The organism is Legionella maceachernii, from assembly GCF_900167045.1.
Classification (GTDB): domain Bacteria; phylum Pseudomonadota; class Gammaproteobacteria; order Legionellales; family Legionellaceae; genus Tatlockia; species Tatlockia maceachernii.
This window is the reverse complement of record NZ_FUXJ01000002.1, coordinates 133,569-191,239: the sequence shown is the minus strand read 5'-3', so window position 1 is coordinate 191,239 and position 57,671 is coordinate 133,569. Positions and strand designations below refer to the sequence as shown.

Here is a 57,671-nt window from a genome sequence, read left to right as displayed (position 1 = left end):
TTTTCAGTCCCGCACCGACAAGGGATAGTTTTGCCAAACCATTTGCTCCAATCACTGCATTAGCCCCTAAATCCTTAACAAGTTGATTTAATTTTTCCATGGTAAGCTGATATTCATCGCGGTGAACAGTGAATGTAAAATCTGTCTTGTCATTCGCAGATAAGTGCTGAACAATCATATCGATGTTCACCCCTATTTCACTGATCTCAGTTAAAATACCCGAAGCAAGCCCTGGCTTATCAGGGACACCCGTCAAAGTAATTTTTGCTTCATTGCGGCTAAAGGCAATGCCAGTGACCATGGGTGCTTCCATACTGTTTTTTTGCTGATAAGTAATTAAAGTGCCTGGGCCCTCTTGTGCGGAGGAAAGAACGCGTAATGGAATATTATACTTGCCGGCAAATTCAACGGCACGAATTTGCAGTACCTTTGCCCCTAAACTCGATAACTCTAACATTTCTTCAAAGGTAATCTGCTCTAATCGTTTTGCGTCAGGAACAATTCGCGGATCCGTCGTATAAACACCATCCACATCGGTATAAATTTGACATTCGTCAGCGTTTAAAGCTGCCGCAATAGCAACAGCGGTTGTGTCTGAGCCGCCTCGTCCAAGCGTGGTAATATTGCCCTCTTTATCTATTCCCTGAAATCCTGCAATGACTACGACTTTGTCATGCTCAAGATCGTTCAATATAGGAGAGGTATCTATCGCTTGTATACGTGCTTTTTTAAACTGACTGCAAGTTTGGATGCGGGCCTGTCCACCGGTATAAGAGCGGGCATTAATGCCGCGATTAATCAAAGCCATGGCCATTAATGCCATAGAAACTTGTTCACCCGTCGCAACAAGGGCTGCATACTCTCTTTCATTAGGACATTCACTGATCTCGCTTGCCAAACCAATTAATCTATCCGTTTCTCCACTCATAGCGGACACAATTACAACCACTTTATGACCAGATTGTTTTGCCTTTGCCACCAAATCTGCCGCATGATTAATATGCTTAAGTGTAGCCAGCGACGTTCCCCCGAATTTTTGCACTAATAATGCCATTTTCAGCGCCCCGTCTAATATGTTAACCCGCGTGCTCAGCAATCATTGCCCGAATCTGTGAAATTCTTTGATCCAGATCTTCCGGAACACGACCTCCACCTTGAGCCATGTCTTCTCGGCCTCCCCCTTTGCCACAAAGATGCTTTACTAGCGTTGCAGCAGTCGGTACACGACCTAATAGGCTCTTACTCACTCCAGCAACAACATTCATCTTCTCTTCACTGGTAGCAATCAGGACAATTACCGCGTTATCCAAGCTGGATTTTAATTGATCCAAAGTGGTTCTTAGTGTCTGATTATCCATATTGTCTAATTGCTTAACCAGCAAGTTCACCCCTTGTACGGTTTGTACTTCCGCTAATAAATCAGCGCCTGAAATGGATGCTATTTTTGCATTTAAGCGCGCTAATTCTTTTTCTTGCTGTTTTACCTCATGCAAAAATTGTGACAATTTCTCTGGGACGCTCACAGGATTTGTTTTTAGCTTGACCGCAATTTCCTCTAAAACCTCTAACTGCTGGTTAACCCAGCTCAGAGCATAAGCGCCAGTCACCATTTCTATTCGTCTTATCCCACTGGCAATCCCATATTCTGCAGTAATTTTGAAAAGGCCAATATCACCCGTTCGCGAAGCATGAGTGCCACCACATAACTCTTTCGAGAACTCTCCTAACGACAACACTCTTACCGAATCACCGTATTTTTCACCGAATAAAGCCACTGCGCCACTTTTTTTAGCCTCTTCAATGCTCATGATTTCAGTCACAACCTCATCATTCGCACGAATCTTCTCATTCACTAACACCTCTAATTGACGCAATTGAGTCGGTGTCAGGGCTTCAAAATGAGAAAAATCAAAGCGAGCACGCTCAGCGTCCACCAAAGAACCTTTTTGCTGTACGTGAGAACCCACAAGTGTTTTTAAAGCAGCGTGTAATAGATGGGTTGCCGTATGATTAAGACGTATTGCATTGCGTCTGGCAACATCAATACGCGCATTCACTTCCTGATTAACAACAAACTCTCCCTCGAGCACTTCCCCATAATGGATAATGGCTTGTCCTACGCGCTGCGTGTCATCCACTTGAAAAACAGCTTGACCGTCAAGCAGCTTGCCGCGATCACCCACTTGCCCGCCACTTTCCGCATAAAATGGCGTGTTATCCAAGATAATCGCCCCCCTGCTGCCTTTCGTTAGTTTGGAAACTTTCTTCTGATCGAACAACAAAGCGGAAATTTTTGAATGCAAGCTTTCTTTTTGATAACCATGAAATTCTGAAGATTCGGCCAACTGGGCAGAGACTGAATAATCAGCAGCAAATTGGCTTGCTGATTGAGATAACTCTCGCTGCTGACGCATGCAGCGATTAAATGCCTCCATATCGATGGTTAACCCCTGCTCACGAGCGATGTCGGCAGTTAAATCCAACGGAAACCCATAGGTATCATACAGCTTAAAAACGACTTCGCCGGCAATTTCTTTCCCTTTTAAGGATTGAATTTGTTCTTGCAATAAGCGCAGTCCCTGTTCCAGGGTACGTGCAAACTGCCCCTCTTCCTGTGCTAGAACCCGCTCTATTTGCGTTCTATTGCTCACTAATTCAGGATAGGCATCTCCCATAACCTCAATTAAGGGTTTTACTAAATCGCAGAAAAAAGGAGTAGGGAGTCCTAGTTTATTGCCATGACGTACGGCTCGGCGAATAATACGGCGTAAAACATAGCCTCTTCCTTCATTGCTGGGGACGATACCGTCAGCAATTAAGAAGGAGCAAGCGCGAATATGATCAGCAATCACTTTTAAAGAAGGATGCTCAGGATTAACCGAGGGTGGTGCAAGTTTGCAAATGGCGCGAATAAGATGCTGAAATAAATCAATCTCATAGTTATTATGCACTCCTTGTACCACCGCAGCAATACGCTCAAGCCCCATCCCCGTATCGACAGAAGGTTTAGGTAACGGATGTAAATGCCCTGTTTTATCACGATTAAATTGCATAAACACCAAATTCCAGATTTCAATGTATCGATCACCGTCTTCATCTGGACTACCTGGAGGTCCCCCGGCAATTTCTGGCCCGTGATCGTAAAAAATTTCGGTGCAAGGACCACAAGGACCTGTATCGCCCATTGACCAAAAATTATCTTTTTCACCGCAACGAGAAAATCGTTCAGGAGAAACCCCTAATTCGTTCAACCAAATATCAGCCGCTTCATTGTCATCTTTATAGACGGTAACCCATAAACGCTCGGTAGGCAGCTTGAGTACTGTGGTTAAAAATTCCCAAGCATACTTTATTGCTTCCCGTTTGAAATAATCACCAAAACTAAAATTACCCAGCATTTCGAAAAAAGTATGGTGTCGCGCCGTGTAACCCACATTTTCTAGATCATTATGTTTACCCCCGGCACGAACACAGCGTTGGGCGCTCACCGCTCGACAATAAGGGCGTGTTTCTATGCCAAGAAAGGTGTCCTTAAACTGCACCATCCCCGCATTGGTAAACAGCAGAGTAGGATCATTACCCGGTACGAGCGAACTCGACTCAACGATTTGATGATCTCTTGCAGCAAAATAATCAAAAAATGCCTTTCTTATTTCTGAACTTTTCATGTTCTCACAATTCGTAGTTATCATTAATAGTTTATGTAATTGTTCGCAGGTGCGCAAAGTGTCATCCTGAGCGGAAGCGAAGGATCTCTTGTATCCTGGCAGCGAGCCGCTCTAAAGCCCGTCACTGCGTTCAGGACGACAATGCATCGTAACCTCGTCCCACCCCTACTTCAGCAATCACCTTGGCAATAATATCCGCTGTAAATCCTCGATATAATAAAAACCGTTGTCGTTTTTGTAATTCTTTAAAAGAAATCTCGCCTTGATTTTTAAATTTTTTATGCCAAACGTCCAAAGCGTAAGTGACCCAATTTTCTTGCTCTCGCTCAAGCACATTATCGATTAATTCACGGTCAATGTGTTTAGTTTGTAATTCCTGACTGATTTTTAAAGGACCACAACCTTGACGAATACGAGTATGACACAGCGTTTCAACAAATCGGGCGTCGCTTTGCAAACCAAGACGCTGACATTGAGCAATTGCCTCAGAAACCTCTTTAGAATCATAACCTCTTTGCGCTAGTTTAATTACCAGCTCGCGCGCACTGTGCTCGCGTCTACCGAGTAGACGCAACGCACAATCAAACGCTCTAGTCATCCACGCTCTCAAACATTTCAGTCTCAACAGTGGGCAATTTTTTAACGAGTAACTCATCTCGGATCTGTTTTTCAAGTTCTGCAGCGACTTGTGGATTTTCCTTCAAATACACGCGTACATTGTCTTTGCCCTGACCAATTTTCTCTTGTTTATAAGAGTACCAAGCGCCTGACTTTTCAATAAGCCCAAGTTGAGTACCTAAATTAATAATTTCGCTCTCCCGAGAAATTCCTTCGTTGTAGAGAATATCGAAATCGGTGCTTTTGAAAGGAGGAGCCACTTTGTTTTTAACCACCTTCACTCTTGTTTCATTACCTAAAATCTCTTCACCTTTTTTGATTGCGCCAGTACGGCGTATGTCAAGGCGAACGGAAGCGTAAAATTTTAATGCGTTACCCCCCGTTGTGGTTTCAGGATTGCCGAACATAACCCCAATTTTCATACGGATTTGGTTAATAAAGATAACTAACGTGTTCGAGCGCTTGATGTTCGCAGTCAGCTTACGTAAAGCTTGGGACATTAAGCGTGCTTGTAAACCGACATGTGCGTCCCCCATCTCTCCTTCGATTTCTGCTTTAGGGGTTAGGGCAGCGACAGAGTCAATAATGATCACATCAACTGCAGCGGAGCGAACCAACATATCAGTGATTTCTAAGGCTTGCTCTCCTGTATCCGGCTGAGAGACAAGCAATTCATCCACGTTTACACCCAATTTTGCCGCATAACTAGGGTCAAGCGCATGTTCGGCATCAATGAATGCCGCTGTGCCCCCTTTTTTTTGACATTCAGCAATTACTTGTAGTGTTAATGTCGTTTTACCAGAAGACTCAGGACCATAAATTTCAACAATACGGCCTTTGGGTAAACCGCCTATGCCTAAAGCAATATCAAGCCCTAATGAACCTGTGGAAATAGCCTCTATATCTCGTGCAACGTTGCCATCGCCCATACGCATGACAGAGCCTTTACCAAACTGGCGTTCAATTTGTGCGAGGGCCGCACTGAGTGCTTTTTGTTTGTTGTCTTCCATAATAGGTTACCCATGTTGTGTGCAAAGGGCAGATTATACATAGTTATTGGTCGGCAGCAAATGAGCCTTCTTTGTAGAATTTGCCGCATGGAACCCTTTTGCTTTATGTATCGATGCTTGCGCTAGCGAACTTATACCCTGAGCGAAATCGCCCATGCAGGTGAACTCATTGTTTATTCATAAAATTCTTCAAGGTAAGCAATAGCCCCTTCCACGGCCTGCTTGCAAGCGAGATGTCGTACCTCCTGGCGAGACACATCAGCAAAACAGCAATGTAGGCTTCGTAGGGGCAAATTAGGCATAGCCCAAGCAAACCATACAGTACCGACAGGTTTTTCGCTAGATCCCCCATCAGGACCCGCAATTCCTGTGACTGCCAATGCAAGGTTGGCTACACTGTGGGCAAGTGCGCCTTTAGCCATTGCTTCTGCGACAACTTTGCTGACTGCCCCATGCATTCCAATGAGTGCTGTTTCAACCCCCAACATTTCATGCTTAGCGAGATTGCTGTAAGTCACGAACCCTCGTTCAAACCACATTGAACTTCCCGGCAATTCGGTCAGTAATCCAGCAATTAATCCGCCAGTGCATGATTCTGCAGTAGTCATTTTAAAATGCTTTGTCCGCAGTAGGCCTGCTAGCTTCTGAACTAATTTAGCGATGTCATCCACAACAGTCTTCTACCCAAAAAAAACCCCGCAAAGCGGGGTTAAAAACGACTTTGAAAAACCTTATTGACCACTTTGTTGACCGGTTTCGCCAGTGGTACCTGTACCTTGTTGTTGTTGTGTAGCATTAGTAGCACCAGTTTCTGCTTTTCTTTCTGCACTTTCACCACAAGCAGAAAGTACAACTGCTACAAAAGCAGTGACTGCTAAAAGGGCCAAACGTTTCATAATCATTCTCCGTAGTTGATCATAGGTATTAACACCCTTAAATAGTCTAACAAAAATTTGCCTTAAGTGAAGGACTTATGAAGCGATTGCTGTAAATATAGCTCTCCTTGTCCTGACTTAAGCCTTTTGGCCATTTAAGGTCATCCCTGAGGATGTACTTTTAAAAACGCTGATCATCCATATAGTTACGTAACAATTTCTAGAAAATCAACGTCTTTGAGCTCATTATAGTCGAATTATCGGCAAATCTTAAATTTGCATTAGTTTTTTATTCCTCGCAAAACCATAACCATTATTTATTGCCCTTTATGACAAATTGTTGCGCAAAATCATGAAAAATCAGCCTATTATGATTTACTGACTTAAACCGGGGCATTTGCTAGAATTCCTCCAAATTGTCTGCCTTTGAAAATTTATGTCTGTCACTCATACCCCCATGATGCAGCAATATTTGCGCATCAAATCCGAATACCCTGATATGCTCTTGTTTTATCGCATGGGCGATTTTTATGAACTTTTTTATGATGACGCTAAACGAGCAGCCCATCTTCTAGACCTTACCTTAACCCATCGCGGCCAATCCGCTGATAAACCCATTCCCATGGCTGGTGTGCCTTATCATGCCGTAGAAAATTATTTAGCCAGATTAGTCAGAAAAGGCGAATCCGTTGCCATTTGTGAGCAAATTGGGGATCCAGCAATATCAAAAGGACCTGTTGAACGCCAAGTGACTCGTATTATTACACCGGGAACGGTCACTGACGAGGCCCTTCTTGATGCCAAAAGGGATACTATCCTGCTCGCCATTCATACGCATAATAAGCAGTTTGGTCTTGCCTGGGTTGATTTAAGTGGCGGACGTTTTCATTTACTGCATGTGAATGATGAAGCACAACTTTGCGCAGAAATCCATCGGCTACAACCTGCTGAAATTCTAGTACAGCAGACGTTACCTATTGGTCACTTCGCGGTAAAAATTCGTCCTGCTTGGGAGTTTGATTTAAAACGCGCCCGCCAACTTTTGTGCGAGCAATTCGCAGTAAGCAACTTAGATGCATTTGGTGAAAAAGACTATGCTATTGCATTTCCTGCTGCTGGTTGTTTATTAACTTATTTGCAGAGCACACAACGACAAGCCATGCCTCATTTAACGCATATCACTTTGGAACAAAATGAGGATTATTTGCAAATAGATGCCTCTACGCAAAAACATCTGGAGTTATTTGAAAATAATCAGGGTGGTCGGGAAAATAGCTTACTTGCCGTGCTTGATTCCACCGCTTGCGCCATGGGTAGCCGCTTGCTCAAACGCTGGCTTGGTAGACCTCTCAATCAGCTTAATTCCCTTCGGCAGCGCCAAATCGCCGTGAGTGAACTTCTTGAAAAAAATCAAGCCCCCCTTCTTCATCCCCTGCTCAGGCAAATTTGTGATGTGGAGCGCATTGTATCTCGCATTGCCTTGAAATCAGCAAGACCACGTGATCTTGTTCAATTACGACAAACCCTGACAATCCTGCCTGAACTCCATGGCCACATTGAAACCAATCAATCGCCTCTGTTAAAAGAACTGGCAAGCCATTTAGTTGCTCAACCTGAACTTCACACCCTTTTAAGCAGTGCCATTATTGATAATCCGCCTATGCTCATTCGCGATGGTGGGGTCATTGCTTCGGGATTTGATGAGGAGCTCGATGAGTTAAGGGCATTAAATGAGAATGCCACAGAAAAATTGGTTGACTTAGAACAGGCAGAAAAACAACGCTCAGGCTTGTCCACCTTGAAATTTGGCTACAATCGTGTGCAGGGTTATTACATTGAGTTGTCTCGCAACCAGTCTGAAAAAGCGCCTTTACATTATCAACGTAAACAAACTTTAAAAAATGTCGAACGCTACATTACCCCTGAACTCAAACAATTTGAAGAAAAAGTGCTTTCGGCACAGGTAAAAGCGCTTGCACGTGAGAAGTGGCTCTATGACAATTTGCTCGAAAAAATGCAGCACTACATCAAATCCCTCACGCAATTGGCTCACGCACTCGCCGAGCTCGATGTACTGGCAAATTTTGCTGAACGGGCCCAATCGCTGAATTGGTGTTGCCCCGAATTCATTCCTCAAGGAGGCATCCATATTACCCAAGGTCGCCATCCCGTGGTTGAGATGGCCTTGCAAGAACGATTTATTGCTAATGATTTAACTCTAAGCGATAAAAAAAACATGCTGCTCATCACCGGGCCTAATATGGGTGGAAAATCCACTTACATGCGTCAAACCGCTTTAATCGTGCTGCTGGCACATATAGGCAGTTATGTCCCTGCCAAACGAGTACAAATAGGACCTCTTGATCGGATCTTCACACGCATCGGTGCTTCGGATGATTTGGCTTCAGGTCGTTCTACTTTTATGGTGGAAATGACTGAAACGGCTCACATTTTGCGCCAGGCAACTAATAAAAGCTTAGTCTTAATCGATGAAATTGGTCGCGGAACAAGCACCTATGACGGGATGGCTTTAGCTTACGCCACTTGTGTTTATCTGGCTAATACTCTTAACGCCTATACTTTATTTTCTACTCATTATTTCGAGCTAACTCATTTACCTGAACTGTTTAGCTGCATTAGAAATATTCATTTACAAGCCACACTGACAAACGACAGTATCGTCTTTCTCTATCACGTGGAAGAGGGCCCTGCTAACCGCAGCTATGGCTTAGAAGTAGCCCAATTAGCAGGCATTCCCAAAGAAGTGTTGCAACTTGCTCATCAACATTTGACTCACGTTCAATCGCAACCGGTGCCAAAACCTGTGACCATTGACCAACCTCCTTCCGTAATCTTAAAGGAACTGGCAAAAATTGATGCAGATAGCTTATCTCCCCGTGAGGCACTTGAGCTTATCTACCGCCTAAAAGCATTGGAAGCGAATGTTGTTACAGGGCTTGTATGAAAAGCCGTCGATCGGGGAAGCGGAGAGACGAATGGCTTTCTGAGCGTTTCTTTACACGGAGTAAACTATTACTTCTTTTGACACTCGGCTGCCTGCCTTTGCTCATGGCTGCCGCTAAAATGAATTTCTATATCATTGGTGTGAAAGGAAAGTTGCTGGCCAATATTCAATCACGTCTAATGGAAATCGAACAAACCAAATCCTTAAACCAAGAAACAGATGAAGAGCTCAAACAGCAAATCACGCAAGCGATGCAACCTTACGGGTATTTTAAACCGCAAATCACCCTAAGAAGACAGCCCCTACAAATTCAGATTGATCCTGGTCCACAAATGCTTATCACGCAGTTCAATACGCGTCTTAAAGGAGAAGGTGCAGAGAATCCTGAAATTAAAAAAGTGTTAACTCAATTACCGATTGCAACAGGGCAACCCTTAAACAGTGCTAAGTATGAAGAAACCAAGCAAATTTTATCGGATGCGGCTGAGCGCCAGGGGTATTTACATTCGTCTTTTGAAAAAGCGGAAATCCTTATCGATTTAAATAAATATACCTCGCAGGTTGTTTTGTTGTTCGATACTGGACCGCAATATTATTTTGGGCAGGTGCAATTTGATCCGACGTCTATTTCTCCAGAGTTATTGCATCGTTTCACGCCTTTTGCGTACGGTCAGCCCTACTCCACGGATCAAATCCTTACATTTAACACGCAATTAGTGAGCAGTGGCTATTTTCGCAGTATTGCCGTTAAGCCACAAATTGGCGGAAATGAACGTTATATTCCCGTTCAGGTGCATTTGCAGCCTGTTCCTCGTACTGGTTATTCGTTCGGGGTGGGTTATGGTACCGACACAGGCCCCCGTGGACGCGTTGGCTATCACATTATCCCAATTAACCGTGCGGGACATAAATTGAACTTGATTGCATTGGGATCAGTAGCCCAAAGCGCCTTAAAAGCACAATATGTTATTCCGGGAAAAAATCCTGTCACTGATCAATATCAAATTAATGGAAATATATCTGCTTTGAATTACAATTCCGGATACAGTAAATCCCTCTTATTCTCGCTCTCGCAGCACCATACTTTACCTTCTTTTCAGCGTGTTTTATCCATCAATGCCCTTTATGATGATTATCACTATTATCGAAAACCGAATGAAAATAAACGCGCAATTTTTCCAAAAGCGAGCTTTACTTGGCTTAAAACCAAAAATAACCTTTTTTCACCGTCAGGATTCAACGTCACGGTCAATGGGCTTGGCGCGAGTAAAGCGTTTCTTTCGAATGGCAATTTCGTTCAAACTTCAATTAATGCAAAAGCCGCTCTTACTATTCCACTACTTCGCACCCGCTTTTATTTTCATACCATTCAAGGGATCACTCAAATTAGGGACATCAATCAACTCCCTTTGTCACTCGCCCTCTTGTTGGGGGGTGCTGAGAATTTAAAAGCGTACCCCTTTAATTCGATTGGTCCGGGTAAAGTGTTGACCTACAGCGGTCTAGAAATTCAAAAGGAAACAAAAGAAAATTGGTATCTTATCGGTTTTTTCGATAGCGGTGATGTTTACAGGCCTGGTCCAAGAAGGCTAAAAAATGATATCGGCATTGGCTTGATGTGGGTATCCCCCGTGGGTCCTATTAAAATAGGCATCGCCCAAGCAGTGGGCACTCATCTTAGTCATCATGCGAAAAATCCAAAATTTGTGGTTAACATGGGACCCGATTTATAATGCGCAACGTTCTTTCTGCAGTAAAAACGCTTATAAAAAGTTTAGCTGTTCTGTTTGTTGTATTAGGAGGCTTATTCCTTTTTTTGCTGACCACTACACCTGGCCTTTTCCTTACCATGCAAATCGCTAAAATTATTTTGCCTGGCAAGCTGATTGTCGAAAAACCGCAAGGCAGGCTTATTCACGATTTTTCATTGAATCATCTCAATTATCAAAATAATCAATTTGCGATTAACCTCGAAAAATTTAATTTAAACTGGCGATGGCAATTGCTGTTTAAGCATAAATTATTCATTGAAACTTTGCGCGCACAGTCTTTATCTGTAGTATTAAAAGAAGATAATGCTCGTTCGGACAAAAAAGCACCCATTAAACTGCCCATTAATATGGAAATTAAGGATGCCTCTATTGATCGTTTGACAATCACTCAAAATGAAAGTAACCATCAATTTTCTAACCTTAAATTAAAGGCTAATCTGACAAATAAATTATGGCAAATTAATCAGTTTAACGTGGATTTTTCTGACATGAATTTTGCTATTTCAGGACAAGCTCAGCCTATTTTTCCTTATCCTCTGTCTGGCAGTTTGCAGCTTAAATCAAAAAGCCAATCGCAAAAGATCGAGGGATTCCTAAAAGTGGGCGGTGATTTTTCTCTCTACCATTGGCATGGGGAAATGCGCAATCCCAAAGGGACAATTATTAATGGCACGCTTCGCTATGGAAAAGAAATACATCATCTAGCCACCTGGCATCAATTTATCTGGCCCATCGATAATGATCAAACGTTTGAAAGCAGTGACGGCAGTCTGCAAATCGAGGGTACTTTTCCTCATGTGAACTTTAATTTTGCCTCTGTGATTACCTCTCCCATTCGTGCGACTATTCAACTTAATGGCCAGACTACTAATCAATCACTGCAAACTCAAGGTACTATAAAAATAGCCCACCCCCTCTCCATTCCAACATCCCGTGGATTGCCTGCAGCGTCTAAGAACCCCTCACCATCACTCGATCCCGCCGACAATGCGCGTGATGAAAAAGGGAAGAGCGAGCGATTACCTATAAAATTTCCTGAAGGAGAGATGAATATTCATTTAGTTTACGATGAAAAAGCATCGCCTAAAATACAAGGGCAAGTTCTAGCAAAATCAGTTGATTTAGTAGGTACGGAGCAACCTATTCAACAACTCAAATGGAATACTGCTTTGACTGGGAATTCACTGGATGATTTATCCTTAGACTCGGCTTTAACCACACAGTATTTTGGTAGAGTACTTGCCGCAACACTTCATTATCAGAATCATCAAGTGAATGGTCAAGCTTCGCTTGGTGAAAATCAGCTGCAAATTAAGGGATCAATCCCCTATCAATGGCAGCTTAAAGCCTTCATCCCCTACCCTTCTTTGTTGCACCCTCATCTGAAAAATTTGCAAACCGGACTCACTGCGAATGCAACAATAACAAGTCCCACTCAAGGCGAGATGAATTTGACCATTCAACCAGGAAAATATCAACTTTCTGAAGAAGATCCTGCTGCGATTTTACCCTTTACAGGTGGCCAAATTCATGCAGACTTAAATTCTACTCGCTTACAAGTAAAGGGAAACTTAATTCTCGATCACTATAAATCACTCCTTTTAAATCTTGATTTACCTTCATTTCGTTTAGATGAAGGTTTATCAGCTAATCAGCCTATTAAAGGAAATTTAAATTTGAATGTAAACTCCCTTGCTTTTCTTGAAAATTTCAGTGAGGCTGCAACTCAACTTGATGGCCAATTAAATGCTTTACTTCTCTTAAAAGGAACAATCGATAAACCAGTCATAGAAGGAACACTTCATCTTGATAAAGCAAAATTATTAATCCCAAAAATTGGGCTTAATTTGAACCCTATTGAGATTCATTTTCAAAGTCGTAATAAACGATGGACTTCTCAGGGTACTATTGCATCCCAAAATAAAGTGCTTTACTTAAAAGGTAATGGCGATTTTACTCCTGAAATGACTGGCTCCCTTACCCTAAATGGTGATGACTTTCCCCTGATTAAAACCGACGAATACCTCATCAATTTATCGCCTCAACTAGTCATTTATTTTAAGCCCAATGCCATGGACATGACGGGAAGAATTTTAATTCCCAATGCTCAAATTAAACCACAAAACTTTACGAGCACAATAAGCTTATCGGAGGACGCTGTGTTTATCGGGCCAAAATCTGCTTCCTCACCTAATCCACTTCCTATCAATACCGACATTTACTTGGATATGGGAGAAAATGTTGCCATCGATGTGAAAGGATTACGTGGATTTCTTACTGGCAATATTCGCTTGCGCCAATTGCCTCAAGGACCACTTAACGCCAGCGGCGAACTAAATGTCCGGGATGGAAAATATCAAGCGTATGGTCAAGATTTGGCAATTGATCAAGGTCAACTTATTTTTACGGGTGGTTCGATTGATAATCCAGGTATTAATATTCGTGCCGTTCGTCGTTTTAACAACTCAAATGCATCCTTTTCGGGATCTAATCAACTCTTTGATTTCAATTCAGCCAATTTACAAAAATTGGATTTTGGTAATGAGGTGACGGTAGGCATTGAAGTGAGTGGGCGTCTAAGCTCCCCTAAAATACAACTGTTCTCAGATCCTTCCTCGCTGTCACAAGCCGATATTCTATCCATGCTTTTATTAGGAAAACCTGCAAACCAAGCCAACAAGGCAGGTGGTCAGCTTCTGTTAAACGCCATCAGCTCGATGAAACTTGGCGCAGGAACGAGAGGCACGCAATTATTATCCCAATTAAAACAAGCTTTAGGCGTAGATTTGGATATAAAAAGCAATACTAAGTATAATCAGCAAACCAATCAAATCACAGAGTCTAGCTCCGTGGTGGTAGGAAAATCGATAACCAAGCGTATTTATGTAAGTTACAATTTTGGTTTAGCACAAGCCGATTCGAATGTGTTTACTTTAACCTACTTGTTGAATAAATTTTTAAGTATCCAAGTTAATGCTAGTCTAACTGCCAGCGGCGTTGATTTGTTATATACCCGAGAGACTCAAAAGGAGTAACATGGCTAATTCTTCCCTTTCATTACGATTAAGACGATTACGTAGCAGCCCTACTGTAAGGGCTTTGGTGCGAGAAACGCATTTACATCCGCAACAATTCATTGCGCCATTGTTCATTGCTGAAGCACTTACTGGTAGACAAGAGATTAAAAGCATGCCCGGCCAATTTCAACTGGGCTTAGATTATTTACCCATTGAAATAAACCAACTTGCCGAGGCAGGAATTAATGCAGTTTTGCTTTTTGGCATTCCTGCTCATAAAGATGCCATTGGAAGCGCGTCTTTAAGTGCTACGGGTATTATTCAGCAAGCGGTGCGAGTTATTCGCGAAACTCATAAAGACATGTTGATTATCACCGATGTGTGTTTTTGCGAATACACCGATCATGGCCACTGTGGGACTCTACACGGTGAAAAATTGGACAATGACAGCACTTTGGAATTACTCGCTCAACAGGCGGTAAGTTATGCCGATGCAGGTGCTGATTGGGTAGCGCCGAGTGGGATGATTGATGGCATGGTCGCAGCCATTCGCCATGCACTGGATAAAGCTGGGCATTCTGATACCGCTATTTTGAGTTACGCAGTGAAATACTGTTCAATTTTCTACGGCCCGTTTCGCGAAGCAGCTCAAGGTGCGCCTCAATTTGGTGACAGAAAAACCTATCAAATGGATCCCGCCAATTCCAACGAAGCATTAAGGGAAGCAGCACTTGATTTAAAAGAAGGTGCGGATCTGCTTATGGTCAAACCCGCCATGGGATATCTTGATGTTATCTATAAGGTTAAACAACATTTTCCCGAGGTACCCTTATGTGCTTATCAAGTCAGTGGTGAATATGCCATGCTAAAAAATGCGGCTAGTCAAGGTTTAATTAATGAGGAACAGGCAATGGTTGAAAGTCTGATAGCCATCAAACGCGCAGGAGCCGATTTCATTATTTCCTATTTCGCTAAGGATATTGCTCATTTTTTGAGGAGTAAGGCGCTTTAGACGACTTCAATTTAGCATTTATGATGAACATTTTGTTTTTAAAAAACACATAAAGAATCCATTTTCTCTCTACTGACTCATGAAAAGGTTGTCTGCATAAAAACATTACCCTATAGTAGTGCGCGATTGCCTTGTGCTATGCAAGGCAAACGAATCTTTTGTAATGGAGTTTTTGTATGAATCGAATGTTAAAAGGCTTAGTTGCCACGACTTTAAGCTTAAGCGCGACTGTCGTTCTCGCTCATCCGACTGATTTAATCATTCGCAATACCACTGACGTGGAGATGAATGAATACATCGATGGAATTGTTCCAGCGATACCCACTCCAGCTAAAAGTGTAGGGACTGTACCATGGACTTTAATTGAAATGGCCTGTTACGGTTATACGCTCAAGGGCAAATGTTCCGCCTTAATTAAGTTGGCAACGGATACTAACAAACCTTTCAAGCTCGGAACGATTACCATCGATATGGAAACAGGCGAGATTAGTCCTCAATCAATTACTGGGCCCAAAGGATATAAATTCAAGGCTACTGGTCCAGGCAAAGCAACTTTAATACAGGAATAGCTTAACTATTTCCAAAGTGTTCCGAATCCAGGAGTCCCTCACCATTGCAAACAACTTAGTTGGGCCTTGACTCAACATTGGAGTCTGCTTAAACACTCACTGCTGTTGGGCAGGCGCAAGTCTACGGTATCTTAGGTTAGCGCCTGTGCGGACAAGCTCTTATCGTCACATAAAAAAACCACGCTAATGCGTGGTTTTTCTTAATCATCTTAGAAATTACTTAGTGAGTACGACAGGCGCTGGCTGATCAAGAACCCAAACAGCTTGTATACCCAACAAATCAGCATGCGCTTTAATACCAGCATTCACGTTATAAGTACTTCCTGACCCTACCGTATCGGTGCGATTTACTTTGAAATGTCCAGCACTAAACAAGTGTGTATAACCGAAATCAAAACCCACTGTGGGTTGCAATTGGTAATGTGCCCCGATCGAAGCAGCCCAACGGTTGGTATCCGGTACACGTATATCCCTGAAAGGATTTCGAGTGGGCGTTTGATCCCAACCGCCACCTACGCGTAGCATTAACACATCATTAAGCTGGTAGTTAGCGCCTAAAGCAAAGCGCCAAGCATTGCGATAAAATTCGGTCGTTGTCGAATTAACAAGAACCTGGCCCACCGAGGGAGCATAGGCTGCAACCCGTTGCAACTCCAATGTTCTTAAACTATTCCAGCCTGTATAAACGACAGAACCTAAAAGCGCAAGTCGGTCATTAACGTCCTGATAAGCACTTAAGGTAGTCACCGCGGGGAAAAGCACGGTATTACTTGTAAGCGTATTACTCCAGAATATGGCTTCACCATCGGCCGCCAATATTGCACTTTGCGAAAGGGTTGGCCCTAAACTAGCAAAACGACCTTGTAAACGGCTGAATCCATTGAACCGATGCCTCACTTGCGATTGATAGTTCAAACCAAAGCGAGTATGGTCTTGATTAAAGAGCGCCATACCGCCCGCATGGAATCCAACACTGAATGTATGCCCTTTGTTGTAACTAAGCGAATCAAGAAACATAGGTAAGTTAAATCGCTGTAATAAGGTAGGAGCGCCCAAAACGCGATGGAATCGAACTCGTGCATACTGCAAATCAATGCCTAACCCGAGAGCAAAATGATCGTTTAACCTACCCCCTATTTCCGGAGAAAGGTCAGTGGTCACTAAGTTGCTGGTGGTTGCTGCATAGCGTAAAGGCCCTGAGCGGTCCCATTGGGTAGCCAACCCAAAAGGCGCTACAAGACTTAAACCAAAAGTCATGTTTTGACCCAAAGGTAAAGCATAATGGAATGACGGAACGTATCCCATTTTGGCCCCATTGAGGTTATTAAAGGTTTGGAAATAACTTGGCATTCCTTGTGAAGCAAACGTGCTAGTACCTGATAATTTAGCCGAGGGAAATATCGTGACCTCGCCCACTACGAGTTCTTGCCGATGAAGTAAGGAAAGACCTGCTGGGTTATACCAGCCAATTGAAGCGTCCGCAGCTTCAGCAGCAATACCAGCCGCATAGTTACCGATTGCAGCCGGACTACTTTCTGTGTACAGGGAAAAGCTCCCCGCATTAGCGGCACTATTTGCCATCACCGCCAAGACGGCTGCACTGGCGATGGTTCTTATGGGTCTTTGCATGCTCTTCACTCCACACTCCTTACCTAGAAAAAATACATCCTACGATGTTGCAAAAACAGAGAGTGATGATAAATGAATTAAAGAGCTTTTCAACCGCTTAATGAAAAAAAATTTATTAATAAAATCATAAAAATCCATATAAAATCCAATATGTAAATATTTGGATCATGATGGTTATTTAATGCCTTAAATGAAGCGAATAATACCGCTTAGACTTCGGTCATTGTCTCCAATAACATCTGCTTGTCAATGGTCTTTAATCCGTGATAAGGTGTTCTTTTTTTGTGCGGGCTTTTTGATATGCAACAAGTCGTTACTAAATTTGGTGGAACAAGCGTTTCTTCCTTACAAACCTGGGAAAATATTGCTGCAATAACAAAACAACATCTCGCTAATGGGGTGCAACCTGTCATCGTCTGTTCAGCCCTTACACAAGCCTCTAATAAGCTCGAGAAGGCAATCGAAGCAGCGCTTCTTAATCAACATCAAAACATTGAAGCCGACATTGCTCAGCGTTATGTAGAACTGGCCAGCGCTTTACAAGTCTCTGCGGAATTAATCAGTACCGATTTGGAGCAATTGAAACAATGGCTTACCGGCATTGCTCTTTTAAAAGAAGCGCCAGCTAAAACCCGCGCTCAAATTTTGAGCCTGGGAGAGCTCATGATGACTCGTTTAGGTCATGCCTTTCTTCGTAATAAAGGAATCAACTGCCTATGGTTTGATGTGCGCGAAGCACTCGTCTCTACCCCTATACCGGGTGGTGATGCAGTTAATTTTTTGGCGGCGCGTTGTAATTCCGAACCGAAACCCGAACTAAGAAAAAATTTACTCGACAGTGGTGCTGAAGCCATCATTACTCAAGGTTTTTTTGCGGCCAATCCACAAGGCGATACTGTGTTGTTGGGGCGAGGAGGCTCGGATACCTCGGCTGCACTGCTCGCCGCCCTTCTGCAAGCGAGCCTTTGTGAAATATGGACCGATGTGCCCGGCATCTATACGGCTAACCCCCACCAATTACCCAACGCCCGTCTGTTAAAACAGTTAAATTATGATGAAGCGCAAGAAATTGCTTCGATGGGTGCTAAAGTGTTGCATCCGAATTGCTTGCCGCCCGTACGCAAAGCGGGGATTCCCATGGTGGTTAAATTCACCCGCATGCCAGAACATTCAGGCACACGCATTTCCCAAGAAAGCGATGACAAAGCACCACCGATTAAATCCATTCAAGTGAAAAACAGCATTATCCTGATTTCGATTGATACCCTTAATATGTGGCAACAAGTAGGTTTTTTGGCTGATGTTTTTGCCGCATTTAAAATGCATGGCTTTTCCGTTGATTTGCTTTCATCCTCTGAATTTAACGTCACTCTTTCATTAGATAGTAATGCTAAGCTTCGGGATCGCTCCGCTTTAGAGGCTTTATTAGCAGATTTAAATCGCTTTGGTCGTGCTAAACTGATTGAGCCTTGCAGTGCAGTGAGTTTAGTGGGTCACCATATTCGCACTGTGCTTCCGCAATTAGGTCCTACGCTTGAAGTGTTTGATGCCCAACAAATTTATTTGATGTCTTTGGCTTCAAATGATTTGAATTTAACGTTTGTCGTTGATGAAGGGCAGGCCGATAAATTATGTCAGAAACTGCATGCTTTATTGATTGAAAATAATCCCCAAAGTTTTTATTACTCCAAAAGCTGGCAAGAAGAATTTGGCAATGGGGGATCAAGGCTTCAACCTTGGTGGGAAATCGAGCGCGAACGTTTGCTCGATCTTGCGGCAACAAATTCACCTTGCTATGTTTATCATCGACCCACTCAAACAGCTAAAGCGGATGAATTGCTCGGCTTAAAATCCATTGATCAATTGTATTACGCCATCAAAGCCAATCCTAACCCTGCGCTTTTACAAACCTTGCATGACAAAGGCATTGGATTTGAGTGTGTTTCCCTTGAAGAGCTGCAGCACGTTTTAAGCACGTTTCCTCACATCAGCAAGCAACGCCTTCTTTTTACCCCTAATTTTGCTGCTAGGGAAGAGTATGAATTTGCCTTCTCCTTAGGCTGTCATGTCACGGTGGATAACTTATATCCTCTGGAGAATTGGCCTGACCTCTTTAAAAATCAGTCCATTTTAGTACGTATTGATCCAGGATGTGGTGCCGGCCATCACCGGTATGTCTGTACAGGCGGGAATGAATCCAAATTCGGTATTCCTCACAGTGATTTGCCTAAACTGATTCAAGCCATTGAACAGAATCACATTAAGGTCATTGGGCTTCATTCGCATTCTGGCTCTGGTATTCTTACCCCGGAACTATGGCAGCAAGCAGCACTGATGCTGACCTCTTTACTCCCCCAATTTCCCGAAGTGAAAATCATTAATTTGGGGGGAGGGTTAGGTATTGTTGAAAAACCTGGGCAGCAAGCGCTGGATCTAGCCGCGTTGGATGCTTCACTCATGGCCATCAAATCCAGTTTTGCGCATTTAGCGTTTTGGTTAGAGCCAGGTCGCTACTTCGTTGCTGAGAGCGGTGTTCTGCTTGCTAAGGTGACGCAATGCAAGGAGAAAGGTAAAACTCGCTTTATCGGTATTGAAACAGGCATGAATAGTTTAATCCGTCCTTCTCTTTACGGTGCCTATCATGAAATTGTCAATTTGACACGTTTGAGCGAAGAAAAAGCAGGCTTTGCGCACATTGTGGGTCCTATTTGCGAATCGGGAGATACCTTAGGTTATGATAGGCCTATGCCGCAAACGCAAGAAAAAGACATTATCTTGATAGCAACCGCTGGTGCTTATGGGCATAGTATGAGTTCAAACTATAATCTTAGACCACCGGCACAGGAAATCATACTGGACTAGTTAAGATCATGCTTAAGGATAGCCAACAGCGTACACAAGCCACGGATCCCCGCCGATCGTTTATCGTGCAGGCGCCGGCGGGTTCGGGTAAAACTGAAATTTTAACCCAGCGATATTTACGCTTGCTCAGCACCGTCAATGCACCAGAACAAATTGTGGCACTGACGTTCACACGTAAAGCAGCAAGCGAAATGCGCGAGCGTATTTTGTCCGCGCTTAAGCAAGTGGCTTGTGGTGCTAAAGCAAGTACCCCGCATCAAGAACAAACTTATCGATATGCCGCAGATGCCCTTACTCATGCCGATAAGAAAAATTGGCGATTACTTGATCAACCTGGGCGCTTGCGTATTATTACTATTGATTCTCTATGCCAAATGTTAAGTCATGCCATTCCTTTACCTGATCAACAGGTTCCTTTCGCGCAAATCAGCGAAAGCCCTGAAATGCATTATCGCGTCGCTGCTAAAGCCTGTCTTACGCATGCACTTGAGGATAAAAACACTCATCAACCTCTAAAAACGCTGTTAACGCATTTGGATAATCGTCAGGACAAAATTCTTGAATTGTTTAGTGAATTACTCTCAACTCGCGATCAATGGCTATCCTCTTTGTATTCTGCACGCATGCAAAGCAAAGCAAATTATGAAGAAATGCTTGCTTTCATTGAACAGCACGAGCTTTCTCGTTTTGTCCAGGCTGTTCCTTTGGCCTATCGGGATGAACTGTGTTCGCTTGCTTGCCAAATGGCTCATATAGAATCCAATTCACAATCACCGCGCTACGCCTTGCGTGAATGGGAAAATTTCAATCAAATAAATCGAAAAATAGCCTCAGGCCTCGCCTCTCTTCTCCTTACCTCAGAGGAGAAGCTACGCAAAGGGTTTGATCATCACGTAGGGCTTAAACGGGGAAGTTGTGAAGAGGCATTATTCGATAAACTTAAAGCAGACTCAAAAGCGCTTCTGCTTAAACTTGATGAGACAGCCGAATTTCTTGACACTTTAATCAAAATCAAAAACCTTCCTAAACCGCAGTACGATCCTGAGCAATGGCAAGTGTTGCAAGCTTTATTTGTTTTATTACCCTTGTTAGTAAGCCATTTGCATGTGGTTTTTACTGAGCAAAATGAAGTGGATTTCAGTGCTATTGCTCAGCAAGCCTTAACTGCTTTAGGTGACGATGAACAACCCACTGATTTAGCACTCTACCTTGATAATACCATTCAACACCTGCTAATTGATGAATTTCAAGACACTTCCATTCAACAATTCCAATTATTAACCAAGTTAGTACAAGGCTGGCAGCCAAACGACGGCAGAACCTTGTTTGTGGTAGGCGATCCCATGCAATCCATTTACCGTTTTCGTCAGGCTGAAGTAGGCCTTTTCCTGAAAGCGAAGCAGACAGGAATCGGGGATGTGCATTTAGACAGCTTAGAGTTGTGTTGTAATTTTCGCTCCACAGCGACCATCGTCGGTTGGGTTAATCAACAATTTAGCAGTATTTTTCCTCAACGGGATGATGTGGAATCAGGGGCCATTTCTTTTTCTCCTTCGCACCATGTAAAAACTGACAGCGAAAACAGCACCATTGGCGCCTGGCAATTTACAAATCGTCGCTTGGAAGCCCACGCTATAGTCGAATGCGTCACTAAAGAGTTAGAAAAATACCCAGAAGACCAAATTGCCATTCTCGTGCGTTCACGCACTCAATTGAGGGAGATTGTTAATTTATTGCGGGAGCAAAACATTCCTTTTCAGGGGGTGGATATAGAGCATTTAGCGGGACTTCCACACCTTAGGGATCTTTGGTCTCTTACTCAAGCCCTTTTATTGCCGGCCAATCGCTTAGCCTGGCTCGCATTATTACGCAGCCCTTTTTGCGGCTTATCGCTTATTGATCTGCATGTGATTGCCAATTTCGACCGAAAAAAATCCATTTATTACGCTTTGTCTCAATCGAATTGCTTAGCTCGTTTAAGCGAAGAAGGCCAGGTACGTGCGCAGTTTATTTATGCTGTATTGCACGATGCACTCGCTCGGCGTTACCAGCATTCTTTGGTGGATTGGATTTCGCACACACTTAAACAATTGCACGTGGATAAAATCCTTAGTACCGCTCAGCAAGAAGACTTAGAGCAATTTTGGCTGTTACTTGAGCGTTTTACCCACCCAGGCAAACCCGTTGATCTTAAGTCATTTAAAATTGAATTGGATAAGCTTTATTCACAACGGGTTAATCCCTCTCGTTTGCAGGTCATGACCATTCATAAATCCAAAGGATTGGAATTCGATTGTGTCCTATTGCCGAGTTTAAGCAGCAAATCACAAAATAAGGATCAACCGATGCTGCGCTGGTTGAAATTGCCCAGTCAGAAACAAGAGGAGCTCCTTCTCGTTTCGCCCATTAAAGCAGCTCATCAAGAGCAATGTCTATTGTATGATTACCTTGGGCAATTAGATAATGAAAAAGATCGCTACGAATTACAACGCTTGTTTTATGTGGCCGCGACGCGTGCAAAAAAACGGCTCTACCTTTTTGATAGCAGTGAAAAGGAAACCAAAGGAACTTTTCGCAGCTTCTTAAAAAATCAACCCTTTTTAACAGGGACAGAAGAAACCCCAGAAGAAAAATCGGAACAGTCTTTACCTCTACTCTACCGATTACCCATCAAGTCTTATCTCAGTCCACCTTCTGTCTCAGAAAATACAGGAAAAAAATCCGCACTTTCTGTTGTCCATGACCCCTCGCGTCAAATAGGCATCGTGGCCCATGAATTATTGCAATGGATTTGCGATAATCACCCCAATACAGTCGATGAATTACCTTGGGCAATGGTGAAAAGGCAATTCAACTCTTTGGGCTTTTCACCCGATGAACGAGAAGAAGCGTACGCCTCTCTGCGTCAACACATCATGCGTTTATTCAGTACCTCAATAGGGCAGTGGCTTATCAAAGCACATCAGCAAGAACGCAATGAATATGAGCTTCTCATTAATAACGAAGGGTTAGCTGCCACACGAATTATTGACCGCACTTTCGTTGACAATGGTATTCGCTGGGTCATCGATTTTAAAACGGGCAGTGAAGAAGAGGCAGCACAGGTCAAACACCGTCAGCAAGTCAATCATTATGCGCAACTGCTGGCAATGCGCTCCACAGAACCTGTCTACTGTGGTTTATATTATTTGGCAAGTGGCCATTGGATGACTTGGGAATACCAACCAAGCCTCCTCACTGAATCGTTGTCATATTAGGATAATCGCATGAATTTAGAACGTTATATTACTGAAATTCTAACCAATACCCCGGATGAATTACTGGGTTTAACCACTCAACAATTAGGCTTGCAAGCTAAATTAACTGTGGAAGGAAAACAAATCCATTTATCCTTACAAGGCGGTTTCCCCACTAAACCGCTGGAAGCGGCGCTCTTACCTGCAATGCAAAGCGCATTGAAACACGCCTTACCTGAATATCAAATTCAAATCACACTTGAGCATTTCATTAGAGCCCACCGAACTCAGCTCGTTGGCAAAGGATTACGCGGTGTTAAAAACACCATTGCTATTGCTTCAGGGAAAGGCGGCGTCGGAAAATCAACAGTAGCAGTCAATTTAGCCATTTCACTGGCTCAAGCTGGAGCCAGAGTAGGCCTTTTAGACGCAGACATTTACGGCCCCAGCATTCCACTCATGCTGGGTGAGGCAAAACCTGTGGAAATCAGCGGTGAGCATTATCTACCCGTAGAAGCGCACGGCCTACAGGCCATGTCAATTGGTTATCTGACAGACAGCGAGCAAGCGCTCATTTGGCGAGGGCCCATGTTGGCTAAATCCCTCATCCAAATGCTGGATATCACGTTATGGGATGAATTGGATTATCTGTTTATTGACTTGCCTCCGGGTACTGGTGACATTCAATTAAGTTTGGTGCAAAAAATCCCTTTAACTGCAGCGGTAGTAGTCACTACACCCCAAAACATCGCTACGTTGGACGCGCAAAAAGCGATTAAAATGTTTGAAAGAACCAACATTGACGTTTTAGGCTTGGTTGAGAACATGTCCCTGCATGTATGTAGTCAATGTGGCCATCAAGAAGCCATTTTTGGCGAGGGCGGCGGGCAACAACTGGGCGAGAAATTTCATGTTCAATTACTTGGCCAGCTCCCCTTAGACAGTCGCATTCGCAGCCAATGTGATGAAGGCAATCCAACAGCAACTCACGCGCAAGATCCTTTGGCTAAACCGTTTATGCAAACGGCCATGCGTGCTGCGATTGCATTAGCAAATAAGCCGTTAAATTATACCGATAAGTTTCCACCTATCGTGGTTGAGTAACGGTCTTTTAGCAATGCTTCATTTTCATGTTAAAATAAAGCCTTTTACCGAGAGTGCTCATTAATGTCTGAAAACTACACCGCCGAAGCGATTGAGGTATTAAGTGGTCTTGAACCAGTCCAGCGTCGTCCAGGTATGTACACTGACACAGCCAGACCTAATCATTTAGCTCAAGAAGTGATAGACAATAGTGTTGACGAAGTGATCGCAGGCTTTGCAAGTCAGATTATTGTCACTCTCCATGAGGATGGCTCCATTGAAGTAGAGGATAATGGCCGAGGTATGCCAGTGGATCTTCACCCCCAACTGGGTTTAAGCGGGGTGGAGGTCATTATGACCCGTTTGCATGCCGGAGGAAAATTTTCAGATAAAAATTATCGCTTTTCCGGTGGATTGCACGGGGTTGGGGTATCGGTTGTTAATGCACTGTCAGAGCGTGTTGACGTCACAATCAAACGCAATGGCATTATTTACCAAATGTCCTTTGCCAATGGTGATAAGCTGCAGGAACTCAATGAAAGCGGGGTTACTAAAAAAAGGGATACAGGAACCATTATTCGCTTTTGGCCTAACGCCCAATATTTTGATACCACCAAAATTTCAATTAAACAATTAACTCATGTATTGCGAGCCAAGGCGGTACTTTGCCCTGGCCTGGCGATGACCTTTATCAATAAAGCCAGCAATGAACAGATGCATTGGTGCTACGAGAAAGGCCTCGCTGATTATTTGCGTCAATCTTTGTCTGCCGATTATTTTCCAGAAGAGCCGTTCACAGGTGAGTTTTCCTGTGACGAAGCGACAGTGGATTGGGCATTAGCTTGGTCACCCACACCCAGTGGTAATTTAAGCGAAAGCTATGTCAATTTAATCCCGACTGTTCAAGGGGGCACCCATGTGAATGGTCTTCGCACCGGACTTTATGAGGCTTTAGCCTCCTTTTGTGAGTTACGCAATTTGCTGCCTCGCGGTGTGAAATTAACGGCGGATGATCTTTGGGAACCTTGCCAATATGTTTTATCCGTTAAAATGAAAGACCCTCAATTTGCCGGCCAAACGAAAGAACGTTTAAGTTCCCGGCAAACAGCAGCCTTTGTCAGTGGTGTGGTTAAAGATGCCTTCGCTCTTTGGCTTAACCAACACCGTACTCAAGGGGAAGCAATCGCCGCTTTTGCTATCGAACGCGCTCAGAAACGTCTGCGTCAAGCCAAACAAGTGGCGCGTAAACGCGTAAGCCAAGGTCCCGCGTTACCTGGAAAATTGGCCGACTGCCTGCAACAGGATTTAAGCCAAGCCGAATTATTTCTGGTTGAAGGTGACTCCGCGGGAGGCTCAGCCAAGCAGGCTCGTAATAAAGACTTTCAGGCGATTCTGCCGTTGCGAGGAAAAATTCTAAACTCCTGGGAAATTGATTCTTCACAAGTTTTAGCTTCACAAGAAATCCATGACATTTCGGTGGCCATTGGTATAGATCCAGGTTCGGATGACCTCAGTGGCTTAAGGTACGGTAAATTATGTATTCTTGCCGATGCTGACTCAGACGGCGCACATATTGCAACGCTTTTATGCGCTCTATTCTTAAAACATTTTAAGCCATTGGTGCAAGCAGGCCATGTTTTTGTTGCTATGCCACCCTTGTATCGGATTGATGCGGGCAAAATTGTCCACTACGCTTTGGATGATGAGGAAAAAGAAAAAATCGTTGCTGAACTAACCCAAACCACAAGAAGCAAAATTAACGTTCAGCGCTTTAAAGGTCTCGGTGAGATGAATCCAATACAGTTGCGCGAAACCACCATGGATCCCAACACTAGGCGATTGGTGCAACTTACTCTTGAAGATGAAGAAGCAACGATGGCAATGATGGACATGATGCTCGCTAAGAAAAGAGCAGCTGATCGCAAAACTTGGCTAGAGACAAAAGGAAATTTAGCAGAAGTATAAGGAAATTATTCATGGAATACATCACATTAGGCCAGTCGGATCTCAAAGTCTCCAAACTTTGCTTAGGATGCATGAGTTATGGTGATCCCACCAGTGGTCATTATTCCTGGGTCCTCAATGAAAAAGATTCCCGTCCTTTTATCAAACAAGCCCTTGAGTTAGGGATTAATTTTTTTGATACGGCGAACATGTATTCCTTCGGCGCAAGTGAGCAGGTTCTTGGGAAAGCAATAAAGGATTTTGCGAAACGAAGTGAGGTAGTTATCGCAACGAAAGTTTTTTTCCCAATGAAGAAAGAGGACCCTAACAGTGGCGGGCTTTCAAGAAAATCCATTCTTCATGAAGTTGACCAAAGCTTAAAACGCTTAGGCACGGACTATATTGATTTATATCAAATCCACCGTTGGGATTATAACACGCCCATTGAAGAAACCTTAGAAACGCTTGATGACCTCAAAAAAGCAGGAAAAGTCCGCTATCTTGGCGCATCTTCCATGTTCGCCTGGCAATTTGCCAAATGCCTCTATTTAGCGGAGAAACACCATTGGCATCGATTTATTTCAATGCAACCTCACTACAATCTTATTTATCGCGAAGAAGAACGGGAAATGCTGCCGCTTTGTCAAACCGAAAAAATTGCGGTCTTGCCCTGGAGTCCCCTTGCCCGCGGACGATTGGCTCGACCACTTGAAAGTCAGGAAACCGCGCGCTTTGTAAGCGATTACGTTGGCAAAAAGCTTTATGATAAAACGCAAGAAGCAGATACTTTAATCATTAAGCAAGTTAATCGTATTGCTCAACAAAGAGACATCGCACCCTCTCAAGTCGCTCTTGCGTGGCTTTTTAAAAACCCCGTGGTAAGCGCACCCATCATTGGAGCAACAAAACCCCACCATCTCGAGGATGCTGTAGGCGCATTAGGAATAAGGCTTACGAAAGAAGAGATGCGATTACTTGAAGCGCCTTATGTTCCCCACAACATTGTTGGATTCACCTGACTCCATTAACCCCCAACCCTTTGATGATGAAGCTGTGGAATAAAGCAAAGCGGGTAAACGTATTGCAGGACTATCCCCATCTCACCAATGGCACAATATTAGAATAATCATCCATCCATAATTGGCTATCATTCTCTGCAACAAATCGCCACCCTTGTGACCGCATTAACTCCAATGCTAATGGCTGATTTGCAGTAAGAAATGCCCATTCGGCGGTGAATTTTCCTTCAGCCCCTTTTTCTGCTTGTTTTTTATGCAATACAAGCAATTGCAATTCTCGGCCCGCGGCAATAACGACAGGAAGCAAATGCAAATGGCGATTACTGAGGTTAATCAAAATACCTCCCTGCTCATCAATGGTGTGCTGATACAATTTAAACGCTTCCAAGGTTAATAAATGAGTAGGCACTGCATCGGAAGAAAAAGCATCCATGACTAATAGATGGGTGTGAGGCGCCCTATTCTGTTCTAGAATTTTTCGCCCATCCCCTTCGAGTACTGACATGAGCGGCGGACAATCGCGTAAGTAAGTGAAATAATGATCATTACTTGCAATGCGAATCACTTGCTGATCCACCTCAATGAGCGTAAGTTTGTCGCGATCCCGAAACTGACAAGCCATCATTCCAGCGCCTAACCCAATGATCGTCGCATTCAGTTGCGGATATATCCTCTGCAAATGATGCACTACGGACAACACAGCACCATAATAAGCCATTGCCGCATTCTCTTGTTGTTTATATTCATTAAATTGAAAACCGTGTAAGGTATTTTGGCTTATCAGCGCATGTGCACCGCTTACCGAAAGCACTTGCTTAACCCCATAAAAATTACGCTGTTGAGCCAGCGTTTCGATGGATTTGAACCACGGACTAAATAAGAAAACAAACAAAATTGCCATACCCATGAAAAGATTGATTCTGCTTCCAGGCCAAATAATTAAGAGGCAAAGCGCTATGACTTCGAGTACATGATGAGTTTTCAACCACCAATAGTCAGGCAAAAATTGGTTCATTATCAACAATGCAGTCAGAATAAGGGACGTATAAATCGACGAGCGACGTAAAGAAAAGCAAAGCATGGCAAGTGTAAAAACTAAAGGGTATTCATAAGCCCCATCAAATAAACGGGGCGCGATGACACCATTAAATAAACCGGCTAAACTCCCTCCCAAAGCAATACAAAAATAAAAACGGGTAAGCTGTTCAGTCGGTGGTCTCATTCGCACTAATTCGCCATGGCATAAAAGGGTGAGCATAAAAAAATTGGCTAAATGAAAGAGAGTGAGTTCCCAAGCCGTTAATAAGTGAGCCCCCACAATGAATCCAATAAGGGGAAAGAAAATAAAAAACAAGCTATAGCGAGTAACCCATGCATGAGAAATGATTGGTTTCTGAGCAAAAGTGATGATAAAAGAGAGGAGGTAAAGGGCTAGAGGAATGACCCAAAATAAAGGGGTCGCAGCAATATCCGTGGAAATATAAAAAGAGACGCCTAACATTAAACTGCAAGGAATGAAACTATAGCCAATCCAGCGTAACTGAATCGACCAGCTGACGTTCTGTGTTTGATGCTCGCGTTTTAAAGATCGTTGCTTAGGAATCAATAACGCCGCGCATAAAGCAATGATGTAGATCACAAACCCCAAGTTCCAATAATCAAACTGCAGCTTTAAACCCGTGTAGCGCTCAATCCCCCATGGGTAAGCCAATAAGGCAAGTAGGCTACCCGCATTAGAGGTTACATACAAAAAATAAGGATCACGAGCTTGTTTAGCTTGAGTCTGACTATAAGCAAATTGCAATAATGGCGCCGAAGCACCGATGACCAGAATAGGTAACCCTAAATGAATCATTAAATCACTTAAAATCCCTAAATCCGGTGAAGTGGAATTCAATGAAGGTGAGCAAGTGAATGGAAAAGCGATGAAGCTCAGTAAAACCAACGAAATATGCAAAAACCGCCACACCCAACCCTTAGCGAGCCGACTCAGCACCCAAGCGTAACCATAGGCCAATAAAAGCATGGATTGAAAAAACAACACGCATATTGTCCATACCGCAGGAGTACCTCCATACACTGGAAGTAATAATTTTGCGACCATCGGCTGAATAACAAACAGTAGCGAGGCACTTAAAAATAAAGGAATTGAAAATAAAAGCCTTGTCACAGGTTCATCCTGGAAATAATTCGCTTTTCAGCACGCTGAGAATAGAGAATTGTGGCTGATCTCGACAAACTAGAAAAGACTTTTATTTGGTTTTTATGCTTGATGCTTGTGACAGAGAAATCATTTAAGTGTTTCGTCTCTACGAGTGAGTTAGATTAATCGATATAATTTCATCGGGTGGTCACGATGTTTTAGCGAAGCATCCCCCACAAATTCAGCGTTCACATTCGATAATTGATTCATTGCATCTTCAGAAATAAGGACATTGCTATGATACGTTTTATTTAATTGCTCTATGTGAGCAGCAGAATTAACCACATCACCTACAATGGTATATTCAAGACGTCTTTTTGTGCCAATGGTACCCGTTACTGCATGACCAAAATGGATGCCGATACCTAACTTGAGATCAAATAGCTTTCCTTTTTTAACTTCTTCTTCTGTTCGCTTGACGATTGCTAATGCCGCACTCACCGCATGAGCAACGTCGTTACCACTTGAAATCGGAGCACCAAAGACGGCCATAAAACCATCGCCTAGGTATTTATTAATAATCCCTTTATTCTTATGAATAATTTCTACCATATATTTAAAAAGATAATTAAGGTATTTAACCACAACAGCGGGCTCATTTTGCTCCGTAAAATGAGTGAAATTTCTGATATCCAAAAACATAATACAAACCGGAATATATTTACTTGCATTCGCGTCTTCAGATAGTAGCTTGGAAACCACTTCGGGAGAAACATGCTGACCAAATATAGTTTCAATTCGGTCACGTTCTTTTTGAGCGTTAAAAGCGGTAGTCAGTTGCGCTCTAATTTGAGAAGTGATAAATCCAGTAGCAACTCCAACAAGGAATATAATTACCCCACGGCCAATAGTGGGAAGCCATGAAACTAATACCGGAGCGACTTGGGAGGTATCTGTGTGATTGAAAATGTAATAAGAAATAGCCCAGTATTCGAGTGCTGCAACTAAACCAGAAAAACGACATATCCATTCATTTAAGGTCATAGCAGTAAGAATAATAAAAAAGGAATAAATTAAAAGAGGAGGCATTATGAGTGAATAGACGCCTAGTTGGTAATGTGCGAGAGCAAGTATACCTAATGTGGGAATACTTACTTCGATAAAAGCAATAAAATATTGCAATGATCCCGGCATGTTTTTCTTTGTACGAATATAGTGGCAAATGACTTGGCGTATAGCCAAAAAATAAAGTGCTACAAGGGCATGTCCAATCGGTAAATCGCCAACGGAAATATTACTCGCAATTTTGCTGTAGGCTACGGAAGCGAAGATAACGAAGCCTAGCCACAAGAGAGACAATAAAAAAAATGCAACAGATAAAATGGTTGCTCTTAACTTGTTACTTTTTAGTATTTCCAATTCTAACGGTGTTTGAGCCATAGTCATTTTTTATTACTGATTTCTTTTTATTTTAGACTAATTGACACACCTTTAATGGTAACTGGCTCCTTTCCTTTCATTCCCAAAGCACCGGCAACTGCACCTATTTTTTCATTTTTTCTTAAGAATGGGCTAGGGGCTACTACGGGCTATTTAGCATAATATTTGCGCATGAGGATCAAAACCTGCTTGAGCACGTCTTTCCTTGGTTCTGCATCGGACGTGGGTTCTGCATGACGATTAGTGATGGTTATGCCACCCGAGACTTGCAACGTGGTAAGTCGATCGGGTTCGATAATTCCCATATTGATATAACTTCCAGCCAGGATAAAAGGCAATCGCCCTTCTTCAAGCAGCAAGTCTTGACCGATGCTATAATCCTGAACCGAGTTATTACAAGCAAACAAGTGCTTAACCAAGGTAGGTGCAATATCATAACTCGTTGTGAGGTATTCGATCGTACGGGGTGACTCACCTGGCCAATGGATGATTAAAGGAACATGCGTTTGTGTTTCAGTATAATTGCTAGTATGTCCCCAATAATTTTGTTTATTGTCGTTAAATTCTTGGCCATGATCCGCTGTAAATATCACAATACTATTGTCTAAATACCCCTGCTGCTCAATGACATTCAGCACTCTAGCAATTTGTTCGTCATCGAAATTCACTGCATTCAAATACCGATTATAGTAAGGAAGGGGATCATCACTGTTGGTCATAGTGACGCGAGTGCATTCCTTCAATGCAGGCTGATAAGGAGTGGCAAAATTCTGATCGCGGCAAAACCCGTGGGGCGCATCATAAAAAAGGTAGAGGAAAAAAGGCGATTTGTGGTTTTTATTGAGCAAAAAATCGATGGCTTTTTGTGTTATATCTCTGTCTTTATCCCCAATATTCTCTTTCTGTGAACCATCAGGTCCTAAATCAGCTAATCCATTAAAAATAGTTTTATTAAAGGGAGGAGTGGATAGGAGACTAGACCAAAACACGTGCGTCGAATAACCATACTTAATTAATAAGTCGGTAAGAATTGCGCGAACATTTTGCTTTAATGCAGCAGTCCAATAATTGCTGGGAATGGAATAAAATATCGAGAACAGTCCAGGTTGGGTCGAATTACCACCGCTTATGTGATTTAAAAACTGCCAATTATTTTTGGCAAAACGCATGACATTAGGCATATATCCTTTTTGCACACTATCAAACCGTAACGAATCAACCATGATCAAAATAAGGTTGTAAGGATGAGCTGGCTTTTTGCATTGTAGTGGGTGAAGCGGATAATTCATTTTATCATTGGGGAAAAAAGGCTGGGCAAAATCAGCCTCACTAAAGCGCCTTAAGATATCATGAGCATTCCTATCAGGAATAAAATAAGCAAACAGTTGATTAAAATGCGGTAAATTAAGTGTTTGTTGACTAAAAAGATTAACATTATTGAATATGGAGATGATTAAAATGTAATAACAAAAAAAGAACCCACCACACCAGCAATAAGTGATTTTTTTACCCACTTTATAACGCTCTGTCAAAATGACTTTTTTCCACACAATCCAAGCAAGAAGAATCTCTAGTACACCCAATAGAGAAATGGTAACCAAACTGAAAATAATTTCTTGTTTGGAGAGGTCAAACACCTCATTCCAACGCGTATGAAAAAACATCGTAAGAATAGTCAGATTGAGGTGAAACTTGAACATCATGTAAATGTGACTATCAATAATCAAGAGTGCAGCACTCAGTGTGGCCACCAGAACACTGAGAAACCAAATTAATCGTTTAGAAGGCAAAAAATAAGCAATGATCAGTACGAACACCGCAGGAATAAATGCAAGCAGCATCATGTAAGTGAGATAGTTAATTAATGCGAAGCTCACTATTAAAATTTTGCCAAGTATTCCTGTGAAGCTGACTATGTAGTTGGTGAATAATGTTTTGGATAAAAAAGTGACTTTAAGAAATTCAATCCCCAATAGCCAAAACAGGAAAGCATTGGTTAGGAAAAACCAACCTATGAACCGAAAAATTTTTCCTTTACTAACTTGAAGGTCCATTTCATGAGTATAGTTTAAGATTCAAATTAATAAATTAGCTGATGAATCCGATAAAGTCGAATTTATTCTTAATTATTTAAGCAAAAACAAATACCCTTGTCCAAAATTGGCGGTTGGCTATAGTCCTCTTTAAATCACAAAAAATGAAGCGGAACCTCTGTGCGATTTTTTATAAGAGGCAGCATAGCTGCCTCCAAAGGAAGAACGAAGAACTCAAGGAGTAAAGGCCCGAACACACCTAACCCGCAAAGGATTGATTTTAGCGGCAGGAAACTGGACGCCATTAAGGAAGCCCTGAAACCAAGCATCGGTAGTGGAAGAATCAGTAGAACTCCAGTAGAAGACATCAAAACCTCCTATTGCAGCCCTATTAACAAATAAGCAATTGAGCTGACCGCTTGTTGTTAAGTTATTTCCAGCCGGTAAGAACCAATCGTTATAGCAGGCATTTCCTGCTTGGCAAGGGGTATTTCCTTGCGAGTCCACCTCGTAATTCATGCAAATACTGGCAGCATAAGTGTTTGGAGCAATGCCTAGCGCTGTCAGTGTACTAACAATCTGTGCCGTATTAAGGGCTCCGTTAGTGGTACTTAGTGCGCTGGTTAATGTACCCGAACCACCCCATTGAATGCCAGAACTGTTATCTGCGGTCGCTGCAATAAGATTATTCAGTCCGCCATTTAAACAAGCGATAACGCCACCACCTGAAGATTGACCTACAGCGGTAGTCAGATAACTATAGCCATTAGTTAATGTTGCTCCACCTGCGGGGGTGTTAATGGCCACATCGACAACAGCTGGAGCATGGGCAGGAGTAACGCCGGTCACCGTCGTCGAATTGACCACATTAACGCTCGTTGCCGCTATCCCGTCAAAGGTGACGCTTGTGGCTCCTGTTAACCCAGTTCCCGTTAGGGTAAACCCTGTTCCCCCCGATGCGGGTCCTGAATTGGGGTTAATGGCAGTGAGCGTAATCCCTGATTGGATGGCAATGGCTGCTGTCAGCGGATTAGTATTGGTGCCTTGGATGGTAAAATTCGTTTGCGCCACTACCGTATTCCCTGGCGTGTAAGTCAGTATACAACTCCCCCCTGGCGGTACATTCGCACAAGTGTTTCCAGTCTCAGTGACATTGCCAGCCAATGCCGTCCCTGTAAAACTTGACATAATGTTAGTGGCAGCCACTTCAGTCGAGATATTGCTAATGGTTAGTTGGCCAACTGGACCCTCTTTAGTCAGGATTAAAGGAGAACCTGTGACGGTAATCACCGCATTGGATATCGGTGGGGCCTGAACGATGTTCAACACCTGTAAAGGATTTGGACGGTAACAAGGCTTAAGGCTTCCAAATTGACACACAAAAGGCCCATCGAGAATCGGACCAGTCAACTGGCTGCCTATAATCTGCAAGGAAAGCGTGCAATAGCCTTTCCCGGGGAGCATAAATGGAGTGCCACAATCCCCTAATCCAGTGTATGTTTGCATCACCCCTGGAATGGGTAGCATAACCAGGGTATGAGGACTGAGGGATTGGTTGGTCACCCGGTATTGCACTAAGGCGGTGCTATTAGCAGGCACTGCTAGTTTAGTATCAGTGAGCGGCTCAAAAGTCCACAAGGGAATATTCGCGCAAGCTGTTGCTGTAAACAAGGCTGCCCACAGAAATGCAATTCCCTTTGACCAGAAAAAGCATTGATTCTTTTTTCCATTTATCATGAAGTTATCCTTAAGCCACATAAGTCAAGTTAAATAAAACACCATGGGTGTAGAGGTGATTCAGAGATAATCCCGAGTTTATCGCTGCGCCTGAGACTCTTCCCAATTTGCTTTTTCCCCAGTCAGCAAACTCGTAACCCGCTCCCACTTGCCAATGCCCATTGATGGCTTTTTGGACCCCAGCGCCTAAGGTGTAGGTGAAAGCAGTTTTGGTGTGACTACTGAAATGTGTTGTAGGTAATGCTTCTAAAATTAATGGCCTGTTCCTGAAATCATGCGCTTGATTAAACCCCACACCCACACTGGCGTTTACCCAAGGCATAAGCCAATACCCTTTATCGAGTATGAGCTTGCCTTTTATCGCTATCCGGCTGTTGCTTACTTTGTAGCGATAACTGTAATTGGCAAATTCAGGATCAGCATCGTCCCAAATAATGCCTTGTAATTTAGCATTTCCAGTCGTTGCAGCAGCGACACCTAATTGCCCTTGCCAGCTGGATAATAATTGTTTTTGCAAACCAATAAACAATTCACCCGATGCCAGTTCATGTATGGATTTTCGAGCCACGAAGGTTTGTTTAGTTTCTGGAGAAAAATAAATCGTTTGTGTTTCCCCACCTCTCGCCCAAACTGGGCCTGCAGCTACTGAGCCTACCCATGTCCAGTCTTTGGCGGAAATGATAGGCCCCATGGTGCCCGCAAAGGACTGACTGACTACCACGCAACCTGTCGATAGAGAAATCAATAAACGATACTTCATAAGTGCTCCATGCAAGTAAAAACCAGTGATTAAATGAAACAAAGGGATGTTGTCAGCGGCAATTGCTTTAATGACAAAGGAATGGTCCTGCTACACATCCAATAATTTTGAGTCGAACAATAGTAAAGGAGAACTTTAAATAAGGAAAGCTTATCCGGTTGAATGTAAGGGAAACCTTAGTTACACCCTCGATCATCGACCTAATTCTCACGGTATTTTCCATATCGATATTCTGTTATTAAATTTTGATCCGTTATCACTTCCAGTGGGCGAGGTGTTTTAGCTTCGATATCCTGAAGAGTCAAAATAGGTTCGCTAAGATAAGATTTTAAGGTGGATAAAGCAGAAGGAGGAAAAAGCAAATTTCCATTAAGGGAAAGCTTACTCAATTTATTAATGGCTTGTGGATCCCGCAATCGTCTACGCCAATCAAAGTCTGCGGCAATTAAAAAATTTTCATAAAGATAAGCGTGGGGGAAAATAGTCGTTGCTGTTTTAAATGCATCAGGAGAATCAGTAGTGTTATAAGCCAGAATAGCATTAGGTAACATTCTTGATTTTAGAATCTGCAAAAAATTACGTGAGAGTAAATAGGAGCTGTAAGCACGCCAATGAAAAGTGGTATTCATAATGATTAAATCGTACTTTCGATTAGGATGCGTTTTCAACCAACGTCGGATGTCATCGATGTAAAGATGAACGCGATAATCCTGTAAGCTTTGTTCTTGTGCAGGGTAATCTTTCATTGCGGTTAGGTAACCAGGATTAATTTCAACGACATCAATGCGCTTTACTCCTGGAAAAGTGGTAACCAGTTCAAGCCAAGTGCCAATGGATAACCCGATCATTAATATTCTTTGGGGATTATCTTGTAGACTGGCAAGAACGATGACACGATTAATTTTATTGGAATTAATAATTGGGTCTAAATTTGTCCCACCATCATAGACATTTCCTCCAAACACGAAATCCCCTTTTCCCTTTCCATGGTAGGTCACAATAACACCATACTGGTTTTCTACTATTCGATGAATTTTATCGGAAAAATTTGATAGTCGAGCAATCAGGTGATGAGGGTGGTAGAAAAAAAAAGGCAAAAAGAGGATGCCTGTCAATGCTAATATAGCCACAAAACCAACCAAGGAAATACTAGGCAAAAAACAATAGAATGCCACTGCTAAACTCAGGAAACTGCAAAATAAAAAGCATTGTTGGGTACTGAAATAAGACAATAAAAGCATCGTAAAAAGCGGTCCTAATGTGCAGCCCAAAATATTTGCAACATAAATTCGCGATACCCTACTTCCTACATTAAAGGTTATGTTGATGGTTCCTATATGATGAGCAATGGGAAAAATAACCGCGGGTAAAAATCCTGTTAAGCAAAGAATACTAGCCCCAAGTAATTCCTGATGAGTGTTAGCGAATTGCACATAGACTAAAGGGCCAAGAATATTCACTGCACTGGAACAAATTAAAATGAATCCAGAGACGTTCCATAAATTGCGCTTAGATTGACAAAATCGCTTTCCAATCACTGCACCAAAAGCAATCCCTAATAAAAACATTATCAAAACATAAGCGAAGGCTTGGGGCAGTGAGTGATTTGCAAAACTAAACAGGCGTACCCAAAGTATTTCTAAACTAAGAGATAATAATCCGGTGCTAAATGCTAATGCCCCTGCCCACATTATCGTCGTTCTCCTTGATAAGTTATCTCTTTTAATCCAACACCATTGCGAGCGGTACACAGAACCTAAGAAAGTATCGAACTATCTTATGTGAATATACCATGTAAAATCAAAGCGTTACACATTAACTCTTTGAACGGGGCGCGAAATAATCTCCGCAATTCTAATTTTTTTCCTTAATTCGGTCTTTGTGTGGAGATAAAAAATAGACTGCCGCTATTACAGTAATAGAAAAATTAATCATAGCGGCAATATAAACGGACTCATTTAAATCCACGAATAGTAATAAAATAAATCCTGATAGCAGTGCTCCAACTGCCGCTCCCAATGTATTTGAAAAATAGAGGCCTCCGACAGCATCACCAATGTTGTGTACAAAAATATTCACATAGGTTACTAAAACGGGAAAAGTTGCTCCCATTAATGTAGTTGGGATAGAAAAGACAAGAAAACTACAAAATAAAGTAAAAAATCGTGTATTAAAATAATGAAAGCTACCAATACAATCGATCACGATAGGGCTTAAGAAGCCAAAAATCGCAATCAATAATTCGAGAAGAATATAAAGGCTTGGCAATTTACTTACGTATCGATCAGCTAAGTAACCTCCGCATAAACCGCCAATGCCTAAGCCAAACATGAAGACAGAAACAATAATAGTGATCGACTCAAGATCAACACCCAGTACACCAAATAATAGTCTTTGCCACATCAATTGATAGATTAAAGCCGCAACACCAGAAAGAAAGAATAGGGTGTGAAGGATGAAGAGAGCGTTTGAGATTTTTTTATTTTTAATCAATTCATTCTCACTATTCCAAAGTCGATTTATCGACTTTAAGACAATACTTCAGCTTGTGCAATGAGTTAGGGCTTGATTGCAATGCACTTTGTATCCCCTGCGAAGGGAAGGAGTCTATTTGTGCGGAAGTGAACTATATAATAATCACTTCTCATAATACCGACGCATTAGGGTCAATACCTGCTTTAGACTACCCATTCTTGGTTCTGCATCAGGTGTAGGCTCAGCATGAAGATCAGTAATGGTCACATCACCAGAAACCTGCAACGTCGTAAGACGGTCATACTCTACCACGCCCATGTTGATATAACTTCCTGCTATAACAAACGGTAACCGCCCTTGCTCTTTTAATAAATCCTGGCCAATGCTGTAATCTTGAGTCGGATTCTGGCAATTGAACACATGCTTAGCTAAAGTAGGAAGAATGTCATAACTCGTGGTTAAATAATCTATTGTGCGTGGTGATTGACCAGGCCAATGAATAAGCAGCGGTACCTGGATTTGCGCCCGAGTAAAATTTCCCGCATGCCCCCAATAATTTTGCTTGTTATCATTAAATTCCTGGCCATGATCGGCAGTAAAAATGACAATACTATTCTCTAAATACCCCTGTTGCTCAATCGTATTGAGTACCTTGGCAATTTCTTCGTCGTCAAAATTCACCGCATTAAGATAGCGATTATAAAAAGGTTTAGGATCCACTTCATTCGTTAAATCAATGCGAGAACATTCATTCGGTGCAGGTTGATAAGGCGCTGGGAAATTTTGTTCACGGCAAAAACCGTGAGGCGCATCATAGAATAAGTACAGAAAAAAAGGCACTTTATGATTCTTTGTAAGCAAAAAATCAATGGCTTTTTGCGTTATATCCCTGTCTTTATCACCGACGTTACCTTTATGCGAACCATTAATATCAAGATTGGTTAATCCTGTAAAAATCGTTTTATCAAAGGGTGGGTTGTACAAAACACTGGACCAAAAGACGTGTGTGGAATACCCATTTTTAATCAGTAATTCCGTAAGAACCGCGGGAACTTTTTGTTTTAACGCAGCTGTCCAATAACTACTTGGTATAGAATAAAAGATGGAAAATAATCCTGGTTGTGTCGAATTTCCGCCACTTAAATGATTTTGAAATTGCCAACTTTTCTTCGCGAATTTCATGACATTAGGCATATACCCTTTTTGTAGGTTATCAAAACGCAGTGAATCAACCATGATTAAAATAATATTATAAGAGTTCATCGGTTTATCACATCGCATTGAATTCAGCGGGTACTTTAACTTGTCATTGGTGAAAATAGGTTGGGCGAAATTACTTTCACTGAAACGAGTTAAAATCATTTTTGCATATTTGCCGGGGATCAAATTGCTAACTATTTGATTGTAAAGAGGTAAATTGGGTATTTGCTGAGTAAAGAGGTTATTATTATTGATAATCGACAAGGTTAAAGTAAAATAACTGAATAAAAAACAACCAGACCACGCCAAGGAAATGGATTTACCTATTTTAAATCGCTCAGCTAAAACAATTTTTTTCCAAACCACCCAGGCAATGCCGACTTCAAATACAAAGACCGTCAAAATTAGCATGGCACAATAAGTGATTTCTTGTGCCGAAAAATCAAAGACCTCGTTCCACTGGGTATGAAAAATTAAGGACAAGATTAAAAAATTAAGATGAAATTTAAACATTAAATAAATGCGAGTATCCACAATCAAGAGTACGATACAAACGGTAGCCAGAAAGACACTTAAAGACCAAATGAGTTTTTTATACGGAAAAAAATAAGCAATTAACAGTAAGAGACAAGCCGGAATAAACACCAAAAGCATCATGTAGCTTAAATAATTGAGTATCGCGAAAAGGACAATGACCGTCTTGCCAACGACCGTATTAAAATCAGCTGCTGTGTTAGCAAATAACGTTTTTGACAGAAAAATGGCTTTCAAGAACTCAAAGCCCAATTCCCAAAATAAAAGCGTATTAGCAAGAAAGAACCAAACTATAAAACGAGTAAGCGCCTCTCTTTTATTCAAATTCATTCACAAGCCCATCTAATATTTAAAAAAATAATAAGTGATCCTTTAGGATCTTGCAAAATAAGATAAGACATTAATCCATGATAATTAGCTCATTATTTTGTTTATGCTTTTGGCTAATTGTAAATTCTCAATGATTTCTCAGTGTTAATACCTACTTAATCATTTTGGTTTAATCTATACACATACTATATAAATTATAATCAACTGTAAGGAGGAGCTATGGATCCTCAAGTAAAAAAAAGATTAATCGCTTTCTATTTAAAGCACAAATTTGGTGAGGCCTATAAAGACTCCTGGTTGGAGAATACAAATTATGCATTACTCGCAGAAGCTATCGAGCGCATCGATGATTGGGGACCTGATTTTTTAAAACTCACTGAAATTGAGCCAACAAAACCCTATTTTAGTGTTTTTACGGCCATCTTGGATGAGGCCCTGCAATTCTCCAACACGATTCCTCCTGCCTGTACGAATTATGACGAACAAAAATTAGATCAACGCATGGATTTGGAAGAAAAAATGCGGGATGAATTAAGAGTGCTTCCCAACACTGATTACACACCTAGAGTCGCTCGTTACCTTACTGAGGAGATGGATGAGGAATTCGATCATTTGAAGCAGGATGCAATTAAAAAATTAATACTCATTGTCCAACAAAAAATGCCCCATCTCAAGCTAGTCACTTATAAAGATTTACGAATAGCCATAGAGAATCACGAGCAACTTCTAAGAAAAGCAAAGGATGATCTTACTCAACAACAACTCACTGCTGAATTAAATTTACTCCACGATCTCAATAAAATTGCTCGATTACGCATCATTGACATTCCAAAGCAAGACGGCACTCCCGCTCTTTTTTGTACACTTTCCGAACAAGCCGGAGGTGTAACAGAAAAATTATCATTACTCAGTTTCGCTGAAGTAAAACAAAAACTAAAAAACATTCAGCAAGCAGGTAACATGGATTTCTCAGAATATAATGCAAACAGAAACGATTTTAAATTATCAACTCAAGCCATCCTTAAGTTACCTAAACACGGTAAAGCAACCGAAGTGCAAAGAGAAGCCATTGCATTAAATCTCTCAAGACTATTAGGGTTTACCACGACCAATTCGAATATGGTCGAATTTGAAGGGAAGGCGGCATTATTTGTGCCTTTTGATCGAATCCAATTGCTGAGTGAATTCGCCAGAGGTGAAGAACAAAAGGTCATCGTTCCAAGTGGGCTTTCATGGGGATCCATTAAAAAAATCGGTGACAAGTACTATCACTATGCGAGCATTATCCCTGTAGGAAGTGAACTGAACCGTGATCAGTTCCTGGAAGACTTTGGTAAGCTAGAAGCATTCAGCTACTTGTGCAATGATCCGGATTTCATAGGAATGCTTGCAGGACAAAACAAAGGCATAAAAGAGGGAAAATCACTTTATGTTTTTGACCAAGTCACCATGGATAAAGACAAATTAGCTATCGACACTCGTTTTAGTTTGATTCCTGTTGGGATTAGTAGGCATTCTCGACATAATCAAGGAAGAAATAGAATGCTTATTGACGACTCCTCTTTCGCTGCTAAAGTCGATAGCTTTGTTCATTTGTTCCAAAATCAGCACAAAATTAATCTCATGCTGGATGAGATTATTGCTACTCACCAAACTAAACTAAAAAAACTCGAAAAATCAATTACCGACCTTAAACAAAAAGGGGGAAAAAAATCGCCAGAATTAGAGCAATTGGAAGCTCAGTTTACTCAATTAAAAACCCTTGAAGTGGATGCCTTAAAAATAAAAACGGCAATAAACAGACGTATTGGTGACACTTTTAAAAACTTTCCTGAACTGAATGGTTCTGCGATGAGCCCAGAACTATTTCTAACTCATCACAATCTTATAAAACAAAGCTTTCTATTAGAAAAATTAGTGAATAATCCAGTACTTTTTACCGATGATGGTAGACCTTACCGCAACCCTTGGACTTATCGCAACACGAATAATATTGTCGCCCTTCGTGAACACGCAGGAACAGTCAGTCTTACTTTTGCAAATTTCGATGCTGAACAACTGGTTTCCATTTTTAGAAAAAATGGGGTCAATCTGTCCACCTGCCATCAATCAGGAAATACGCTTCATATCCCAATGACCGAATTAGCAAAGATCACCGAGCTGAGCTTATTCCCTGCATTGAGGGATTTTAATCCCCACGAAGAGTATGTGAATATCGAAGATTTGCGTCGGATTGCCAAATCTTATCCTGAAGGGTTACAAGAACATGCCATTGCCATAATTGAGCGATACCAATTCGAAATCGTGAAGATTCAGGATCCCATCGAAAAAGCGCATGCAATGAAATACGCACTCGACGCCATTCACCATTTTTGCCATCAAGTGTCCAATAAGGGCTTTTTAAAGCACGTTGAGCTCAATTTGCAAATGGATATACAAAAGCAATTGAGGGAACTTCTTCATCTGGTGCATGGTGATAATGGGCTCGACGCCAAAATAGCCGAAGCGTTTGATGCGGCAGTCAAATTAGATAGAATTAATGATCTTAATCAAGTACTCCTCGCTTTCGCAAAAAATCCTGAAGCAAATAAGAAAACAATAACTGATTATTTAAACCAATGCATTACCCATGGCCTTAAAGCAACTGACTACAACCTTGGCAAATTGGAAAGCAGCCAAATGCACCGGGAATCCCTTATGCTTCTCGAAATAATCAATAAAAAGTCAATGGAAAGTTCAGCAAAAATGATTGATCTTATGGGAGGGAGCACAGTGGAAGCCGATCACAAAGAAGTGGATTTGGAGTTTGACGAAGCGCTTGATGAGACTGAACAGCTTGAAATCCAGGCCTTACAAGAGCTCGCTCAATCCACAAGTGCGACACTCGAAGAAGAAACGGATAAAACCGTTAAGGATAAAACACAAGAAGGGATTATCGTTTCAACCAAATTATAAGCCAACTATAAACCGTTAAATTATCTATTTAATGCAAATTGCTCACAATTTAGTTAAAATAATAAGCCTTTACCTATTGGATAAGGAAAGTGATGGTGAGCAACCTTCTTCTCGAGCTTCGCTTAAAGAATTTTAATGACAATCCAACTCAAGAAAATTTTACATCGGTATTGTCATTAATAAGTAAACTCTCTCTTGCACAACTTTCCTCTTACTGCAAAAATCCCACCATTAGAACGCTTTTGGATTTGCCCGCTTTTGTTCCCTTTTGGCAAAGTAAGTTAGACGCATTCACGATAAAAGGCTCTCCTGAATTTCGCTTCAGAAAATCGGAGAACCTGAGTGAACAAGAGATGGTACTGGGCTTTTATAATTTTAAACAAGCAATGGAAACTCCTGAAAAAAAGGATGATTTTTTAGAGGTTGCTTTATTGTTTCATTCTTTTCATGCACTTAGACAGGTAGTCAACCAATTTTTTATCTTAATAAAGGAAAAACAATTTACCTCCGCTTTCGAAGCGTTACCTCTATTAATAGAAAAAGCTAAATGGCATGGTACCCCGGGTTATTTGCTCATTGCCAATCTTTATCTGAATTTTGCTATCCATTTAAAGTCAGATTTGGACCGTTCTGAAGCAGCCATGCGTTATGTTTTTACTTATTTAGAAATGGCAGCGCTGGCAGAATCAGACTCAGTTAATGCCATTCATAACGCATACTATGGCAAAGGGCTTGTTGCAAGTAATCAATTTAAATTAGCGAAGATTGATGAAATGAAAAAGGCTTGTCGTGATTTATCACGCAAGCCGTCAGAGGATATGATCCGTAGCAGTGTGCATGCAGCACAAATTTCCCCGCTCTTTAAACCTCAGCGGAGCATTATTCCTCAAGATGCATTTTCAGAATTTCACAAAGCAATTTTGGCTGACTCACCTGAGCTTATTCGCGCTCATTTTACAAAAAGTCAATTGGAACAAAAAAACAGCTGGGGGGAAACGCCCTTGCTGTTTGCAACACGGCACGGAAAAATAAACAGCGTACGTTGCTTATTATCACTGGGTGCCAATCCCTGTGCAGTGGCCTCTTCAATGAGCACTCACCCATCAGCCATAACAGAATACCAAGCCTGCGATGCTTTACTGATTGCGCGGTGTCTCGAAAACAAAGGGATAGGTCGGGTGATACTCGACCATACCCCTGAAATAAGCAGTCAAACCGAGGGACAGCTTGCTGAGCAAATCGGAGAAGGTACTCCACAAAGAGTAAAATTTGAGCAATTTTTGCTGAATTTCGACAGCAAAGATTCTCTTGAAGAAATGCACAAACAACTAGACTTAGGGATTACCCCAAACCTTCTCCTTTCTTCCGGAGAAACAGCCTTGTCTCACATGCTGCGAGCAGGTCATGTTGCTGGGGTAGAATTATTAATGAATTTCGGCGCATCGGTCAATCAACACGATGCGAATGGAGAAACTGTTTTATTTTGCCTTCTGAACAATAATCCAACGAAAAAAACACGCGCCCTTCTTGAGACCTATTTTCGACGATTTGTTCACCTAGGAGCCGATATCAATGCCAGAAACGCAAACGGTGAAACTGTACTTATAAAAGCCGTAAAGAATAATGATATCGAAGCGGTCTGCTTTTTACTTCAACAAAAGGGAATTGATATCGATCGGACTGATCATCTAGGCCATGATGCGTCTTTTTATGCGGACAGCAACGCGTGGCTTCTTAAGCTTATTGAAGCTGCCCGAAAACGTGAATCAACCGAAAAACAAACCTCATTGAACTCGAACTATCAATCAGGTAAGGATTGTTTCTTTTCCAACGCAGCAGCTTCTTCGCCACCCCTAAGGGAATTACCTCAAGATCTATTGACAAATAATAGCGTTTTTTAAGCCATTATTGACCTTTAGCAAATCCGTAAGCTGTCAATTCGCTTGATAATGGCTCTCTCCTTACTTGTGCTTACACTTCACGAGAAGCTTCTAACATCCAACGCGATTTTTCATGCTCTTCAATCCGGTCGGCAAGCAAATTTGCCGTACCCTCATCTTTATTTTTTTGTGCAAGAGCGAGTGCTTGGTTTAAGTCTTTCACCAAAGTATCATGATCTTGGGCTAGTTCGGTGACCATTTGATTAGAATTAATGCTAGAGTCCCCGTCTTTAATTCGTTTTAAACTTTCAAATTCTTTAAATGTCGCTGGCACTTTGTGACCAATGGTACGAATGCGTTCAGCTACTAAATCCACCGCATCAGCTAACTGATGATATTGCTCATCAAACAATTGATGCAAGCCTTTGAATTGCGGCCCTTTGACATGCCAATGATAATTCTGGGTTTTCAAATACAATGCGTAAGTATCCGCCATAATAATCGATAATCTTTTTGCTACCTCGCTCATAGTCAACTCCTTATTATTTCTATAATTAACAATAGTTCAAAAAGAAGCTATTTAAAAATCAATTATTTAAATTGCGATAATTGATATAACCTATCATACCTGAATCGCGCCCACTTAAAATCATTCTTTAAATAATAGATAGACTACGAACAAATTTCCTCCTCTTCTTAAAATTTTGCTAGAATCTCTTTTTTATCAATCCATAATGAGGGGCTTAATGGACCAACAGCTGCATACTCTTGCTATAGAAGATCTCTATTCGCTCAATACAGACTGCAAAAAACTCGCTGTTACCTCGTTAGAGTCGGGAAAAGTCATTTACCTTCCCTCTTGCTCTTTTCCTTTACAACCTAAGGAAAAGGATGCCATTTTTTCGGATAAACTACTTGATGGTAAACATAAAAATGTGAGCTTTGATTATCGAACCAAGCGCTTGGGTGGGTTTCATTTAAAGCACGACCATGAAAATTTAGCGGATACGCTTAAATCGTTCATGGCTCGTTATGCCGAGTTTGCGAAACAGCTCATCGATTTTATTTTGCCGCATTATCAGGATCATTTGCACTGGGGCAGGACCAGTTATCGTCCTGCAGAAATAAAAGGACGGACAAGCTCAAAACGTAAGGATGATACTCGTCTTCATGTCGACTCCTTCCCTGCGACACCAGTGAATGGAAAACGTATATTACGTGTTTTTTCTAATATTAACCCTTTCCATGTTCCCCGAGTTTGGCATTTAGGGGAGCCTTTTCCTGAAGTGCTTAAGCGTTTCGCGGCAGATATACCCAACTATAGTCGCACTCACGCTAAATTGTTACAGTTGATCAAAGCAACTAAGACCCTGCGCTCCGCCTATGATCATTATCAGCTTAATTTGCATGACAGTATGAAGCTATGTGATGAATACCAGCAAACAGTGACTAAGCAACGAATTGACTTCCCTGCAAAAAGCACCTGGATTGTATTTACTGATCAGGTTTCACACGCAGCTTTAAGCGGACAGTTTTTGTTGGAACAAACTTTTTATTTACCGGTTGAAGCCATGGCTACTCCCGAGTTGTCTCCACTGAAACAATGGGAAAATGAAAAGGCAGCATTGCTAGTATGATTTTTTCGAGGTAGCTCCTACATTATTCTTTTTTTAGCTGCTGGAGTAATAACTCTGCCGCATGCTGTTCCGCTTTACGACGATTAGGACCGTAACCAACGGTGGGGATTTTGACCCCACTGACTTTACAAATCACATGAAATACTTGATCGTGTTCCTCACCTTCAATTTTGGAGAGACTGTATTCGGGGAGAGGCTTTTTTTTCGCTTGCAAATATTCTTGCAGCTGCGTTTTTGCATCTTTAAGGTTGTTGTGTAAATTTTCATCTTCTAAGCGCGACTGATACAGTTTAAGAATGAGTTTTTGGCTTTCAACAAAACCACCATCCAAAAAAACGGCAGCAATCACCGCTTCAAGCGCATCCGCAAGGATCGAAGCACGACGAAATCCACCACTTTTTAACTCGCCCTGCCCGAGAAACAAATAATCACCCAGCTCAATTTCAGCTGCGATTTGCGCCAACATTTCACCTTTCACTAAAAACGCACGTAATCGGCTTAATTGTCCCTCACTTTGCTCGGGGAATGAGGTAAATAAAGCATGAGCAATGATAAAACTGAGAATAGAGTCGCCCAAAAACTCAAACCGTTCATTGTTCACGCTCCCAGCACTACAATGCGTCAAAGCTTGCTTTAAAAGAGCAAGGTTTTTAAATTCATACCCTATTCGTCTACTGAGACGTTGTAAATCGCCTTGAACCAATGCATGACCTCTAACTTAAAAAACCATTCTGATTAAAAATTATCATCTGTCATCCTGAGTGAAAGCATAGGACCTCCCAACTCTTGACAGAAACTCCACCCAGGAGATCCCTCACTACGTTCGGGACGACAACACCACCGTCATCCTGAACAAAAGCGAAGGACCTCCCAACTCTTGGCAGTAACCCCACCAAGGAGATCCCTCACTACGTTCGGGACGACAAAACAGCTGTCATCCTGAGCAAAGCAAAGGACCTCCCAACTCTTGACAGCATACTTATCAAGGGCTCCCGCTCATCCTCTTTAAGACACAAATGAGCAATCAAAATTATATGCTAATGGATCAGTTTCCCTATTCTTGACCACCGAATGCTATCCGTCTTACCATTCCAACTCATCCAGACAATAAATGCTCTTCCGCGCAAGTATTTATCAGCAGTGAATCCCCAATAGCGACTATCCGCACTATCATCACGATTATCACCCATCATAAAATATTGCCCAGGAGGCACTTCAATTTCAAAATCTTCTGCGGGTGCATCAGGTCGAACATAAATATCATGCATCACACCATTTAAGTCTTCTTTGTATTTTGCAACAGCCTTCCCTGAACTTTCGTCAATAGTATATTCAATAAACGTTTGCTTCATTTCCTTGCCGTTAATGGTAAGTACTTTATTATGGTAACTGATTTTATCCCCAGGAATTCCAATGACCCGTTTAATGTAATCATAACTGGGATCCGGTGGCCAACGAAATACCACTATTTCGCCTGTTTTTGGATTAGAAACCGGAATGATCTTCTTTTCCCAAACAGGAATTCTAAACCCATAAGCAAACTTATTCACAGCAAGGAAATCACCTACTAATAGGGTGGGTTCCAAGGAGCCTGAAGGGATACGGAAAGGTTCGATTAAAAATGATCGCAGTAACAAAACTAAGAAAAACACCGGGAAAAAAGAACGCGAATATTCAATTATTTTTCCAGGTTTTTGCTCAGGCGCACGCTTTTTTGCCCAAAAAAGGACATCAAAAAGGTAAATAATTCCAGTTATCAATGACAGCACAACTAATAACAGAGCGAAATTCATGCTTGATGGTTCCCTATTAATTAAAGAAGTTTATTTTTTTCGATCAGTCTGAAATACTGCCATAAACGCTTCTTGCGGAATTTCCACATGACCAAGCTGTTTCATGCGCTTTTTACCGGCTTTTTGTTTTTCGAGTAGCTTCCGTTTTCGAGTTATATCTCCACCATAACATTTAGCGGTTACATTTTTACGTAACGCCTTTACCGTTTGCCGCGCAATAATGTGATTTCCTATTGCCGCCTGAATGGCCACATCAAACATTTGTCGCGGAATAAGTTCACGCATTTTTTCAACCAACGCTTTGCCTCGATTGTATGCCGCATCTTTATGAACAATCACAGCCAACGCATCGACACGATCTCCATTAATCAAAACATCCATTTTCACCATGTCTGCTTCTTCAAAACGGATAAAGTTATAATCCAAAGACGCATATCCGCGGCTTACCGATTTGAGTTTGTCAAAAAAGTCTGACACCACTTCACTCATGGGCAAATCATAAGTCACCGACACTTGCCGGCCACTGTACATCATATTGACTTGCACCCCACGACGCTCCACGCATAGGGTGATAATTTGCCCTAAATAATCCTGGGGTACTAATATGTTTGCTCGTACAATCGGTTCAAACATCTGCTTGATTTGCTGTGGCGGTGGCAATTGCGAAGGATTGTCGATCATCAAAGTTTCATCTTTGGTCGATACCACCTGATAAACCACCGTAGGAGCTGTTGAGATTAAGTCTAAATTATACTCTCGCTCTAGCCTTTCCTGGACAATTTCCATGTGCAACATACCAAGAAAACCACAGCGGAAACCAAAACCAAGTGCCTCTGAAGATTCTGGTTCATAAAAAAGTGAAGCATCGTTAAGGCTTAATTTTGCCAAGGCTTCGCGAAACCCTTCAAAATCATCCGCACTAATTGGAAATAGTCCTGCATAGACCTGAGGTTTAACCCGTTTAAATCCAGGCAAAGGATTAGGCGCCTGATTTTTTTCGAGCGTGAGTGTATCCCCTACCGGGGCGCCCTGAATTTCTTTGATACCCGCAACCACGTAACCGACTTCACCTGCTTGTAAAACGTCCAGTTTCGTCCGTTTCGGTGTAAAAATACCGACCTGATCAATCTCGTAGGTGCGGCCCGTTGACATCACGCGTAGTTTGTCACCCTTGCGCATCGTTCCATTAGCAATACGAACAAGGGACACCACACCTAAGTAACTATCAAACCAAGAATCAATGATTAGTGCTTGAAGGGGCGCGTCCACATCACCTACAGGAGGAGGGATTTTAGCAACGATGGCCTCCAGAACATCGTCAACCCCCAAACCACTCTTTGCACTCACTCGAATTGCATCATGTGCTTCAAGACCAATAATGTCTTCGATTTCGGCAATCACTCGTTCAGGTTCAGCCTGTGGTAAATCAATTTTATTCAACACAGGCAATATTTCTAGCGACTGATCGATCGCAGTGTAACAAACGGCAACCGTTTGTGCCTCGACCCCTTGGGCCGCATCAACAACAAGAATTGCCCCTTCGCAAGCGGCTAATGAGCGTGAGACTTCATAGCTGAAATCAACATGCCCCGGAGTATCAATAAAATTAAGTAAGTAAGTTTTGCCATCGCGCGCTTTATAATTTAAGGAAACGCTTTGTGCCTTAATCGTGATACCCCGCTCGCGTTCGATGTCCATCGAATCGAGTACCTGTTCAGACATTTCCCTTTCGGTCAATCCACCACAAAGCTGAATAAAACGATCGGCTAAAGTGGACTTACCGTGATCAATATGGGCAATAATAGAAAAATTACGGATTCGGCTTAAATCGCTCACTGAAAAACCTGATAATAAAATTTCGCTATTCTAGCTTAATTATTAACGCGCAGAAAGTAGGCAATTTATAAACTAAACTAAATACTAACGATTGTTTGTAATTAAAAGCGCAAAAGGATCCTCGCTCATCCTCGATGAAGTGCATTGCAAATAAAAAACAGAGATGATTTACTTAATCAGCGGTTCCCGACAATATTTGTAAAAAAATTGCCGTTGTTTTATTTTCTTACTACAATCGGCCTTTTTTGAACTCAGATAAGGATGACCAATGCAACGACTAATCACGCTCTGTCTCAGCTTTCTGTTACTACTCAGCAGTAGTTTTTTAGCGCAAGCCGACACGGCCTTCACTCAGCGGAAAGACGTGCAACGTTTCATTAATCACATGGTCAAAGAGTACAAATTTAACAGAAATGAACTCGTTGCAGTGATGAATAGTGTCCAGTTACAGCCTCAAATTATTGAGTCCATGGAAAAACCTTTTGAGAAAAAAACGTGGGATGTTTACAAGCAACTTTTTCTAACGCCTGAAAGAGTGCAAGCGGGTATGGAGTTTTGGCGCACAAACAGTGAGGCTTTAGCAAAAGCTGAGAAAAAATACGGTGTCCCTGCAAACATTATTGTAGCGATCATTGGAGTTGAAACACTTTATGGAAAACATCAAGGAAATTATCGCGTTTTAGATGCCCTCTCAACTCTCGCCTTCAATTATCCGAAGCGCTCTGCCTTTTTTACCAAAGAGCTAAGCGAATTTCTGCTGCTTTGCCGCGAACATCATGTTCCACCTACCCAATACCTTGGTTCCTACGCTGGAGCCATGGGCAAACCGCAATTCATGCCTTCTAGTTATCGTTATTACGCGGCCAATTTTACTGAAAACGGGAAAATTGATTTGATGAATGACGATAATGCCGTAATTGCAAGCGTTGCTAATTACTTCCACAAACATGGCTGGAAAATGAATCAGGGCATCGCCCAACCTGCTCAAGTTGCAGGTTTGAGTTATAAAAAAATCAATACTAGCTATAAAAAAGCAGTCTATCGTGTTCAACAATTGGAGGCAGCTGGTATTAAACCGTTAACTGCCGCAGCAAATACGCCTTCAAAAGTAGGCTTGATTGAATTGACGACACAAACAGGAATGGAATTTTGGTTGGCTTATCCTAATTTCTATGTGATTACACGCTATAACTCCAGTCCCTTATATGCCATGGCTGTTTACTTGTTGTCACTGCAACTGAAAAATCAATGGGCCATGAATACCGTTGGGAAGAAATACGCTTATGTGTAAGCTTTATGATAAAGCAACGCCTTGTTATCTCGAGCAAAGCACAGTATCTCAAGCCCGACGGGGAGCCTCCTGGCTTATGGCAACGCTCTTGATTCAGAACGAAGACTATTAATGTGACTATTTGCTTTCTTTTTATACAGAGCCTGAGGGACGAAGGGTGCTTGAGTTTAAGATTGAATCAACAAGGACAGCTTGATGCCCCCCTCGCTCATCGTGGCTTTGCTGAAATTAAAGCCCTGCAAAGCAATGCAAAAACTTACCTTATTGCACCTGTAGAGCGATTTAGCCTCCATCAAATCGAATTGCCCAAACTGACCGAGCAAAAAGCACGTGCAGCAATCCCGTTTGCTCTGGAGGATCGATTAGCACAGAACGTAGAGCATCTCCATTTCGCTTTTGATAATAATCATTACCACAATGGAAAATACCTAGTCGCTGTCGGTGATAAACACTACTTAAAAGAACTCATTACTCGTTTCGATCAACACGAGATCCATTTTGATCGATTAACGCTTGACTGGTTTGCACTAAGTCCTCATGAAACAGCGGTTACCGACACAGTCTTGCTTGTTAATGATGAGAGATTCCAGGGCGCATTAAGTGCTGATCTTCGAGCTTTTTATTTAAATGAACGATCAAGTCAACCGCTTTTTCATTGTTTTTCTAACAGTGAGCGCTCTTTACTTGATTCGATGGAAGTTCAAACCATTGACCATCCAGAGTCCTTCTACGAGTGGTTAGCTCTACGCCTGCTTAACCATAAACCTATCAATCTTTGCCAAGGCGAATTACAGCATGGAAGTAGCCAAACAAAAACTAGGCGACTCTATCAAGCTGCTTTGGGAATGAGTTTACTGTGGCTTTTGAGTATCATCGTTGTCAATGGGGCAAAAATATATTCCCTTAATCATGATCTCGCCCGCGTTGATGAAAAAATTGGAGTGATTTATCGAGAGTTTTTTCCTCAAGCACAACAAGTGATTAGTCCGAAATTTCGTATAAGTCAGCTGCTTAAATCGAATCAGACTTCCGATTTAACGTTTTGGACTTTGCTGGATAAATTGACAAAAACGGTTAAGATGAGTTCAGTGATGGTGGAGCAACTTCGTTTTCAAAACCAGACCCTTATCGTTACTTTAGCCACAAAAAATTTTGCAAGTTTGGAGCTTTTTCAGACAGCCTTACAAAATGATAAAGTGAAGGTGAAACAAACTCAGGCCTCTACCTTAGATCGACAAGTAGTGAGTACATGGGAGTTAAATTGGTGATAACCCATTATTGGCATAACTTAAATGAGCGTGAGCGTTGGATGGCTGCGATTGGCTCTGTCTGTCTCGTGGTCTATTTATTTTATCAACTCCTCTATTCTCCTTTGGCAGAGGCAGTTAGAACCAAGACAAAAGAACTCAGTGAAAAACAAGAAACCTTAGCCTGGATGCAACAAATCCGGCAACAACCTAAAAGACAAGCAACGGCACAAGTGATTAGCAATACCAAGCTTCTTGCTTTAATAGGCAACCAATTAAATACAAATTCATTACAAAAATTCATCTATCAACTGCAACAAATCGGTTCAGGCGATATTCAATTATCTTATGATCGGGTCCCCTACAATCCCTTTTTATCGTGGCTATGGTCTTTAAATAAAAACTATGCAATCACGCTGAAACAGTTTTCTGCTGAACGCACAGAGACACCAGGCATTGTCAAATTGGCAATAATTATTACTGCGAAATCCTAGCTAGGTATTTACTGAGCATTCTCTTGGATACTCCCCCAATTTTTAATACCTGCACTTTGCTTTAATTCAGGAGGTAAATTATTTAATGCTTTCTGCGCTTCTTCATAATTGCTATAGCTTCCATAGACGCCTTTATAATAATTTTTACCGCCACGATTGTATTTGACTTCTGCCATGCGATTATTTTTGGGTGCTTTATAGAGTTTTCCAGCCACTTGAGACGCTTTTTCGCTTTCACCCAGTTCAATCGTATAACCATTGGGATTTTGGCTACTTACCCAGTTACGATCCAGATCTTTGTGCGAAGTAGGGGATCGATAGGATCCGGCGTAGTAAGAATCAGGTACTGAAACTTCACGATAAGCCGGAACAAATTCACCATAATTTGCCGTTCCATCATAAGTTTGTGGGTAAAATTGCGTGTTTTGGTACATGTAAGGCTGAGTACTGGTGTATCTTGAATAATAGTTTTGATGATCGCTAAGGCATGCTGTTAACCCACTGGCACAAAAGCAAACGACGAGGATTCTTACTTTTTTCATCTGGCACTCCCTTTATTTTTATTCTTTTTGGGATATACGATTAACAAGCATAAATGATTCCAATTTGAAACTATTTTTTGCGGTAATAGATTAGTTGTCCCCCTTTACTCCCCAGTTGTTTCAAATCCAGTTATCGCATACAGTATGGAATTTTGATTTTATTGATTAACTATGTGGACACATCGACGCTCAGGGCAAACTCACCGCCGGGGAAATCAAGATCATCGTGACCCTTATGAAAGGGATCGAACACGAGTTATCCATTGCCCTGCGTTTCGTCGCCTTCAACGAAAAACGCAAATTCTCGGCACAGACGAAGGCGATTTTCATCGAACTCGCTTAACTCACTCCCTCGAAGTCGCATCCATTGGCTGTAGTATTGTACGTAGTCTTGCCATCAACCATCCCCAATCCGTGCTTGAAGGGCTATTGCCCAGCGAAGATTTAATTAACGTCATTTGCTTATTGCACGATATTGGCCATCCCCCCTTTGGGCATGGTGGCGAAGTGGCGCTTAATTACATGATGCGTGAACATGGGGGATTTGAAGGAAATGGGCAAACATTGCGCCTGCTAACCAAAGTGGAAAACAGCTATGGTATTTACGGGCTCGATCTTACCCGTAGAGCTTTATTAGGCATTCTCAAATACCCTGTCAATCGCTCTAAAGTAGTCGCTCCCGAATTACCTAAAACAACTGAATCACCGCAAAGAACCATCCGCGTTAATGATTGGTTACCGCCGAAAGCGTACTTTGATTGTGAACAAGCCGAAATTGACTGGCTCTTGTCGCCCCTCATTGAGAATGACAGAACCCTATTTCAAACGCTCTCACAACAGCCACAACACAATAAGCATGGTAAAGCAGCCTACTACAGCTTTGATTGCTCGATTATGAATACAGCAGATGATATCGCTTATGGGGTTCACGATTTGGAAGATGCGATTCATCTACGCTTGATTAATCGCTCTCATTTAGAAACCCAAGTATTTCGCAGCCTTTTGGACGAAACTCCTTTAGCACAACATCAAAGTCAGTTACTTAATGCGCTATTTAGTCCGGAATTACACCAGAGAAAGCAAGCAATCGGGGAAATGGTGAATTATTTTATTACAGCAACCCATATTTCGGTGACCCATGAAGCGTTTGAAAATCCCTTATTGAAACACAACATTAAACTCTTACCTGAGGCTGCTGCGTTACTTAACTACTTGAAACAATGCATTTATCAATATGTGATTGATTCTCAAGAAGCGCGTACTTTTGAATACGGAGGCCAAACGGTTGTTTTACGCCTTTTTGAGGCAATTAGCTCCAATCCAAACAGTTTATTAGATAATAAAAATCGCGATTTGTACAAGGGAGCTCATGATGAAGAAGCCGCATTTCGAGTCATCTGCGATTATATTGCCAATATGACAGATGAGTATGCGTATCGTATGCATGAACGATTATTTGGATTTAATACGCGAACTATTTTTGAAAGGCTGTAAACTCAGGTGCTCCGGCACTCGAGTAACAATAAATAATTCACCTTGCGCCTGGCTAATGGCGTCCCCAAGGGGATTCGAACCCCTGTTACCGCCGTGAAAGGGCGATGTCCTAGGCCTCTAGACGATGGGGACCTAGATTTGAACATGATGTTGGAAGGATCAATAATAGCTTACTGCATTCCTCGTAACCACATCCCGCCGCTTAGTGCGGGATATCGAGGAAAGCTTGTTACGCCAATCTTGATATCCTGTCAAATCAAAATGGCGTCCCCAAGGGGATTCGAACCCCTGTTACCGCCGTGAAAGGGCGATGTCCTAGGCCTCTAGACGATGGGGACCTAAAAAATTTCCCCATCAACAACCGAAGTTGATGATGGTGGAGCTAGGCGGGATCGAACCGCCGACCTCTTGCATGCCATGCAAGCGCTCTCCCAGCTGAGCTATAGCCCCGAAAAGAGAATCGCAGTTTAATGAGGCACCTCGTAGCTGTCAAGCAATTTTAATAAATTATTAGCGCCAAGCTGACTTATTTTATTCAAAATGACAGAAGTTTCGTTTTCATTTTTAAATCGTACTGAAGTCCTAGGGTAAAAAATAACACCTTGATACAGAACAAAAAATGACCATTCGCGTGTAAATTTATTGCTTTTATCGCTTCTTGTAAAAACCCCTGCTACACTAAATTTATGTACCCTAACCGATAAAGGATTATCGATGCGTAAACTATCTCTTTTATGGCTATTGTTACTGGCTTGCAATAGTTTTGCTCAAACACGAGAAATCGCTTTAACCATCGACGACTTACCTCTTGTTGCTTCTAAAATGGATACCCCAGGGAATCAGCAAAGAGCAACTGAGCGTTTTAATAAAATCATTGAAGCCCTTACACAGAATCATGTTCCTGCGACAGGTTTTGTCATTGCAGGCGCTATTGCTAAAGGACAATGGGTTTTTCTTGAACAGTTTCGTAACGCCGGCTTCGAATTAGGTAACCACACCTACTCTCATTATAATTTGAACCAAATGAATGCGGATAAATACATAGCGGACGTCGCTCGAGCGGATAAAATTCTATCTCCTTTAATGACCGAACCTAAATATTTCCGTTATCCCTATCTCGCTGAAGGCAATAAAGTATCGAAACCTAAAGTCCTCAATTATTTGACAGAAAATCATTATGTCATCGCGCCAGTTACCATCGACAGTAAAGATTTTCGTTTTAATGAACAGCTTTATAAAGTGCCTTATCGATCAAGAGAGGCGTATATCAACAAGCTAAAAACGCGTTACCTTGAATACATCTGGAGTCAAACGCTTAAAGCCGAGCAACGCGCGAAGGATCAACCAGTCAAACAAATTTTACTCATCCATGCAAATTTATTAAACAGCTATGTTTTAGGAGATATTATTCAGATGTACAAACAACATGGCTACACATTTATCACTTTAACCGAAGCACTTAAAAATCCTGCACCTGCCTTGACAGTTCCGGCATCCGAGAACACCATTGAAAAAGGAGCTGATGAAAATACCAGCGGCGGAGGCACAGATGATGTGTTGGGAATAGGTGGGCAACTTTTATTTCATTGATATCTTTTGCAATCTTAGCCCGAATTAGTGCTCCTATCATCGAGCTCTTCGTATACCTACATCCCGCGACTTGCCCGCGGGATGTAGGTATTTCTCATTAAGAGAATTACATTATTTATAACTTACTGCACTGGGACCAAGAATTTGCTGACATTGAGTTCGTGTTAGATACACAAAGCCCTGTCCTTTACACGCATTCATTCCTTTGCAAGAATTATTCGCTGTTTTACAGCTGCTAAAGCCTCTGCAACCATTCACAGTTAAACATTTCACCATACCGCAATGGGCTGAAGCAACAGTAGGAACGGCAGAAAATAAGGCCGCTGCACCAATAGCTAAAGCTGCACCTGTCAATTTCATCTTATCCATCATCAATTCCTTTTAAAGTTAATTGGAGGTTGAACAATACAGCTAGATAGAGTTGCAATAAATGCAGAATAAATCTTATTGCACAACAGAGTTTAGTTTCAGAAAATAAAAAATGTCAAGTTTTTAAACAAAATGTAAATATTATTATACTTTGCTTTAATTATTCTAAGCCTTGATCATTTATTGTTTTGAGTGGGAGCCAACGAGGCGAAAACTCTCGCTAGATCTTCAGTGAAATGATTCAGATTCGCATTCATACTGGCAACTAAGGTTTCAATATTCACCTGATTTACCTTTTGATGATAATAAAGCTCACCCCTTCTTTGGAGCTGATTACCCGAGTAAATGAGGTATTCAGCGCGAAGAATACTATTTCCAGTAATGTCGACTTCAAATTGCGAAATATCAATTTGTAGCTGGTAATCAGGTCTCGATTTATAATCCCAAGGCGCACTCACTACCGTTGCTCCCGGTAACAAAGTGACAAGATTCGCTTCGATGACTCGCTTTGTGTTCTTATCTAAGTTTTCCACCCAACGATGATACTCTTCCAATTTAACTTCATGAGAAGTGTAATGAATAATAAACTCAGGTTTTGACATATAAGCAGGC

40 protein-coding genes and 3 tRNA genes (2 of these 43 cut by a window edge) are annotated in these 57,671 nt (G+C 41.9%); 18 read left to right on the top strand and 25 right to left on the bottom strand.

Translation table 11 applies throughout. The features are described from left to right. From B5D33_RS00850 to B5D33_RS16485, 6 genes are all read right to left on the bottom strand, one after another. Positions 1–1,054 carry the 5' portion of an aspartate kinase gene (locus B5D33_RS00850; protein WP_065240009.1) on the bottom strand. The gene continues 242 nt to the left of window position 1, outside the view, so the window shows 1,054 of its 1,296 coding nt (coding positions 1–1,054); its start codon is at positions 1,052–1,054; the stop codon falls past the left edge of the window. 22 nt (positions 1,055–1,076) lie between these two features. Beyond that, positions 1,077–3,668 carry an alanine--tRNA ligase gene (gene alaS / locus B5D33_RS00845; protein ID WP_058452426.1) on the bottom strand — a complete coding sequence of 864 codons (2,592 nt, stop codon included), beginning with the start codon at positions 3,666–3,668 and terminating at the stop codon, positions 1,077–1,079. A 130-nt stretch (positions 3,669–3,798) separates the two neighbouring features. After that, positions 3,799–4,266, bottom strand: a complete 468-nt coding sequence (gene recX / locus B5D33_RS00840; RefSeq protein ID WP_058452425.1) for a recombination regulator RecX — start codon at positions 4,264–4,266, stop codon at positions 3,799–3,801. Next, positions 4,259–5,296, bottom strand: a complete 1,038-nt coding sequence (recA, locus tag B5D33_RS00835) for a recombinase RecA (protein WP_058452424.1) — start codon at positions 5,294–5,296, stop codon at positions 4,259–4,261. The genes recX and recA overlap by 8 nt, the downstream gene beginning before the upstream one ends. A gap of 173 nt (positions 5,297–5,469) precedes the next feature. Then, positions 5,470–5,967, bottom strand: a complete 498-nt coding sequence (locus tag B5D33_RS00830; RefSeq protein ID WP_058452423.1) for a CinA family protein — start codon at positions 5,965–5,967, stop codon at positions 5,470–5,472. Between the two features lie 60 nt (positions 5,968–6,027). Next, the gene (locus tag B5D33_RS16485) at positions 6,028–6,192 is read right to left on the bottom strand and encodes a hypothetical protein (protein ID WP_156415010.1); all 165 of its coding nucleotides are present in this window, start codon (positions 6,190–6,192) and stop codon (positions 6,028–6,030) included. Between the two features lie 415 nt (positions 6,193–6,607). Between B5D33_RS16485 and mutS the strand changes: the two genes are divergently transcribed. The 5 genes from mutS (at position 6,608) to B5D33_RS00805 (ending at position 15,506) form a co-directional block, all read left to right on the top strand. Continuing rightward, positions 6,608–9,136: a DNA mismatch repair protein MutS gene (gene mutS / locus B5D33_RS00825; RefSeq protein WP_058452422.1), complete on the top strand. Its 2,529-nt coding sequence runs from the start codon at positions 6,608–6,610 to the stop codon at positions 9,134–9,136. Next, a complete protein-coding gene (locus B5D33_RS00820; protein WP_234802418.1) occupies positions 9,133–10,869 on the top strand; it encodes an autotransporter assembly complex protein TamA in 1,737 nt (578 codons plus the stop codon). Before mutS ends, B5D33_RS00820 begins: the two co-directional genes overlap by 4 nt. Next, positions 10,869–13,943: a translocation/assembly module TamB domain-containing protein gene (locus B5D33_RS00815; protein WP_058452421.1), complete on the top strand. Its 3,075-nt coding sequence runs from the start codon at positions 10,869–10,871 to the stop codon at positions 13,941–13,943. Before B5D33_RS00820 ends, B5D33_RS00815 begins: the two co-directional genes overlap by 1 nt. Position 13,944: 1 nt before the next feature. Further along, on the top strand, positions 13,945–14,937 hold the full coding sequence (gene hemB, locus B5D33_RS00810) for a porphobilinogen synthase (protein ID WP_058452420.1): 993 nt from the start codon (positions 13,945–13,947) through the stop codon (positions 14,935–14,937). 176 nt (positions 14,938–15,113) lie between these two features. Continuing rightward, positions 15,114–15,506 (top strand): hypothetical protein, encoded by a 393-nt coding sequence (locus B5D33_RS00805; protein ID WP_058452419.1) that lies wholly within the window; start codon positions 15,114–15,116, stop codon positions 15,504–15,506. A 216-nt stretch (positions 15,507–15,722) separates the two neighbouring features. Here the strand turns inward: B5D33_RS00805 and B5D33_RS00800 are convergent, their stop codons facing one another. Next, positions 15,723–17,144: an OmpP1/FadL family transporter gene (locus tag B5D33_RS00800; RefSeq protein ID WP_058452418.1), complete on the bottom strand. Its 1,422-nt coding sequence runs from the start codon at positions 17,142–17,144 to the stop codon at positions 15,723–15,725. A 291-nt stretch (positions 17,145–17,435) separates the two neighbouring features. On the opposite strand from B5D33_RS00800, the gene B5D33_RS00795 reads away from it, so the two are divergent. The 5 genes from B5D33_RS00795 to B5D33_RS00775 all read left to right on the top strand — a co-directional run bounded on the left by B5D33_RS00795 (position 17,436) and on the right by B5D33_RS00775 (position 27,279). Beyond that, positions 17,436–19,997 (top strand): bifunctional aspartate kinase/diaminopimelate decarboxylase, encoded by a 2,562-nt coding sequence (locus tag B5D33_RS00795; protein WP_058452417.1) that lies wholly within the window; start codon positions 17,436–17,438, stop codon positions 19,995–19,997. Positions 19,998–20,005: 8 nt separating this feature from the next. Further along, positions 20,006–23,254, top strand: coding sequence for a UvrD-helicase domain-containing protein (locus B5D33_RS00790; RefSeq protein ID WP_058452416.1), 3,249 nt, complete (start codon positions 20,006–20,008; stop codon positions 23,252–23,254). Between the two features lie 9 nt (positions 23,255–23,263). Further along, positions 23,264–24,337, top strand: coding sequence for an iron-sulfur cluster carrier protein ApbC (gene apbC / locus B5D33_RS00785; protein ID WP_058452415.1), 1,074 nt, complete (start codon positions 23,264–23,266; stop codon positions 24,335–24,337). A gap of 63 nt (positions 24,338–24,400) precedes the next feature. Continuing rightward, entirely contained in the window at positions 24,401–26,281 is a 1,881-nt protein-coding gene (gene parE / locus B5D33_RS00780; protein ID WP_078767278.1) for a DNA topoisomerase IV subunit B, read from the top strand. 11 nt (positions 26,282–26,292) lie between these two features. Next, positions 26,293–27,279, top strand: coding sequence for an aldo/keto reductase (locus B5D33_RS00775; protein ID WP_058452414.1), 987 nt, complete (start codon positions 26,293–26,295; stop codon positions 27,277–27,279). Positions 27,280–27,349: 70 nt separating this feature from the next. Here B5D33_RS00775 and B5D33_RS00770 read toward each other — a convergent pair whose 3' ends face one another. The 8 genes from B5D33_RS00770 to B5D33_RS00735 form a co-directional block, all read right to left on the bottom strand. After that, positions 27,350–29,449, bottom strand: a complete 2,100-nt coding sequence (locus B5D33_RS00770) for a fused MFS/spermidine synthase (RefSeq protein WP_058452413.1) — start codon at positions 29,447–29,449, stop codon at positions 27,350–27,352. Between the two features lie 150 nt (positions 29,450–29,599). Next, positions 29,600–30,868 carry an adenylate/guanylate cyclase domain-containing protein gene (locus B5D33_RS00765; protein WP_234802417.1) on the bottom strand — a complete coding sequence of 423 codons (1,269 nt, stop codon included), beginning with the start codon at positions 30,866–30,868 and terminating at the stop codon, positions 29,600–29,602. 143 nt (positions 30,869–31,011) lie between these two features. Continuing rightward, entirely contained in the window at positions 31,012–32,916 is a 1,905-nt protein-coding gene (locus B5D33_RS00760; RefSeq protein WP_058452411.1) for a DUF3413 domain-containing protein, read from the bottom strand. A 213-nt stretch (positions 32,917–33,129) separates the two neighbouring features. Beyond that, positions 33,130–34,632, bottom strand: a complete 1,503-nt coding sequence (locus tag B5D33_RS00755; RefSeq protein ID WP_234802416.1) for an IPT/TIG domain-containing protein — start codon at positions 34,630–34,632, stop codon at positions 33,130–33,132. Positions 34,633–34,642: 10 nt separating this feature from the next. Continuing rightward, entirely contained in the window at positions 34,643–35,392 is a 750-nt protein-coding gene (locus B5D33_RS00750) for an outer membrane protein (RefSeq protein WP_058452410.1), read from the bottom strand. Positions 35,393–35,592: 200 nt separating this feature from the next. After that, positions 35,593–37,083 (bottom strand): spermine/spermidine synthase domain-containing protein, encoded by a 1,491-nt coding sequence (locus tag B5D33_RS00745; RefSeq protein ID WP_058452409.1) that lies wholly within the window; start codon positions 37,081–37,083, stop codon positions 35,593–35,595. A gap of 163 nt (positions 37,084–37,246) precedes the next feature. Then, positions 37,247–37,885 carry a fused MFS/spermidine synthase gene (locus B5D33_RS00740; RefSeq protein WP_058452408.1) on the bottom strand — a complete coding sequence of 213 codons (639 nt, stop codon included), beginning with the start codon at positions 37,883–37,885 and terminating at the stop codon, positions 37,247–37,249. A gap of 144 nt (positions 37,886–38,029) precedes the next feature. Beyond that, a complete protein-coding gene (locus B5D33_RS00735; RefSeq protein WP_058452407.1) occupies positions 38,030–39,931 on the bottom strand; it encodes a DUF3413 domain-containing protein in 1,902 nt (633 codons plus the stop codon). Between the two features lie 219 nt (positions 39,932–40,150). Between B5D33_RS00735 and B5D33_RS00730 the strand changes: the two genes are divergently transcribed. After that, entirely contained in the window at positions 40,151–42,886 is a 2,736-nt protein-coding gene (locus B5D33_RS00730; RefSeq protein WP_058452406.1) for a hypothetical protein, read from the top strand. 92 nt (positions 42,887–42,978) lie between these two features. Further along, positions 42,979–44,787 carry a DUF5630 domain-containing protein gene (locus tag B5D33_RS00725; protein ID WP_058452405.1) on the top strand — a complete coding sequence of 603 codons (1,809 nt, stop codon included), beginning with the start codon at positions 42,979–42,981 and terminating at the stop codon, positions 44,785–44,787. A gap of 70 nt (positions 44,788–44,857) precedes the next feature. On the opposite strand, the gene B5D33_RS00720 is transcribed toward B5D33_RS00725, so the two are convergent. Further along, positions 44,858–45,295 carry a Dps family protein gene (locus B5D33_RS00720; protein ID WP_058452404.1) on the bottom strand — a complete coding sequence of 146 codons (438 nt, stop codon included), beginning with the start codon at positions 45,293–45,295 and terminating at the stop codon, positions 44,858–44,860. A gap of 217 nt (positions 45,296–45,512) precedes the next feature. Between B5D33_RS00720 and B5D33_RS00715 the strand changes: the two genes are divergently transcribed. Then, the gene (locus B5D33_RS00715) at positions 45,513–46,403 is read left to right on the top strand and encodes a Kdo hydroxylase KdoO (RefSeq protein ID WP_058452403.1); all 891 of its coding nucleotides are present in this window, start codon (positions 45,513–45,515) and stop codon (positions 46,401–46,403) included. 22 nt (positions 46,404–46,425) lie between these two features. Here the strand turns inward: B5D33_RS00715 and rnc are convergent, their stop codons facing one another. The 3 genes from rnc to lepA all read right to left on the bottom strand — a co-directional run bounded on the left by rnc (position 46,426) and on the right by lepA (position 50,053). Continuing rightward, complete coding sequence (gene rnc / locus B5D33_RS00710; RefSeq protein ID WP_058452402.1) at positions 46,426–47,106, bottom strand: ribonuclease III; 681 nt, start codon at positions 47,104–47,106, stop codon at positions 46,426–46,428. Between the two features lie 334 nt (positions 47,107–47,440). Then, the gene (gene lepB / locus B5D33_RS00705) at positions 47,441–48,196 is read right to left on the bottom strand and encodes a signal peptidase I (RefSeq protein WP_058452401.1); all 756 of its coding nucleotides are present in this window, start codon (positions 48,194–48,196) and stop codon (positions 47,441–47,443) included. A gap of 30 nt (positions 48,197–48,226) precedes the next feature. After that, the gene (gene lepA / locus B5D33_RS00700) at positions 48,227–50,053 is read right to left on the bottom strand and encodes a translation elongation factor 4 (protein ID WP_411550290.1); all 1,827 of its coding nucleotides are present in this window, start codon (positions 50,051–50,053) and stop codon (positions 48,227–48,229) included. A gap of 247 nt (positions 50,054–50,300) precedes the next feature. Here lepA and mltB point away from each other — a divergent pair, with 247 nt between their 5' ends. The 3 genes from mltB (at position 50,301) to gspM (ending at position 53,064) form a co-directional block, all read left to right on the top strand. Next, entirely contained in the window at positions 50,301–51,323 is a 1,023-nt protein-coding gene (gene mltB / locus B5D33_RS00695; RefSeq protein WP_058452399.1) for a lytic murein transglycosylase B, read from the top strand. A gap of 113 nt (positions 51,324–51,436) precedes the next feature. Beyond that, complete coding sequence (gene gspL / locus B5D33_RS00690) at positions 51,437–52,591, top strand: type II secretion system protein GspL (protein WP_065240008.1); 1,155 nt, start codon at positions 51,437–51,439, stop codon at positions 52,589–52,591. Further along, a complete protein-coding gene (gspM, locus tag B5D33_RS00685; protein WP_058452397.1) occupies positions 52,573–53,064 on the top strand; it encodes a type II secretion system protein GspM in 492 nt (163 codons plus the stop codon). Before gspL ends, gspM begins: the two co-directional genes overlap by 19 nt. An 8-nt stretch (positions 53,065–53,072) precedes the next feature. Here the strand turns inward: gspM and B5D33_RS00680 are convergent, their stop codons facing one another. Beyond that, positions 53,073–53,606 carry an SPOR domain-containing protein gene (locus tag B5D33_RS00680; RefSeq protein WP_058452396.1) on the bottom strand — a complete coding sequence of 178 codons (534 nt, stop codon included), beginning with the start codon at positions 53,604–53,606 and terminating at the stop codon, positions 53,073–53,075. A gap of 171 nt (positions 53,607–53,777) precedes the next feature. Here B5D33_RS00680 and B5D33_RS00675 point away from each other — a divergent pair, with 171 nt between their 5' ends. Then, the gene (locus B5D33_RS00675; RefSeq protein WP_058452395.1) at positions 53,778–55,100 is read left to right on the top strand and encodes an anti-phage deoxyguanosine triphosphatase; all 1,323 of its coding nucleotides are present in this window, start codon (positions 53,778–53,780) and stop codon (positions 55,098–55,100) included. 56 nt (positions 55,101–55,156) lie between these two features. On the opposite strand, the gene B5D33_RS00670 is transcribed toward B5D33_RS00675, so the two are convergent. The 3 genes from B5D33_RS00670 to B5D33_RS00660 form a co-directional block, all read right to left on the bottom strand. Further along, positions 55,157–55,232 (bottom strand) — tRNA-Glu (locus tag B5D33_RS00670). A gap of 130 nt (positions 55,233–55,362) precedes the next feature. Next, positions 55,363–55,438 (bottom strand) — tRNA-Glu (locus B5D33_RS00665). Positions 55,439–55,474: 36 nt separating this feature from the next. Then, positions 55,475–55,550 (bottom strand) — tRNA-Ala (locus B5D33_RS00660). A 264-nt stretch (positions 55,551–55,814) separates the two neighbouring features. On the opposite strand from B5D33_RS00660, the gene B5D33_RS00655 reads away from it, so the two are divergent. Then, on the top strand, positions 55,815–56,690 hold the full coding sequence (locus tag B5D33_RS00655) for a polysaccharide deacetylase family protein (protein WP_078767277.1): 876 nt from the start codon (positions 55,815–55,817) through the stop codon (positions 56,688–56,690). 111 nt (positions 56,691–56,801) lie between these two features. Here the strand turns inward: B5D33_RS00655 and bufA2 are convergent, their stop codons facing one another. Together bufA2 and B5D33_RS00645 are read right to left on the bottom strand one after the other, a co-directional pair. Continuing rightward, positions 56,802–57,062, bottom strand: a complete 261-nt coding sequence (gene bufA2 / locus B5D33_RS00650; RefSeq protein ID WP_234802415.1) for a BufA2 family periplasmic bufferin-type metallophore — start codon at positions 57,060–57,062, stop codon at positions 56,802–56,804. 173 nt (positions 57,063–57,235) lie between these two features. Then, positions 57,236–57,671, bottom strand: partial view of a PqiC family protein gene (locus B5D33_RS00645; protein ID WP_133140962.1) — the 3' portion only. The gene runs 164 nt beyond the window's last position; 436 of the gene's 600 nt are visible here — the last part of the coding sequence; its start codon lies beyond the right edge, outside the window — the gene reads right to left on this strand; it ends in the stop codon at positions 57,236–57,238.

Excerpts from the sequence above, each read along its gene's own strand:
- alaS (WP_058452426.1), bottom strand. The coding sequence starts at position 3,668 with ATGAAAAGTTCAGAAATAAGAAAGGCATTTTTTGATTATTTTGCTGCA.
- recX (WP_058452425.1), bottom strand. The coding sequence starts at position 4,266 with ATGACTAGAGCGTTTGATTGTGCGTTGCGTCTACTCGGTAGACGCGAG.
- recA (WP_058452424.1), bottom strand. The coding sequence starts at position 5,296 with ATGGAAGACAACAAACAAAAAGCACTCAGTGCGGCCCTCGCACAAATT.
- B5D33_RS16485 (WP_156415010.1), bottom strand. The coding sequence starts at position 6,192 with ATGAAACGTTTGGCCCTTTTAGCAGTCACTGCTTTTGTAGCAGTTGTA.
- mutS (WP_058452422.1), top strand. The coding sequence starts at position 6,608 with ATGTCTGTCACTCATACCCCCATGATGCAGCAATATTTGCGCATCAAA.
- B5D33_RS00820 (WP_234802418.1), top strand. The coding sequence starts at position 9,133 with ATGAAAAGCCGTCGATCGGGGAAGCGGAGAGACGAATGGCTTTCTGAG.
- B5D33_RS00815 (WP_058452421.1), top strand. The coding sequence starts at position 10,869 with ATGCGCAACGTTCTTTCTGCAGTAAAAACGCTTATAAAAAGTTTAGCT.
- hemB (WP_058452420.1), top strand. The coding sequence starts at position 13,945 with ATGGCTAATTCTTCCCTTTCATTACGATTAAGACGATTACGTAGCAGC.
- B5D33_RS00805 (WP_058452419.1), top strand. The coding sequence starts at position 15,114 with ATGAATCGAATGTTAAAAGGCTTAGTTGCCACGACTTTAAGCTTAAGC.
- B5D33_RS00795 (WP_058452417.1), top strand. The coding sequence starts at position 17,436 with ATGCAACAAGTCGTTACTAAATTTGGTGGAACAAGCGTTTCTTCCTTA.
- B5D33_RS00790 (WP_058452416.1), top strand. The coding sequence starts at position 20,006 with ATGCTTAAGGATAGCCAACAGCGTACACAAGCCACGGATCCCCGCCGA.
- apbC (WP_058452415.1), top strand. The coding sequence starts at position 23,264 with ATGAATTTAGAACGTTATATTACTGAAATTCTAACCAATACCCCGGAT.
- parE (WP_078767278.1), top strand. The coding sequence starts at position 24,401 with ATGTCTGAAAACTACACCGCCGAAGCGATTGAGGTATTAAGTGGTCTT.
- B5D33_RS00775 (WP_058452414.1), top strand. The coding sequence starts at position 26,293 with ATGGAATACATCACATTAGGCCAGTCGGATCTCAAAGTCTCCAAACTT.
- B5D33_RS00765 (WP_234802417.1), bottom strand. The coding sequence starts at position 30,868 with ATGACTATGGCTCAAACACCGTTAGAATTGGAAATACTAAAAAGTAAC.
- B5D33_RS00760 (WP_058452411.1), bottom strand. The coding sequence starts at position 32,916 with ATGGACCTTCAAGTTAGTAAAGGAAAAATTTTTCGGTTCATAGGTTGG.
- B5D33_RS00755 (WP_234802416.1), bottom strand. The coding sequence starts at position 34,632 with ATGATAAATGGAAAAAAGAATCAATGCTTTTTCTGGTCAAAGGGAATT.
- B5D33_RS00750 (WP_058452410.1), bottom strand. The coding sequence starts at position 35,392 with ATGAAGTATCGTTTATTGATTTCTCTATCGACAGGTTGCGTGGTAGTC.
- B5D33_RS00745 (WP_058452409.1), bottom strand. The coding sequence starts at position 37,083 with ATGTGGGCAGGGGCATTAGCATTTAGCACCGGATTATTATCTCTTAGT.
- B5D33_RS00735 (WP_058452407.1), bottom strand. The coding sequence starts at position 39,931 with ATGAATTTGAATAAAAGAGAGGCGCTTACTCGTTTTATAGTTTGGTTC.
- B5D33_RS00730 (WP_058452406.1), top strand. The coding sequence starts at position 40,151 with ATGGATCCTCAAGTAAAAAAAAGATTAATCGCTTTCTATTTAAAGCAC.
- B5D33_RS00725 (WP_058452405.1), top strand. The coding sequence starts at position 42,979 with ATGGTGAGCAACCTTCTTCTCGAGCTTCGCTTAAAGAATTTTAATGAC.
- B5D33_RS00720 (WP_058452404.1), bottom strand. The coding sequence starts at position 45,295 with ATGAGCGAGGTAGCAAAAAGATTATCGATTATTATGGCGGATACTTAC.
- B5D33_RS00715 (WP_058452403.1), top strand. The coding sequence starts at position 45,513 with ATGGACCAACAGCTGCATACTCTTGCTATAGAAGATCTCTATTCGCTC.
- lepB (WP_058452401.1), bottom strand. The coding sequence starts at position 48,196 with ATGAATTTCGCTCTGTTATTAGTTGTGCTGTCATTGATAACTGGAATT.
- mltB (WP_058452399.1), top strand. The coding sequence starts at position 50,301 with ATGCAACGACTAATCACGCTCTGTCTCAGCTTTCTGTTACTACTCAGC.
- gspM (WP_058452397.1), top strand. The coding sequence starts at position 52,573 with ATGGGAGTTAAATTGGTGATAACCCATTATTGGCATAACTTAAATGAG.
- B5D33_RS00680 (WP_058452396.1), bottom strand. The coding sequence starts at position 53,606 with ATGAAAAAAGTAAGAATCCTCGTCGTTTGCTTTTGTGCCAGTGGGTTA.
- B5D33_RS00675 (WP_058452395.1), top strand. The coding sequence starts at position 53,778 with ATGTGGACACATCGACGCTCAGGGCAAACTCACCGCCGGGGAAATCAA.
- B5D33_RS00655 (WP_078767277.1), top strand. The coding sequence starts at position 55,815 with ATGCGTAAACTATCTCTTTTATGGCTATTGTTACTGGCTTGCAATAGT.
- bufA2 (WP_234802415.1), bottom strand. The coding sequence starts at position 57,062 with ATGATGGATAAGATGAAATTGACAGGTGCAGCTTTAGCTATTGGTGCA.